The organism is Candidatus Didemnitutus sp. (assembly GCA_019634575.1).
Classification (GTDB): Bacteria; Verrucomicrobiota; Verrucomicrobiia; order Opitutales; family Opitutaceae; genus Didemnitutus.
On the sequence record JAHCAY010000004.1, the window covers coordinates 40001 to 97671 of the forward strand.

At 65.8% G+C, this 57671-nt stretch carries 39 protein-coding genes, 2 rRNA genes and 1 pseudogene (2 of these 42 running past the window's edge); 20 read left to right on the top strand and 22 right to left on the bottom strand.

The features are described from left to right. From KF715_20215 to KF715_20225, 3 genes and pseudogenes are all read left to right on the top strand, one after another. A 23S ribosomal RNA gene (locus KF715_20215) occupies positions 1-1531 on the top strand; it begins 1379 nt to the left of the window's first position. 89 nt (positions 1532-1620) lie between these two features. Further along, a 5S ribosomal RNA gene (rrf, locus tag KF715_20220) occupies positions 1621-1736 on the top strand. Positions 1737-1959: 223 nt separating this feature from the next. Next, a pseudogene (locus KF715_20225) lies at positions 1960-3022 on the top strand (IS3 family transposase). 140 nt (positions 3023-3162) lie between these two features. On the opposite strand, the gene KF715_20230 reads toward KF715_20225, so the two are convergent. The 6 genes from KF715_20230 to KF715_20255 all read right to left on the bottom strand — a co-directional run bounded on the left by KF715_20230 (position 3163) and on the right by KF715_20255 (position 9344). After that, on the bottom strand, positions 3163-4002 hold the full coding sequence (locus KF715_20230) for an HDOD domain-containing protein (GenBank protein MBX3739026.1): 840 nt from the start codon (positions 4000-4002) through the stop codon (positions 3163-3165). A gap of 145 nt (positions 4003-4147) precedes the next feature. After that, complete coding sequence (locus tag KF715_20235) at positions 4148-4522, bottom strand: hypothetical protein (protein ID MBX3739027.1); 375 nt, start codon at positions 4520-4522, stop codon at positions 4148-4150. Beyond that, positions 4479-5777, bottom strand: coding sequence for a tetratricopeptide repeat protein (locus KF715_20240; GenBank protein MBX3739028.1), 1299 nt, complete (start codon positions 5775-5777; stop codon positions 4479-4481). Before KF715_20240 ends, KF715_20235 begins: the two co-directional genes overlap by 44 nt. Next, positions 5774-6193 (bottom strand): hypothetical protein, encoded by a 420-nt coding sequence (locus KF715_20245; GenBank protein MBX3739029.1) that lies wholly within the window; start codon positions 6191-6193, stop codon positions 5774-5776. Before KF715_20245 ends, KF715_20240 begins: the two co-directional genes overlap by 4 nt. A gap of 257 nt (positions 6194-6450) precedes the next feature. After that, positions 6451-8367 (bottom strand): PAS domain S-box protein, encoded by a 1917-nt coding sequence (locus tag KF715_20250; GenBank protein MBX3739030.1) that lies wholly within the window; start codon positions 8365-8367, stop codon positions 6451-6453. A gap of 50 nt (positions 8368-8417) precedes the next feature. Next, positions 8418-9344, bottom strand: coding sequence for an HDOD domain-containing protein (locus KF715_20255; protein ID MBX3739031.1), 927 nt, complete (start codon positions 9342-9344; stop codon positions 8418-8420). A 182-nt stretch (positions 9345-9526) separates the two neighbouring features. Between KF715_20255 and KF715_20260 the strand changes: the two genes are divergently transcribed. The 6 genes from KF715_20260 to KF715_20285 all read left to right on the top strand — a co-directional run bounded on the left by KF715_20260 (position 9527) and on the right by KF715_20285 (position 22104). Further along, on the top strand, positions 9527-11428 hold the full coding sequence (locus tag KF715_20260; GenBank protein ID MBX3739032.1) for a tetratricopeptide repeat protein: 1902 nt from the start codon (positions 9527-9529) through the stop codon (positions 11426-11428). A 309-nt stretch (positions 11429-11737) separates the two neighbouring features. Beyond that, positions 11738-12880, top strand: coding sequence for a DegT/DnrJ/EryC1/StrS family aminotransferase (locus KF715_20265; protein MBX3739033.1), 1143 nt, complete (start codon positions 11738-11740; stop codon positions 12878-12880). Next, the gene (locus KF715_20270) at positions 12867-14045 is read left to right on the top strand and encodes a hypothetical protein (GenBank protein ID MBX3739034.1); all 1179 of its coding nucleotides are present in this window, start codon (positions 12867-12869) and stop codon (positions 14043-14045) included. The genes KF715_20265 and KF715_20270 overlap by 14 nt, the downstream gene beginning before the upstream one ends. Before the next feature lie 10 nt (positions 14046-14055). Beyond that, positions 14056-14919 (top strand): hypothetical protein, encoded by an 864-nt coding sequence (locus KF715_20275; protein MBX3739035.1) that lies wholly within the window; start codon positions 14056-14058, stop codon positions 14917-14919. Between the two features lies 1 nt (position 14920). Then, positions 14921-20593 carry a glycosyltransferase gene (locus KF715_20280; GenBank protein MBX3739036.1) on the top strand — a complete coding sequence of 1891 codons (5673 nt, stop codon included), beginning with the start codon at positions 14921-14923 and terminating at the stop codon, positions 20591-20593. After that, positions 20590-22104, top strand: a complete 1515-nt coding sequence (locus KF715_20285) for a DUF115 domain-containing protein (protein ID MBX3739037.1) — start codon at positions 20590-20592, stop codon at positions 22102-22104. The genes KF715_20280 and KF715_20285 overlap by 4 nt, the downstream gene beginning before the upstream one ends. Before the next feature lie 195 nt (positions 22105-22299). On the opposite strand, the gene KF715_20290 is transcribed toward KF715_20285, so the two are convergent. From KF715_20290 to KF715_20305, 4 genes are all read right to left on the bottom strand, one after another. Then, entirely contained in the window at positions 22300-23118 is an 819-nt protein-coding gene (locus tag KF715_20290; GenBank protein MBX3739038.1) for a flagellin, read from the bottom strand. Positions 23119-23326: 208 nt separating this feature from the next. Next, complete coding sequence (locus KF715_20295) at positions 23327-24145, bottom strand: flagellin (protein ID MBX3739039.1); 819 nt, start codon at positions 24143-24145, stop codon at positions 23327-23329. 564 nt (positions 24146-24709) lie between these two features. Beyond that, positions 24710-25525, bottom strand: coding sequence for a flagellin (locus KF715_20300; protein ID MBX3739040.1), 816 nt, complete (start codon positions 25523-25525; stop codon positions 24710-24712). A gap of 207 nt (positions 25526-25732) precedes the next feature. Beyond that, positions 25733-26548: a flagellin gene (locus tag KF715_20305; protein ID MBX3739041.1), complete on the bottom strand. Its 816-nt coding sequence runs from the start codon at positions 26546-26548 to the stop codon at positions 25733-25735. Positions 26549-26890: 342 nt separating this feature from the next. Between KF715_20305 and fliD the strand changes: the two genes are divergently transcribed. The 5 genes from fliD to KF715_20330 all read left to right on the top strand — a co-directional run bounded on the left by fliD (position 26891) and on the right by KF715_20330 (position 30492). After that, on the top strand, positions 26891-28606 hold the full coding sequence (gene fliD, locus KF715_20310; GenBank protein MBX3739042.1) for a flagellar filament capping protein FliD: 1716 nt from the start codon (positions 26891-26893) through the stop codon (positions 28604-28606). Positions 28607-28608: 2 nt separating this feature from the next. Beyond that, complete coding sequence (locus KF715_20315; protein ID MBX3739043.1) at positions 28609-29283, top strand: hypothetical protein; 675 nt, start codon at positions 28609-28611, stop codon at positions 29281-29283. A 192-nt stretch (positions 29284-29475) separates the two neighbouring features. Next, on the top strand, positions 29476-29685 hold the full coding sequence (locus tag KF715_20320) for a hypothetical protein (GenBank protein ID MBX3739044.1): 210 nt from the start codon (positions 29476-29478) through the stop codon (positions 29683-29685). A gap of 8 nt (positions 29686-29693) precedes the next feature. Next, positions 29694-30122, top strand: coding sequence for a flagellar export chaperone FliS (fliS, locus tag KF715_20325; GenBank protein MBX3739045.1), 429 nt, complete (start codon positions 29694-29696; stop codon positions 30120-30122). Between the two features lie 4 nt (positions 30123-30126). Further along, positions 30127-30492: a hypothetical protein gene (locus KF715_20330; GenBank protein MBX3739046.1), complete on the top strand. Its 366-nt coding sequence runs from the start codon at positions 30127-30129 to the stop codon at positions 30490-30492. A gap of 136 nt (positions 30493-30628) precedes the next feature. Here the strand turns inward: KF715_20330 and KF715_20335 are convergent, their stop codons facing one another. Further along, positions 30629-31021 carry a hypothetical protein gene (locus tag KF715_20335; GenBank protein MBX3739047.1) on the bottom strand — a complete coding sequence of 131 codons (393 nt, stop codon included), beginning with the start codon at positions 31019-31021 and terminating at the stop codon, positions 30629-30631. Positions 31022-31145: 124 nt separating this feature from the next. Between KF715_20335 and KF715_20340 the strand changes: the two genes are divergently transcribed. From KF715_20340 to KF715_20355, 4 genes are all read left to right on the top strand, one after another. Further along, a complete protein-coding gene (locus tag KF715_20340; GenBank protein ID MBX3739048.1) occupies positions 31146-31595 on the top strand; it encodes a response regulator in 450 nt (149 codons plus the stop codon). Positions 31596-31664: 69 nt separating this feature from the next. Continuing rightward, positions 31665-33143, top strand: coding sequence for a sigma-54-dependent Fis family transcriptional regulator (locus KF715_20345; GenBank protein ID MBX3739049.1), 1479 nt, complete (start codon positions 31665-31667; stop codon positions 33141-33143). Between the two features lie 274 nt (positions 33144-33417). Continuing rightward, on the top strand, positions 33418-33951 hold the full coding sequence (locus tag KF715_20350; GenBank protein ID MBX3739050.1) for a chemotaxis protein CheX: 534 nt from the start codon (positions 33418-33420) through the stop codon (positions 33949-33951). Between the two features lie 20 nt (positions 33952-33971). Then, positions 33972-35120 carry a response regulator gene (locus KF715_20355; protein MBX3739051.1) on the top strand — a complete coding sequence of 383 codons (1149 nt, stop codon included), beginning with the start codon at positions 33972-33974 and terminating at the stop codon, positions 35118-35120. A gap of 490 nt (positions 35121-35610) precedes the next feature. Here the strand turns inward: KF715_20355 and KF715_20360 are convergent, their stop codons facing one another. The 6 genes from KF715_20360 to KF715_20385 form a co-directional block, all read right to left on the bottom strand. Then, positions 35611-40470, bottom strand: coding sequence for a PAS domain S-box protein (locus KF715_20360; GenBank protein MBX3739052.1), 4860 nt, complete (start codon positions 40468-40470; stop codon positions 35611-35613). A 191-nt stretch (positions 40471-40661) separates the two neighbouring features. Further along, on the bottom strand, positions 40662-41162 hold the full coding sequence (locus KF715_20365) for a purine-binding chemotaxis protein CheW (protein ID MBX3739053.1): 501 nt from the start codon (positions 41160-41162) through the stop codon (positions 40662-40664). 4 nt (positions 41163-41166) lie between these two features. Beyond that, on the bottom strand, positions 41167-43632 hold the full coding sequence (locus KF715_20370) for a hypothetical protein (protein MBX3739054.1): 2466 nt from the start codon (positions 43630-43632) through the stop codon (positions 41167-41169). A gap of 343 nt (positions 43633-43975) precedes the next feature. Then, a complete protein-coding gene (locus tag KF715_20375; GenBank protein ID MBX3739055.1) occupies positions 43976-45052 on the bottom strand; it encodes a hypothetical protein in 1077 nt (358 codons plus the stop codon). A gap of 1020 nt (positions 45053-46072) precedes the next feature. Beyond that, positions 46073-47368 carry a hypothetical protein gene (locus tag KF715_20380; GenBank protein MBX3739056.1) on the bottom strand — a complete coding sequence of 432 codons (1296 nt, stop codon included), beginning with the start codon at positions 47366-47368 and terminating at the stop codon, positions 46073-46075. Positions 47369-47663: 295 nt separating this feature from the next. After that, positions 47664-48167, bottom strand: coding sequence for a purine-binding chemotaxis protein CheW (locus KF715_20385; protein MBX3739057.1), 504 nt, complete (start codon positions 48165-48167; stop codon positions 47664-47666). A 355-nt stretch (positions 48168-48522) separates the two neighbouring features. On the opposite strand from KF715_20385, the gene KF715_20390 reads away from it, so the two are divergent. Together KF715_20390 and KF715_20395 are read left to right on the top strand one after the other, a co-directional pair. Next, positions 48523-50649, top strand: coding sequence for a chemotaxis protein CheA (locus tag KF715_20390; protein MBX3739058.1), 2127 nt, complete (start codon positions 48523-48525; stop codon positions 50647-50649). Between the two features lie 18 nt (positions 50650-50667). Beyond that, on the top strand, positions 50668-51543 hold the full coding sequence (locus KF715_20395) for an HDOD domain-containing protein (GenBank protein ID MBX3739059.1): 876 nt from the start codon (positions 50668-50670) through the stop codon (positions 51541-51543). Positions 51544-51558: 15 nt separating this feature from the next. Here KF715_20395 and KF715_20400 read toward each other — a convergent pair whose 3' ends face one another. The 5 genes from KF715_20400 to KF715_20420 form a co-directional block, all read right to left on the bottom strand. Beyond that, on the bottom strand, positions 51559-53031 hold the full coding sequence (locus KF715_20400; protein MBX3739060.1) for a PQQ-binding-like beta-propeller repeat protein: 1473 nt from the start codon (positions 53029-53031) through the stop codon (positions 51559-51561). 255 nt (positions 53032-53286) lie between these two features. Beyond that, positions 53287-54525, bottom strand: coding sequence for a peptidase T (gene pepT / locus KF715_20405; GenBank protein ID MBX3739061.1), 1239 nt, complete (start codon positions 54523-54525; stop codon positions 53287-53289). Positions 54526-54746: 221 nt separating this feature from the next. Continuing rightward, positions 54747-55436 (bottom strand): hypothetical protein, encoded by a 690-nt coding sequence (locus KF715_20410; protein ID MBX3739062.1) that lies wholly within the window; start codon positions 55434-55436, stop codon positions 54747-54749. Positions 55437-55487: 51 nt separating this feature from the next. Beyond that, the gene (locus KF715_20415) at positions 55488-56477 is read right to left on the bottom strand and encodes an aldo/keto reductase (GenBank protein ID MBX3739063.1); all 990 of its coding nucleotides are present in this window, start codon (positions 56475-56477) and stop codon (positions 55488-55490) included. 129 nt (positions 56478-56606) lie between these two features. Beyond that, on the bottom strand, positions 56607-57671 hold the 3' end of the coding sequence (locus tag KF715_20420) for a M3 family metallopeptidase (GenBank protein MBX3739064.1). The gene runs 1071 nt beyond the window's last position; 1065 of the gene's 2136 nt are visible here — the last part of the coding sequence; its start codon lies beyond the right edge, outside the window; the stop codon is at positions 56607-56609.

The following is a 57671-nucleotide window of genomic DNA, read 5'->3' on the forward strand; positions in this document are numbered from 1 at the left end:
GTCGGGAGCTAAGACGAGGCCGTAAGGAGTAGTCGATGCACAGCCGGTTCAATATTCCGGCACCACCTTATTTGAGTTCGATGTCGAGGACTGACGGAGAAAGCTAACATGAGCGGGGCGCTGATTCCCGTTCAAGCTCGTAGGTTGCCTGGGGATAAAATACCGGGTGTATCTGAAAAGCGATGAAAAGCTAAGGCTACGGCCGAGGCAATTTGTGTGATGCTCCGCTTCCGGGAAAAGGTTCGCGACTATTCGATAGGGTGCCCGTACCGTAAACCGACACAGGTGGAATAGATGAGTATTCTAAGGCGCGTGGGTTAAATCTCTCTAAGGAACTCGGCAAATTGATCCCGTATGTTAGCTATAAGGGATGCCCCGCGAGGGGCCGCAGATAAGAGTATCAACCGACTGTTTAGCAAAAACACAGCTCTCTGCTAAGTCGCAAGACGACGTATAGGGAGTGACACGTGACCAATGCGGAAAGGTGAAAGCGTTGGGTGCAAGCTCAGCGTCTAAGCCCCCGTGAATGTCGGCCGTAACTATAACGGTCCTAAGGTAGCGAAATTCCTTGTCGGGTAAGTTCCGACCCGCACGAATCGTGTAACGAGTTGATAACTGTCTCGGAGAGAGGCCCAGTGAAATTGTAGTGGCGGTGAAGATGCCGCCTACCCGCAGCAGGACGGAAAGACCCTATGCACCTTTACTGTAAGCTGTTATTGTCGCTTGATTTTAAATACGTAGCATAGCTGGGAGACTGTGAAGCCCCTCTCCAGGGAGGGGCCGAGTCAAAATATGAAATACCAGTTTTTTATTGTTAGGCGTCTAACCTCGACCCGTAATCCGGGCGTGGGACAGTGATAGCAGGTCAGTTTTTCTGGGGCGGAATCCTCCCAAAAAGTAACGGAGGATTACGAAGGTTCCCTCAGCCCGGTTGGTAATCGGGCCATAGAGCGCATGAGTATAAGGGAGCTTTACTGTGAGACCAACAAGTCGAGCAGTTGCGAAAGCAGGTTCAAGTGATCCGGTGGTTGAATGTGGAATCGCCATCGCTCATAGGACAAAAGGTACGCTAGGGATAACAGGCTGATCGCGCCCAAGCGTTCACAGCGACGGCGCGGTTTGGCACCTCGATGTCGGCTCATCACATCCTGGGGCTGGAGAAGGTCCCAAGGGTCCGGCTGTTCGCCGGTTAAAGTGGTACGCGAGCTGGGTTCAGAACGTCGTGAGACAGTTCGGTCCTCTATCCGCTGTGGGCGTTTGAGATTTGAGGGGTTCATTCTCTAGTACGAGAGGACCGAGAATGACGCACCTCTGGTGTTCCGGTTGTCACGTCAGTGGCAGCGCCGGGTAGCTATGTGCGGAAGAGATAAGCGCTGAAAGCATCTAAGCGCCAAGCTCATCCCAAGATAAGATCTCAATCCGTCGCAAGACGGTGCAAGGTCCGGGTAGACCACCCGGTTGATAGGGCAGAAATGCAAGCGCAGCAATGTGTTTAGTTTACTGCTACTAATGACCTTGCCGGTTTATGTAGACCCAGTTTCTAGGCGTTTATTTCACCTCCTTACAGAATATTTCTTCTGAACTTTATCGATTACTCCGGCTCTGCCGTGAGTTTCCCTTCCTGGTGACCAGATGCCGGGGGTTCCACCCGTTCCCATCCCGAACACGGCCGTTAAGCCCCGAGCAGCCAATGGTAGTAGGACGTTAGGTCCCGCGAGAGTAGGTCGTTGCCAGGTTTATGGCCCGAGCGCTGAAAACAGCGCTCGGGCCTTTTCTTTTCCAAGACTTCTCAATACCGCTACACGTGATCCCACTCGGGTGCCAAGCGGTGACCGACCTCAAGTTTTCGAACCACCCGGAGAGTCAGTCGGGGAGTTTGTTATGGGTTGTGACTGACCTGCCCCCTGAAACTGGAGTGGCGTGAGCGAGAAAGTCGGGTGAATATGGACCTCACCCGACATGAGGAAGCACCATACCGAGGAGCAGATCCTCGGGATTTTGAAGGAAGCCGCGACGGGCAGGCCGTTGCCCGATCTTTTGCGCCAGCACGCGATCTCCAGCGGCACGTTCTATCGGTGGAAGAGCCGCTACGGCGGCCTGGATCCGAGTCAGTTGCACCGCTTGAAGCAATTGGAACGGGAAAACACGGAGCTGAAGAAGATCGTGGCAGATCTGACCTTGGACATGCGGATGCTCAAGGACGTGAACTCAAAAAACTGGTAGAGCCCGCCGCTTGTCGCGCCGCCGTGGATTACCTGCAGGAAAGTTATCCGGTGAGCGGCACCAGAGCGTGTGGGCTACTGCACTTGGCCGTGAGCAGCTACTACTACCAGTCACACGGCCGACGTGATGAAGAGCCAGTGCGAACCGCCCTGCGGCGTCATGCGGCGGTGCGCCGACGCTGGGGCTACCGATGGATGCTGGTGTTGCTGCGCCGGGAAGGCATCGGCCGATAACCATAACGGGTGTATCGGCTCTACCGCGCAGAAGGGCTGCAGGTGCGGCAGCGCCGCCGGCGCAAGCAGCGGCTGGTCCGTGGCGTCGAAGCGGTCGGCGTGCCACAACGACCGAACGAACGCTGGAGCCTGGACTTCGTCCATGACCGGCTGGCTGGCGGCCGCTCGTTGCGTCTGCTCACCGTGCATGATGATTACACCCGCGAGTGCCTGTGGATCGAGCTCGATACCTCCTTGTCCGGGCGCGGGTGACACGCGTGCTTGATTACCTGACCGAGCTGCGCGGCCAGCCCAGCAGCTTCCTCACCGACAACGGGCCGGAGTTTGCCGGCCTGGCGCTCGAGCGCTGGGCACATGACCGGCAAGTGCACCATCGCTTCATCACGCCGGGAAAGCCGCCCCAGAATGGCTACATCGAAAGCTTCAACGGCAAGCTCCGCGACGAATGCCTCAACGAAACCGAGTTCCTTTCGTTCAGCCATGCGCGTGATCTGCTCGAAGCGTTCCGCGAAGACTACAACCACCAACGACCACACAGCGCGCTCGCGGATCTGACCCCGGCCTAGTTTGCCGCGAAAATCGCGCGAGCCCCATGGGGGCTCCTGTAGACCTGACCAACTCTCCACTTGCAGTCGAAACCCTCGTCAGTAAACCAACCTCAACCACTCCGGCTTTCTCGTTTTAGCACTCCAGCTTCGGGGGCAGGTCAGTCTCTAACGGCAACCACCTCGCGCATGCCCGACGGGAATCCCATCACGTGGCGCTCGCTCTCCGCGGCTCCTAAAATTGCCCGAATTCTACCGAGCTCCGCGCGGACTGCCTCCACCAATTGCTTCGCGCGGCTCGTGTTGATTGCCACCTTGCGTAGTAATCGCTCATCCGGTGGCCGCGCTCCGTCACCCTCGATCGCTACGGTGCGAATCCATTTCGCGAGATTGAGGAGCGATGCCAGTTGTCCGTGTGCGGCGGTTGCGGCAGGCAGATATTGCCAGCGGACCGGCTCCGACATCACGGCCGGAAAATCCCACAGCCTCAGCAACGCCGCTCCCGCTTCCCCGTTGTGAAAGCCCAGAAGTCGCCGCTCCTCTTCGCATGTCTCCAGCGGCAATGCTCCGCGGGTGAAACGCAGCTGAGGCATCGAGCGCTCCAGCCATTCGTTCACGGCAACCATGCCGACTTGGTGCAGGAGTCCGATGGTGTAGGCTATATCTCGGTCGATATTCAGCCCCGCGGCGATCATTTCTGCGGCGATGGCGCAAGCGATGGCATTCTCCCACAACCCGTCGGCCTCCACCTGATAGACGACAAGCGGGCGCACCAAGACTTCGGATGCGACGGCATTCGACACCAGTTGGTAGATCTGCTCGTAGCCGACGCGGTGCACGGCTTCGTCCACCGTGTAGCAGCGCAAGCCTTGGTTGTAGTAGGCGGAATTTCCGATCTGTAGCACGCGCGCCGCGATTCCGGGGTCGAGTCGCACAAGATCCACGACTTCGTGCAAGGATGAGTTACTATCGCTCAGCAAGCGCTTCAGCTTGGGCAGCACGCGCGGTGCCGAGGGGAGATGTGTCAACTGTCGGACGATGTCCTCTGGAGTCGTCCGAGCAGACACTGAAGTGGGGCTGAGCGCGCTCACGCTCTTTCCCATCGGCAAAAATCGGTGAAACTTGCGCCGTTAAGAAGAAAATCCCCTACGAGTGCCGTTGGTAAATCTTCTGCAGCATTCCGGCGGGCAGGGTGGTGGGCGCCGGCGGGCGCGTCCCAGAAAGACTGAATCGCAACAACAGTTGCTCGTTCTCCTTCTCGAGCTGCAACACCTGAAGGATTCGCGCTCGCGTCTTCTCCAGCGCCTGGCGTTGCGCGGGATGATTGCTGCCTTCGAGGGTGGCCGCTCGCAGTGCGGCTAACGTCTCGTCGAGGCGGGCCAGGAGAGCGCGCTTGCGCTCGAGCAACGGTGCATCTGGCGGGCGCTGATTCTGCTGCAAAAACCGATTTTCTTCGAGCGCGAGGGCGTGGATTTCCTCACAGAGTTGCAGGTGCTGCTGTAGCGCTTCCAGGGGCGTCATGACTCGTCGCGGTTGGTGGTGGCGTTTGGCCGGTGGTCGTCGAAAACGCGGAATTGAGCTTTCGATCGGCTTGGTCCTGCCAGGTCATGTTGTTTATGCGCCACGCGGCCATTTTGGCGAGTTCGTTCAGCTCTGCGGAAGTATTGCCGGCCTTTGCGACCGTCGAGACGATGTTCTGGTAGGTTTCGCGCGCTCGATCGATGGCGCGCAATTGTTCCTGACAAAGCGCGACTTGGTAGAGCACCGGCAGCTGCCAGCTCGGCTCGTTCGAGAGGGCGGACAAACCTTGGTAGATGGCGAGCGCGTGTGGGGTGTCTCCGGCGTGAAAGAATTCGTTGGCGAGTTGGTTGCCAGTGCGGCGCTGCCAGTAGGCCCAGCGTTTCGGCTCGGCTTCGGATTGCGTTTTCTCGCCGCGCAAAAGGGCAAACGTTTCGGCGAGGGCCTCGTCGTTGCGGCCGATCTTTCTCAATGTCGTGGCGAGCAGGAATCTCGCTTCCGGAACGTTTTCGTCATGCGGCCACTGTTCGAGGTAGGTTCGCAACGTGGCGATCGCCGCGTCGGTCTCTCCCGCGAGTTGCAGTGCGTAGGCGGATTTGAAGTGCGCCCGGGCGCGGTCGGCCGGTGCCAGATCGAGCAGGCGGAGGCGGGAGAAAAATTTCCCCGCGTCCACGAAGTTGCCGGATTCGAAATGCGTCTCGGCGATCTCGAACTGCGCGGTCTTGGCGAGCAGCTGGTAGTGGTCGAACGCGTCGGCCGGCAGCTTCAACGTCGAGTTCAACACGCTGTAGAAGCGTGCGATCGCGAGCTTGTAGGCTCCCATGGCGCGCAGCGTCCGGCCCAGATCGAGCAAGACATCGGGCACGCGGCCGTCTTCGGGAAATTCCTTCAGATACTTTTCGTAGATCGCGGCGGCTTTCGTATAGGTGCCTTGCTTCCGATAGCAGCGGGCCATGCCGATCAGCGCTTCCTGTTGTTCCGGTTTCTTGAATGTGCCGGAAAACAGGATCTGCCGGTAAGCGATTTCGGCGGCGGCGTAGTCGCCGCGCTCGGTCAGGCTCGCGCCGAGTTTCAGCAGTCCGCGCGCTTCGGCGGAGAGTGCGGGGGCACTGGTCTCGTGTTCCTCCGCAGTCCCGGCGGGCGGCTTCTCGCTGGCGGCAGCGTTCTCCGAACCGCGTGCGGTGAGGAGAATGACAGCGGCGAGAAAAAGCACCGTGAGAATACGGGCGCCGGGAAGGATATGAAGCGGGCGGATCATTGCTGCCGATACGTGGCGGAACTCGCGGGGAGCGGCGCGGCGGTCGGTGCGGAGGGCACCGGAGCGACGACCGTGACGTCTCCGTTCGCCGGCGTGTTGCCGGGGAATTGGAAGAAGGGCAGGAAGTCTTCGGCGCGCACTTTGGGGCGGGTGTCGTCAGGCAGGATCGCGGCGGGTGTCTTGGCCGGCGCGGTGCGTGACGCTGGATCGGGTGTGCCGATTTCCACCGGTGTGCTGGCCGCGGGTGCCGTCACCGTGACGTCCTGTTTGACGACTTCGGGCGTCGGCGCGACGTGCTCCTCGGCTGGTTGCGGGGGCGGTCCCGCGGGTGGCCGGACCGAGAGGTCCGGGGGCGGGATCGCTTCGCCAAACCGGAGGGCAGGGGATCCGATGGCCGACAAATAGGGTCGGCTCATCGCATCGGATGAAAGTTCGGGGGCGACAGACGGTGCGGAGGTCGCCACGACCGGCAAAAGCGTGAGCACCAGGCGGACTCCCGCCCAATGCACGCTCGCCGCTCGAGGCGGGTATGCGCTTTGATTCATTTGTTGTGCAACAACGGTCCATGGTGATGGATCGGTCTGATTCGCCGTATTCTTGCATCGGCTCCGGGGGTTGAATCTGTAGCGCTTTTGCATCGTCCGGAGCCGGTCAAATCTCCTGTGCCCCGCGGTCAATATCTCGGTTCTTTTCCGTCCAGGACGGCGCGCAGCGCGCGGCCGAGTTCTTCGAGGGTGTAGGGCTTCTTCACAAAGTGCCGCGCGCCCATGCGCTCGAATTCCGTGCGCGTCTCGGGCGTGAGATGTCCGGTGAGCACCAGAACTTTCAGTTTGGGATTGGTGGCGCGGATCACGCGGTAGACTTCGAGGCCGTTGGCGCCCGGCATGTTCAAATCGAGGAGCACGGCGTCCAGTTTATCGCCGGTCGAGGCGATCACTTCGATCGCCTCCAAGCCGTCGCCGGCGCTGCGGACCGAGTATCCTTTGCGCGAGAGGGCGGCGTCGAGCAGGAGGCGCAGTGGCGCTTCGTCGTCGACCACGAGCAGGGATTCGCTGCCGCCGGGAAATTCGCTGGCCTTGGTGGCGACCGCCGGAGGCACGGCAGTGTCGGCGAGCGGCAGATATACTTTGAACGTGCTGCCTTTGCCCAGCGCACTCTCGACTTCGATTGCGCCTTCGTGGCTGGCGACAATGCCGTAGACGACCGCGAGACCGAGTCCGGTCCCTTGGTTGACCGCTTTGGTGGTGAAGAACGGTTCGAAAATGCGCGCGCGCACCTCGGGTGTCATGCCCGTGCCGGTATCCGCGATAGCGAGGCACGCGCAGGCTCGCGCTCCGACGATCGCCGGTGGGACGGCCGCGCCTTCAACCCGGCTGGTGGTGACGGTGATCGATCCGCCCGACGGCATGGCGTCGCGCGCGTTCACGCAGAGATTCAGAATCACCTGCTGCAACTGGTTCTGGTCTGCGAGCAACGGCGGCAGGTTCTCTTCCAGTGCGAAACTGAAGGTGAGATTCCGGGGAAACGTCTCCGAAAGCAGCGCCACCAACTCGCGCGTGAGCTGGTTCAAATCGAGCGGCGCGAAACGCACTTCCGCCTTGCGCGAGAAAGTCAGGATCTGCCGCACCAATCCACTCGCGCGCTGCGAGGCCTTCTTGATTTCCCGGATGCATTTCTCGAGCAACGCCACATCGCCGGGGTTCAGCAAAGCGAACTCCGCATAGCCGTTCATCACGGCGATGATGTTGTTGAAGTCGTGGGCGATGCCGCCTGCGAGCGTGCCGAGGCTCTCCATCTTCTGCGCCTGGCGCAGCTGATCCTCTAGCGTCTTGCGGCCGGTGATGTCTTCGCGCAGGCACAGGAAATTCGTGACTTCACCGGTCGGACTGCGCAGGCAGCACACCTGCACCGATTCGAAAACCTTTCGGCCGTCCGGACCTTCGCGCGTCAACTCCCCGCGCCACTCCTGGCCGCGGCGCACGGTTTCCCAAAATTGTTGGTAGGAATTCTCGTCGGGGTGACCCTCGCGCAACACCTGCACGTCCTCGTCGAGCAGGCGCTCGAGCGTGTAGCCCGTCGCCTCCGTGAACTTGGCGTTCACGTATTGCACGTTGCCGTCGGCGTCGGTGATCGCGATCGCCACCGGCGACTGCTCGACGGCGCGGGACAGCTTGAAATATTGGTCCTCCGCCACGCGTTGGCGGGTGATGTCGTGTCCGACCGAGCGCACGCCGATCCAGACGTCGCCTTCGCCGATCGCCTTTTCCTCCCACGCGATCCAGCGCCAGCCCTGCGGGGTCAGCCAGCGGGATTCGCAGGAGGCGCGCCGCGGCTCTTGATTCAGCTCCGCGTCCGCTGCGGCCAGGGCCGGAGCGTCGTCCTGATGCAGCCAAGCCGCGACCGGTCGCCCGGTGAGATCGATTTGCGGACAGCCGAACTTGCGCGCAAAAGCGTGGTTGGCCGCCAAGATGCGGCCCTCCCAGTCACGACAATAGACGAGCGCGTCGCTCCCGGCCCAAGCGCCAAGCAAAGCCTCCGGCGGCGGGAACGCGCCTGCGCCCGCGATGGAATCGCTGATCACAACTGACATGCAGTTGTGTCATCGGCCCACGTCGGGCGAACTTGAGGCCATCAGACCCCTCAGACCAGGCCGCTGAGCATCGCCGGCAGGCGCTGGAGTGCGTTCTCGATCGAGGCGCGGGCGAGCGTCGATTCCGGGCCGTCGGCGCCGTAAAGCACGTTCCAGCCTTCGAGTTGCAGCCAACTGTCGCGCTCCACGGGCTCGACTTTCTCGAACCCACCGGAAACGCCGGAATAGCGCACGAGATGATCCGCCACTTGCACCGCGGCGGCGAACAGCCGGTGGCGCGGCGCCCGATCAGGCTCGCAATGATAGCGCACAGCCATCGCGATTTCCTCGCAGACTTGGTGCTTCTGCAGGTAATGCGCGCCGATCTGCGCGTGGTCCCAGCCGATCAGCTGCCGCTCGAGGCGGCAGATGTCTTTCGGCGTCTTCGCCGGGGTGTTGGAAATCTGCACCAACTCATCCGGAAAGGCGTAGGCCATGACGACCTTGCCGATGTTGTGCAGCAACCCGACCAGGTAGTCCGTATCGTCGTCGATCGACAGCGGCGTGGCGCGGAGGATTTCCCGCGTGAGGATCGCCGAGCCGATGCTGTGCGCCCAGAGATCCTTCCAAGGCAGGGGAGCGGACACGTTGCCTTGCAGGCGTTCGAGTTCCTCGATGACCGGCGTCGCGACGGACAGCTCGCGGATTTGACGCAAACCGAGGAAGAACACCGCCTCCTCGATGTTGTTCACGCGCGCGCCGAGACCGAAATAGACCGAGTTCACCATGCGCAACAGTCGGGCCGAGAGCGACGGGTCGCGGCGGATGATCTCCGCGATCTGCGACGTGAGACTCTGGTCCGATTTGACCAGCTCGCTCAGCGCTTCGTTGTTGGCCTGCAGCGACGCCAGCTTCGGGCACGCGTTGATGCGGCGCCGAATTTCTTGATCATCGAGCACGACAGGACCGGGAACAGACGGTGTGGACGGAGGCGACATGGGTTGTTGTCACGAATGCGCGCTGGCGTGGACCGCCCGCGTTCACTCGCTCTGTTCATCGGCGGCTGGCACCGGCACTTGAACCCGATTTCGCTCAATCTCCGCCTACCTGCGCCGATGTGCCCCTTGGCGAATCACCGACCCGGAGTCCGATGCCCGGCCGGCGCTTCGCGTTTTCGCGCATGCCTCCGGTCCAACTGCAACGCCTCCTCCAAGACGCCATCGTGCACCACCGCGCCGGGCGCCTGCACGAGGCGGTCGCACTCTACACGCGCATCCGCGCCGTGTTGCCGCGTCATTTCGATGCCGTCCACCTCTCGGGCGTCATCGCGTTGCAGCAGAATCGCGCTGCCGAGGCGGTCGAGCTGCTCACGAAAGCCGCCGCGATCAACGCCCAGCACCCGGTCTGCCGCATGCGCCTGGGCCTCGCGCTCATGGCCGCGGGGAAGCCGAAGGACGCCGAGCAGCAATTTCGCGAGGCGCTGCGCCTGAAGCCCGATCTCGTGGAAGGGTGGGACAATCTCGCCTACTGTCTCAAAGGCCAGGATCGCCTGAAGGAAGCGGTCGATTGCCACGAGCAGTCGCTGAAACTGAATCCGCAGAACGCGGTCGGCTGGTATAACTACGGCCTCACGCTCAGCCTCTACGGCCGCGTGGGCGAGGCGTTGCGCTGCCACGACCGCGCGCTGCAAGTCGATCCTGCTTACGCCAAGGCGCATTTCGGCCGCGCGCAGGTCCTCCAGCAATCGCACCGCGCCCGCGAAGCCATCGAAGCTTACGACCGCTACCTCGAGCGCGAGCCGCGCAATCTCGATGCGCACGGTTACCGCCTGTTCGCGTTGAACAACGTCGACACCGCCAGCCGCGAAGAGGTTTTTCGCGGTCACGTCGCATTCGGCCAACGCGTCGGTGAGTTTCCCGTTCCGGATTTCGCCCACGACCGCTCGCCGGATCGGCGGCTCCGAGTGGCGATTATCTCGCCCGACATGCGCGCCCACTCGTGCGCCTATTTCCTCGAGCCGCTCCTCCGGCATCTCGATCCCGCCCAGTTCGAGCTCTACCTCTATCACGATCATTTTCGGCAAGACGCTGTATCCCGTCGCTTTCAGGCGATGGCCGCCACATGGCGCTCGATCGTCGCGCAACCGAATACCGTGGTCGAAGAAACCGTCCGCGCGGACCGTCCCGACATCGTCATCGATCTCGCCGGACACACCGGCTCCATCAATCGCCTGCCGATGTTCGCCCGGCACCTCGCGCCGGTGCAGATCAATTACCTCGGCTATCCGAACACCACCGGCGTGCGGGCGATCCGTTATCGCTTCACCGACGGCGTGGCCGACCCGGTGGGTGATGCCGATGCGTTCGCCGTCGAGCAACTCGTGCGCTTCGCCCCGACCGCGTGGTGCTATCAAGCGCCCGATCACACGCCCGACGTCGCCCCCGCGCCCAGTCTCGCCGCGCCCGATGCGCCGTTCACCTTCGGCTGTTTCAATAATCTGGGCAAAGTCACCGACGCCACGCTCCGGCTCTGGGCGCGCATCCTGACCGAAGCGCCGGATGCCCGCATGCTCTTCAAGGGCCGCGGCCTCGGCGAAGCGGCGGCGCGCGACGGCCTCGCGGCGCGTTTCGCCCAAGCCGGCATCCCGATCGAGCGCGTCGAATTTCTCGACCGCACCGACAGCACCGCCGAGCACCTCGCGCTCTACCACCGCATGGATGTCTCGCTCGACACGCTGCATTACTGCGGCACGACGACGACCTGCGAATCGCTTTGGATGGGCGTGCCCGTGATCACGCTGGCGGGCGATCGCCACGCGGCGCGCGTGAGCACGAGTCTGCTCACCGCCGTCGGCCACGAGGAATGGATCGCGCGCGACGCCGACGACTACGTGGCGAAAGCCGTGGCGCTGGCGCGCGATCGCCAAGCCCTCGCGACCATTCGCGCCGGGCTGCGCGCCGACCTGTTACGCTCGCCCTTGCTCGATCACGCCGGCCAATCCCGGCGCTTCGCCGCGGCCCTGCGCCAATGCTGGACGACGTGGTGCGCTGAACGCGCGCCGGCGGAACTCACGGCGCACTGAGGCCGCCCACGCTCCACGCGGAGCCCGAACTCAGGCGCGGCGTTGGGGCAAAAACTGCCGGAGCCGCCGAGATCGCGAACGCTTCGCTCTTGGGCGACGGCTTTCGTGGCGCGGAAATTTTTTTTAGCTGCAGGTTAGCAATACCTTATGCGCGCTGCCGCGTCGACGGCCCGCGGTTTGCTGAATGGGGTGCTTCCCGCACGGATGCCATCGAAACCTACCGCCCGCCGCCTTGCCGCCTCACCCGTCCCGATCGTTTTCCGATCGTCGGCGCTCCGGTGCGCGTCGCGGGCCCAACCCCGCTGAATCATGTCCTCCGTCGCCCTCCCCGAAATCACCGTCACCAAGCCCGCGCTGCCGCCGCTGCAGGACTACGTGGCCTACCTTGAGCAGATCTGGGCCTCGCACTACGTCACGAACAACGGCCCGCTGCTGCGCCAGCTCGAGGGACAGTTGCGCGAACGGCTCCAGTCGCCCCATGTGTGGTTCGTCAGCAACGGCACCATTGCGCTCCAGATCGCACTCCACGCCGCCAACGTCGACGGCGACGTCCTAACCACCCCGTTCAGCTTCGTGGCCACCAGCGGCGCGCTGCTCTGGGAGCGCTGCAAGCCTGTCTTCGTCGACATCGAGCCGCGCTACCTGACGATCGATCCGAAGAAACTGGAGGCTGCGCTGACTCCGCGCACAACCGCGATCCTCGCGACGCACGTCTACGGCTTCCCCTGCGCCGTCGACGAACTGGCCGCTTTCGCCCGCGCCCATGGCCTCAAGCTCATCTACGACGCGGCGCATACGTTCGGCTGCGAACTGCACGGCCGGCCGCTCGTGACCTACGGCGACCTGAGCTGCCTGAGTTTCCACGCCACGAAGATCTTCCACACCATCGAGGGCGGTGCGGTCGTGATCAATCATGACGACGTCCTGGCTGAGCGTGTGAAGCTCATGCGCTCCTTCGGCCAGTGGGGCGAGAATTTCCGCTGCGAGGGCATCAACGGCAAGAACTCCGAGTTCCACGCCGCGATGGGCCTCTGCATGCTGCCGCGCGTCGAGGCGCTGATCGCCGAGCGGCGCGAGCAGGTCCTGCTGTATCACGAGCTGCTGGACGGGAGCGGGGCCGTGCTGCCGAAGCCGCCCGAGGAAGGGTTCCGGCATAACTACGCCTACTGCCCGATCATCCTGCCTACGGCAGCAAGCTCGCAGGCCGTGCTCGACAGCCTCGCCGCCGTCGGCATCCGCGCTCGCCGCTACTTCTTCCCGCCGCTCAACCGGCTCGCCTATCTCAGCGACACGCGCGACTGCCCCATTGCCGAGGACATCGCCGGCCGCGTGCTGTGCCTGCCCACCTCTGCGGACGTCATTCCCGCTGTCCAGCATCGGGTGGCGAACATCATCCTCGACGTGCTGGCGCGCTCACGGCGCCGCGTCGCCGGCGACCATGTTGCATCCTGAGAAGACCTTTCTCGTCCCTAGCGGATACAATTTCCGCGCGGTGCTCGCCTTCTGCCGCGCGCTCGAGGAGGCCGGCCATGTCCCGGCGGTCGTCGCCTGCACGGCGGACGATCCAGTGTTCCGCACCCGGTTCGCCGCGGCGGTCGTCTTCACTCGCACGGGGCGTGGCCTCGCGGTGGCGGATTTTGCCGCCGCTGCCGCCGCCGCGCGGAATCGGAGCGGCGCGGCGCGCTGCGTCCTCGCTCCGGCTTCCGAATACCTCATCCGCTGGGCGCTGCGCCACCGCGACGAACTTGCGGCCGCCGGCTGCGAGCTGCCGCTGCCGGACGAGGCGAGCTACTTGCGCGTGACGGACAAGGCGTCCTTCACCGCGTTTTGCCACGCGCGTGGGCTGCCGGTCCCGCAGGAGCTGCCGGATGCGTCGCGTCTGCCGTGCGTGGCCAAGCCGCGCTGGAATGTGGCCCCTGACGGCACCTCGCTCTATCCGTGGCTGCTACGCACCCGCGAGGAGGTGCTGCGTTTCGAACGCGAGACGCAACCGGAGCATTTTTTTTTCCAGGAATGGGTCGAGGGACGCAGCCTCTACCTGTTTTTCCATCTGCCGCGGCGCGGCCGCGCGACGGTGTTCTCCCAGGAGAACCTCGCGCAGCAGCCCGGTGGCAAGTCTGTGCTGCTCGCGCGAGTCGCGCGCCTGCATGAAGACGCCCGTGAGGTCGCCGGATGGGAGGATGCCCTGCGTGCCGCGGAATTCCATGGCGTCGTGATGCTCGAGCTGCGGCAGCGCGCCGACGGCACCTGCGTCCTGATCGAGGCGAATCCGCGTCTGTGGGGTCCGCTGCAACTTTGCGTCGACGCCTGCCCGCCGCTGCTCCGTGGCTACATCGACGAGCACCTCGGCCATGCCGCTCCGGTGCGGCCGCCGCGGCCGATCCGGAGCCGCGGCGCTTATTGCTGGGCTGGCGGCTTCACGGCAGGCACTCCGGTGTGGCACGGCGCGCAGCCGCCCCGCGGCTGGTTCGCACGCCTGCGCTTCGCCGTGGCGGATGTCTACCTGCGTCGCGATTCCTGGCGCCAGTTCCTCCATGAGTGGCGCGGCCCCGCGCGTGATGCCGGCGTCCATCCGGTGCCGGGCAAGGCCCCGCCGGCTCCCGCCGCCCACACCTGAAATTGTTCCCATGAGCACCCTCACCGTTCCCGACGCCACGCTGGCCGCGCGACTGCACGAGCTCTATCACGACCAGTCCAAGCACTCGGTCTATCAGAGCGTGCCGGCGTTCGTCGCCCGCGCGCTCGGCTATCAGGAGGAGATCCACTCGCTGTGGCGGAGCGACGCCCCGCGCTACGACTACCTCGCCGCGCGGCTCGGTCTGCCGCCGCAGGCCACGATCGCGGACATCGGCGCCAACACCGGCTTTTTCACGCTGAACCTGGCGCACGCCTTCCCGCACTGGCGTGTCGAGGCCTACGAGCTCAACCCGCGCCACGCGGAATTCATCCGACTCACGGCCGCCGGCTTCGGCCTCGGAAATGTCGCCGTCCGTTCTCAATCGTGCGACTTCGCCGGCCTGGAGCGCCTGCCGCGGTTCGATGCCGTGCTACTGTTGAACGTCGTGCATCACGCCGGCTTCGACTTCGACCGCCACGTGGCGGACAACAACGCCGCTTACACCGACCACGTCGTCGCCTACCTGCGCCGCTTGCGGGAGCGCACGCCGCGCCTGGTTTTCCAAGTCGGCTCAAATCGCGGCGGAGACAAATCCCGCCCGGTGCACCCGCGCGACGACGATGCCCAGCGTCTGCGCTGGACAGGTGACACGCTCCGCGCCGCCGGCTGGCGCCTCGCTGCGCTCGGCTACGCGCAGCTCGACGCCGCGGGGGCGGTGGTCTTCCGCGACGCGCCCGCGGCGCTGCGCGAGCGTGCCAACACCGGCGCCGTGGCAGAGGACGAGGGTTTCTTCGCGGAGGCGGAATTGGACCGATTTCCCGGGGAATTCCACCGCCGGCCGCTGATCGTCGCAGAGGCGGCTGACCTTCGCTGACATGGCTTCGTCGCCGATCAACGTCCCACCGGGCCGCATCGACGCCTGTGCGCGTCTCGACCTAGAGGAATTTCTGGCGCGATTCCGGAAGGCGCCGGTCGAGGAGATCCCGCACCGCTGTCCGGCGGAACCGCTCGTGTCGGTCATCATGCCGACCTACAACCACGCGCGCTTCGTAGCGCAGGCGCTGGACTCGATCCTAGCGCAGAAGGTCGATTTCCCCTTCGAGATCTGTATCGGCGAGGACGATTCGCGCGATGGCACGCGCGAGATCTGCCTGGACTACGCGCGGCGCTTCCCGGAGCGCATCCGGCTCTTTCTTGTTCCGCGGGCCAACAACCTGAAGATCGCCGGGATCGCGACCGGCCGCTTCAACCTGGTCAACCTGCTGTTCCACGCGCGCGGACGCTACCTTGCGTGGTGTGAGGGCGACGACTATTGGACTGACTCGACAAAGCTGGCGCGCCAGGTGGAGTGGCTGGAGCGCAATCCGGGCTGCGCGCTCACGTTCCACGACGCGGACGTCTACTACGAGAATGGTGCGAGCTGGGACAGTAAGCACGGCTACGCCGAATTTCCGTGGTGCCGGATGGACGTCGCGCGGCGCGACTACACCGCTCGCGAGCTGATCGAATCGCCGTTGTGCCCGACGGCGAGTGTGGTGCTCCGCCGGCCGGCGAACTGGCGTTTCCCCTTGTGGTTTTTCCATGTGCCGAGCGGCGACATCCCGATCGAGGTGATGGCGACCGGCGCGGCCGGGGTGCACAATTTCGGTGCGCGCTGGTCGGCCTATCGCAAGCATAAGGGAGGCATCTCTGCACAGCATCGCGGCGACATGATCCACGTCGGCCGCATCCTGACCTACCTCGGGCTGTTGTCCGAACTGGACGGCGCCCAGCTCGCGCCGCTCGCGGCCGCGATCGAGAAGCACGCCCGCGAGCTCTCCGCGTCCTTTGCGCCCTATGCGCCGGAAATCTGGGACTCGCTGCTCGCCGCGACGAGGTCGCGACTCGATCGCGCCCCGGTCGACGACGCGGCCGCGCGCACGCTGAGCCGGGTGCTGGTCGAGCTGGAGGCGCGGCGCACGGACCGCGCGTCGACAGCCGAGCGGGCGCGCGTCCACGAAGTGCTTTTCCTCGCCCACGGCCCCGGACAAGTGAACGGTCCGAACATCTGGCTGACACGCCTCCTGACGGCGTTGAAGGACCGCGGCTTCTCGCCGCGCGTGCTGATGTTCATGACGCGGCCTGGTGCGTGTCCGATCGCCGAGCGATTGCGCGCGACTGGCGTGCCGGTCGACGAGGCTCCGTTCGCGCACACGGAGGATATGATTCGCACCATCTTGCGCTACGTGCAGGCGCACCCGTGCGAGGTGTTCGTGCCGAATCTCAACGTCCAAGGCTACTTCGCGGCCGAGCATTTGCGCGCCGCGGGCATCGCGACGGTCGGCGTGCTGCATTCCGACGATGACTTCCATCGCGACTTGGTCGACGAATTCATCGGCGCGCAGAACGGACGGTATCTTTCCGGCGCAGTCGTCGTTTCGGAGTTTCAGGCGGCGGCGCTGCGCGCGATCGACTGCGGTGCGACGCAAATCATCCAGGCACCCTACGGCGCGCCGGTGCCGACGAAGATCGCGGAGCACGCCACGCCGTTCCGGTTCGTTTACGTCGGCCGCCTCGTCGAGGAGCAGAAGCGGATTTCTGAAACCGTGGGGGCCATGATCGAGGTGCTGAGGCGCCATCCCGGGACGGAGTTCGTCATTTGCGGCGACGGCTCGGCCCGTCCGGCCGTCGAGAAACTGATCGCGCAGGCGAAGCTCGGTTCCCGCATCAAGCTCCTCGGCAACCTGCCGTCCGAGCAGGTGCAGGCGGTGCTGCTTGCGAGCCAGGCGTTCGTGCTGCTGAGCGATTATGAGGGCATCCCGATTGCGTTGATGGAGGCGATGGCTTGCGGCCTCGTGCCGCTCTGCACTCGTATTCGCAGCGGCGTGGGAGAACTCATCCGCTCAAGCGAGAACGGCTTCTTCGTTGGCGACCGCGGAGCGGATTTCGTCGCAATCGCGGAGCGTGTGATCGCTGATCGCGAACTCTGGACGCGTTGCTCGCGTGCGGCGCGCGCGTCGATCGAGCAGCGTTTCTCCGTCGATGCGAACGCGGACAACTGGGCCGCGTTCCTGAACAGCCTGATTTCCGCGGCGCCGCGCGAACGCCGCGCGATCGCAATCCCCGCCGAGTTCAATCTACCCCCGGTGCGCCCGAATCCGAAAGGCATCGCGCGCGAAGATCGCCGCCTGCCGAAACCCGCCATGAACCACGCCGCTCCGCATCCCTTCACCAATCCTCCGCTCGAGATCAACAACGTCGATCTCTACTGGACGCGCGCGTCGATCCTGCGCGCGGTGCGCGAGGCGGCGCCGCAATTCCACGGCGTGTTTCTCGACATCGGCTGCGGCGTGATGCCGTATCGTGAAATCATCCGCCAGGCGGCGCCGAAGCTCACGCGCTACATCGGTCTCGATCTCGAAGGCTCGGCGATCTACCGCGCCGAGGTCGATCTGCGCTGGGACGGCCGCCGGATTCCTCTCGAAGATGCTTCAGTCGACAGCGCGATGCTCACCGAAGTGCTCGAACACTGTCCCGAGCCGTGGGTCGTGCTCAAGGAAGCGCGCCGCGTGTTGAAGCCCGGTGGCGTGCTCTTCTTCACCGTGCCCTACATCTGGCCGTTGCACGACGCGCCATGGGATTTCTTCCGCTACACGCCGTTCGCTCTCGAAAAACTGCTCGCCGAGGCCGGCTTCGCCGACGTGAAACTACAGGCGCTCGGCGGCTGGAACGCCAGCCTCGCGCAGATGATCGGCCTGTGGCTCAAGCGCTCGCCGATGACGCACGACGCGCGGCTGAAAATGGCGCGCGAGCTCTGGCCGCTCTATCAGGAACTCGTCCGCACGGACCAGTTGCCCGCCGATCCGAAGGCCGGCAACACGATGGCGACCGGCTGGACGGGTGTGGCGCACGTTCCCGCCGCGCAGTCCGCGGCGCCCGCGCGCCATGCCACCGTGGGCGATTTGCCCATCGTGCTCGTGCGCTCCCACGAGTTCAACTACTCGGAGACCTTCGTTGAGGATCACGTCAACCAGCTCAGCTCGCAGACGACGTTGCTGTATGGATTCCCGTTTCCGCGGTTTCGACGCGGCGGCCAGTCGGTGCTGCCAGCGGCGACCGAACAGAAAATCCAGGCGACGCTCGCCGCGAAGAGCCCGATCACCGGCGAACTCTGGGCCGACTACTCCGCGGGACTCGCGGCCTTCCTCGCGCAGTCGGGTGCGAAGGCCGTGCTCGTCGAAACCGGTTTGATGGGCGCGTTCGTCCACGAAGCGTGCGAACAGGCGAAGCTGCCGTTCGTGGTTCACTTCCACGGGGTGGACGCGTTCGGTCAGGAATTGCTCGGGCGCTGGCTCCCGCGCTACCGCAAGTTCTTCCAATCGGCCGCGAGCGTGCTTGCGGTCTCGCGCGCCATGCACGCGCAACTGCTGCAGCTCGGCGCCGATCCCGTGCGCACGCTGCTCACGCCCTACGGCGTCGCCGTCGATTTGCCCGCACTTGCTCAGCCGGCGAAAGCGCCGCCGCATTTCGTGGCGGTCGGACGTTTCGTGGAGAAAAAAGCGCCGCAGCTCACGTTGCAGGCGTTCGCCGCCGTGCATCGCACGCTGCCGGAGGCGCGCCTCGTGATGATCGGCGATGGCGCGCTGCTCGCCGGTTGCCGCCAATGGGCGGAGCAACACGGCCTCGCCGACGCGGTGACTTTCGCCGGCGTCTGCTCTCGGGAAGAGGTGTCGCGCCGCCTGGCGGCCGCGCGGGTTTTCGTGCAGCACAGCGTCACCGCCGCGAATGGCGACAGCGAAGGACTGCCGCTGGCGGTGCTCGAGGCCGGCGCCCACGGCTTGCCCGTCGTGTCGACGCGGCACGCTGGCATTCCCGACGCGGTGCGCGAGGGTGAGGACGGCTTTCTGGTCGACGAGAAGGATGTCGCCGGCATGGCGGAAGCAATGCTCCGGCTCGCGCAGGACGGCGAACTCGCCGCGCGCCTCGGCTCGAGCTTCCGGGCGCGCGTGGTCGCGCACTACTCGCGCGAAGTCTCGCTGGTGCGTCTGTTGGACGTGCTGCGTGCCGCCGCGGAGGAGCGTCCGGCCAAGGAGCTGGGCGTGCCAACCGCAGAAAGCGCGCCGCCTCCGCCGAGTCCGCGCGAAGCGGTGGCCGAAGACCGCAACAATCTCGCCGCTTACGTCGATCTCGGTGCCGCGTTGATCGATGCGGGCAAATTGCCCGCGGCTTACCTTGCGATCGCCGAGGCGCATCGGCTCAGCGGCGGCACGGAGCAGACGCAGGACGCGCTCCGCCAACTCGAGGAGCACGGCGCGCTCGAGCAGCCGATCGTGCAGACCTACCGCGAGCGCGCGGGGTGGACGCCGCGCGCGCGGCATCCGAATCCGCATCGCATTCTCGTGGTCACGAATTTGCTGCCGCCGCAGGAGATGGGCGGCTACGGACGCACCGTCTGGGAGTTTTCCCGCGAGCTGCTGGCCCGCGGGCACACGGTGCGCGTGTTGACGGCCGACATGCCGCACCTCACGCGCAAGCCCACCGCGGAGCACGCCGAGTTCGAGCGGCACGTGAGCCGCACTCTGAAGCTGGTCGGTGATTGGAAGGACGGCGCGGTCACGCTCGAACCGGACGCTGATCGGCGCGTGGCGATGTTGCGCGCGAACCATCAGACGATCATGCGCGAGATCGACGAGTTCGGTCCGACCGCGATCATGGCGGGCAATCTAGACTTGGCGGGACATTTTTTCATCCAGCCGGCGCTCGATCGCGGCATTCCCGTGCTGCACCGGCTCGGCAATGCGTTCCCCGGCTACGAGCCGGCGCAGTCGCCGCGCGGGCCGCTGTTCTGCCTCGCCGGTTGCAGCGCCTGGGTGAACGAAGGCATTCGCGCGAAGAATTATCCGATCTCGCGCTACGAGGTCGTGCCGCCGGGCTCGCCGCTCACGGAGTATTATCGTGCGTGGACGCCGCAGCGGAAGAAGCTGCGCATCGCCTACGCGGGTCTGTTAATGCCCTACAAGGGCGCACATGTGCTCGTGAACGCGTTGGCTCACCTCGCGCGCGCAGGCATCGACTTCGAGTGCACGCTCGCGGGCGACACCACACGGCCGGAGTATCTCGACTCCATGCGCGCGGTCGCGACGGAGCACGGGTTTCTGGAGCGCCTGAGTTTCCCCGGGTTCCTCGGCAAGGCGGAACTCGCCGCGCTCTACGCCCGCAGCAACGTCCTCGTCTTTCCGAGCGTGTTCGAGGAGCCGTTCGGCAAGACGCAGATCGAGGCGATGGCGGCGGGCCTGCTCGTCGTCTCGAGCGGCAGTGGCGGTGCGAGCGAGATCGTCGAACATGGGAAAACCGGCTTGCTCTTCCCGGCGAGCGACGCGCGTGCGCTCGCGGAGCGGCTGGCCGGGGCGCATCGCAACCCGGCGGTGGCGGAGAAGATCGCACTCGCCGGACAGGCGCGCGCCTTCGCCTTCACGACCGAGGCCTCGGTGAGTCGTATCGAGGCGATTTTCGATGAGATGCTCGCCGCGGCTCGGAGCGGCGTGCCTGCGCTGGCAAGCACACCGTGAACGCCGCGACGGAAACGGCGACAGCCGGCGCAGGGCGGACATGGCAGTATCCGGGCGCGACCACCGGCATCGTCGTGGGACCGATGCGCCCGGAGTGGCTTGCGCAGTTGACGCAGGCGCGGGCGATCCTCTGGTGTGCCGGGACGGACGATTTGGTGCGCCCACTGACGGAACTGCCGACGACGGCGGTGCAGCGCATTCCGTTGGATGAGTCCGCGCCGGCGCGTCTGGCCGAGAGTTTGCCGCGCTTCCTGCGGCTCGATGCCCGGCGATTGCCGTCGGTATTCGTTGCTTTGGGCGAAACCGAGGCGGCGCAACGTCGCCTCGAACCTTTGCTGGAGTGGCTCGTCGCCGAGTTGCGCGAGCAGCACCGGGCGCGGGTGACGCGGCAGCAGGATGCGTTTCGGTGGCAGCAACACGTGTTGGCGAATCTCGACGCCTACGCGCAGCGACCGTTGCCGGAGCAGTGGCGCGGCGCGCTGGCCGGCTTGCCGGCGGCAGTGTGCGGCGCGGGTCCGTCGCTCGATGTCTCGGCGGCGAGATTGTTGGCAGCGCAGGAAGGGTGCGTGGTGTTTGCGGCGGATTCGGCGCTGCGCACGCTGGCGCGGCATGGCGTGCGCGCGGATTTCGCGGTGTCGATCGACGTGGCCAAGCGGCCGGAAAAATGTCTGCCGGAATCGGGTGAGCTGCCGGGACGCGTGATTCTTGCCGCGGTAAGTCCGCCGGGGTGGCGGGCGCGGGTCGACGCGGAGAAACTGCGTTTCGTGAGCAGTCGTCAAATCACGACGGATTGGGCGACGCAGCGCCGCATCCCGGCGCCGGCGGTGGCGGTCGCAGAGAATTGCGGTGTGACTGCGTTGGAGCTCGCGCGCTGGCTGGGTTGTTCGCCGATTTACCTGTTCGGGCTCGATCTCGCACTCAGCGGACGTCAGCGGCACACCGCGGCGGTCGACGCGACGATCTACGCGCGTTCGGGTTTCGACGCGGAGCAGGAATTTCCGGAGGTGCCGGGCAATTGGGAGCCGAGCGTGCCGACGCACGCGCTGGGAGACTGGCGGGCGTTGAACGCGCGGCTGGCGACATTCCCGGCGGGCACGGTTGGCAATGTGACCGATCGCGGCGCGCGGCTTGAAAACACGTGTGCCATCCGACCCGACGAATGGGTGATGCCGCCGGCGGTGGACAAAGCCGTGCGTCTCGCCGCGCTCGAGGATGCCGGTGTCTCGCCTGCGACCGGGTCGGAGACGGCGGCGGAATTGCGGCGCTGCGGCGAGCGCTTGGACGCGGCGTTGCCGGAGTTGCGGGCCGTGCTCGCGAGCGGCGGTCCGGCGGCGGTGGCGGTGGCGCTACGGCCGTGGTTGGCCGATGCGACGATCGGCCGGGCGCTGGGCGCATATGCGCTGAAGCTGATGCCGCACCTGTTGCCGCCGACGGAGGGCGATGCGACTTTCTGGAGCGGGTTGCTCGATGAGCTGGGGGAGCTGTCGCGCGCGTTGGCGGCGCTGCGCTGATCGCGACGCAAATCGATTTTCAAAACGCAGAAGACCCCGGAGAAGGAGCTCCGGGGTCTTTTTGCGGATAGAGGCTGAGGGCCCCAGTCGCCGGGTGTGGTGGTGGGTCTGGATTCCGCCGCCCATGCCCGGCCGCTCGTGAGAGCGGCCGGGGGGTTGGGCGAATCAGAACAACCACTAGAACAAGCCGGGAACTTACTGGATGAGGCGCAGAGCGACTTGGGAGCTCTGGTTGGCCTGGGCGAGCATGGCGGTGCCGGATTGGACGAGGATGTTCCAGCGCGCGAGTTGCGTGCTTTCCTCGGCCACGTCGACATCGGTGATGCGGCTGTTGGCTGCCTCTAGGTTGGCCTTATTGACCGTCAATACTTCCGAAGCGAAGCCGAGGCGGCTCTGCTCCGCGCCGTTGGTGGCGCGCATCGTCGCGACGTTTTGGATCGCGTCGGTGATGTCAGACAGGTTCGAGATGTCGCCGAGGCTCGAGACCGACGCGGAGTCGGTCAGCGCGCCGACGCCAGACGTCGAGCTGCTGAGGTCCTTGCCGCTGAGGGAGACGGTCTGCGAGGCGTCCTCGGAGACCTTCACCGTCAGGCCGGTGGAACCGAACAGGCTGACATCGTTGAACTTTTCGTCGCTGAGCGAGGTGAGTTCGCTCTGGAGTTCGGTGAACTCGGCGTCGTAGTTCGCGAGGTCGTCGCTGTTCTTGGTCGGGTCCTGGTAGAGCGTATGCAGTTCGCTCATACGATCGAGGACCTTGCCGGCGACTTTGAGCACGCCGTCCTGGGTTTGCAGGAACGAGACGGCATTGCCGATGTTGGTCGCGGCCGCGGCGGAACGCTTGGCGGCAGCGGAGAACTTCATCGACACGGCGAGACCGCCGGCATCATCGGAGGGATTGACGATTTTCGAACCGCTGGAGAGCCGGTTGAGGCTCTTCTGCAAGCTAGAGTTCGAAGCGGCCAGGTTGTTTGAGGCAACCGTCGCCGCGTAGTTGGTATTAATCACGACTGACATGGTATCTATCCTTGATCACTTGCGACATTCCGTCGTCGCCACGGGCCGGGATATGCGGCGCCCGGTCGCGCCGTTTGAGGCATGAGCTTCAAATTCAAAGAACACGGCGGCACGGGCCCGCCGGTGGGAAAGACATATAGACAACCGCTCTGACAACGCGGGGTCGGGGGACTAGGCCGACCGCCGCGGACTACCTAACCGCTCCGGATCAACCCAGGAGCTTGAGCGCGATCTGCGCGCTCTGGTTCGCCTGCGACAGCATGGCCGTGCCGGACTGCACGAGGATGTTGTAGCGGGCGAGGGCAGTGCTCTCACTCGCGACATCGACGTCGATGATTCGGCTGTTGGCGGCTTCGAGGTTGGCCTTGTTGACCGTGAGCACCTCGCCGGCGAAGCCGAGGCGGCTTTGCTCGGCGCCGTTGGTGGCGCGCATCGTCGCGACGTTCTGGATCGCATCGGTGATGGTCGACAGGTTCGAGATGTCGCCGAGGCTCGCGACCGACGCGGTGTCCGTGAGTGCGCCGATGCCGGCGGTGGAACTGGAGAGATCCTTGCCACTGATGGACACGGTGGAGCCGCCGTCCTCAGAGACGGGCACGCTCAGGGCGGTAGTGCCGAACAGGGAGACGTTGTTGAACTTCTCGTCGCTGAGCGAAGTGAGCTCGCTCTGGAGTTCGGTGAACTCGGCGTCGTAGTTCGCGAGGTCGTCGGAATTCTTGGTGGGATCCTGGTAGAGCGTGTGGAGCTCGCCGAGGCGCTCGAGGACCTTGCCGGTCACCTTGAGCACACCGTCCTGCGACTGCAGGAACGAAATCGAGTTCGCGATGTTGGTATTGGCCGCGGCGGAGCGCTTGGCGGCGGCGGACAACTTCATCGACACGGCCAAGCCGCCGGCGTCGTCCGCGGGGTTAACGATCTTCGAGCCACTCGAGAGACGATTGAGGCTCTTTTGGAGCATATCGTTCGACATGGCCAGGTTGTTCGACGCGACAGTCGCGGCGAAGTTGCTGTTGATGACAACTGACATGGGATCTTCCTTGATTTTGAATGCGACGTCCGTGTCGCAGTCGGTCCCAGATTCGCGGCTCCGGGACGGACCGGCCTTGGTTTCTGATTCGCGGCAGGTGAAGTAACGGCGCGCGGTGAGGAAAATTTAGCCGCACGTTGCGGAATTTTTTTCCGAATCGAGAAACAGCGATGCGGCAGATTTTTCACTCGGAGAAATGACGCTGCGGCGCTTCGGGGGGCGCGGTCACACGACGGCGGCGAACGAAAAACGCGCGCCCATCGATGGCGCGTTGCGCGCGCCGGCGCCGTCTGGGTGCGGCGATCGGATGTCTCGCTCGCGGGCGATTCATACACGCGGGCACGCGCGGCGATCGCTGATCGGTCGCGCCCAGGGCGCGGAAGCCGTGGGCGAAAACGCAAAAGCCCCCGGAGAAAACTCCGAGGGCATTTTGTGGATAGAGAGGGCTTGTGGCCCCAACCGGCGAGGGTGGTGGGTCTGGATTCCGCCGCCCATGCCCGGCCGCTCGTGAGAGCGGCCGGGGGGTTGGGCGAATCAGAACAACCACTAGAACAAGCCGGGAACTTACTGGATGAGGCGCAGAGCGACTTGGGAGCTCTGGTTGGCCTGGGCGAGCATGGCGGTGCCGGATTGGACGAGGATGTTCCAGCGCGCGAGTTGCGTGCTTTCCTCGGCCACGTCGACATCGGTGATGCGGCTGTTGGCTGCCTCCAGGTTGGCCTTATTGACCGTCAATACTTCCGAAGCGAAGCCGAGGCGGCTCTGCTCCGCGCCGTTGGTGGCGCGCATCGTCGCGACGTTTTGGATCGCGTCGGTGATCGTCGACAGGTTCGTGATATCACCGAGACTGGTGACACCCGTATCTGTCAGGGCGCCGACGCCAGCGGACGTGCTGGACAGGTCCTTGCCGCTGAGGGAGACGGTCTGCGAGGCATCCTCGGAGACCTTCACCGACAGGGCGGTGGAGCCGAACAGGCTGACATCGTTGAACTTCTCGTCGCCGAGAGAATCGAGCTCGCTCTGGAGCTCGGTGAACTCGGCGTCGTAGTTCGCGAGGTCGTCGCTGTTCTTGGTCGGGTCCTGGTAGAGCGTATGCAGTTCGCTCATACGATCGAGGACCTTGCCGGCGACTTTGAGCACGCCGTCCTGGGTTTGCAGGAACGAGACGGCATTGCCGATGTTGGTCGCGGCCGCGGCGGAACGCTTGGCGGCAGCGGAGAACTTCATCGACACGGCGAGACCGCCGGCATCATCGGAGGGATTGACGATTTTCGAACCGCTGGAGAGCCGGTTGAGGCTCTTCTGCAAGCTAGAGTTCGAAGCGGCCAGGTTGTTTGAGGCAACCGTCGCCGCGTAGTTGGTATTAATCACGACTGACATGGTATCTATCCTTGATCATTGCGACATTCCGTCGTCGCCACGGGCCGGGATATGCGGCGCCCGGTCGCGCCGTTTGAGGCATGAGCTTCAAATTCAAAGAACACGGCGGCACGGGCCCGCCGGTGGGAAAGACATATAGACAACCGCTCTGACAACGCGGGGTCGGGGGACTAGGCCGACCGCCGCGGACTACCTAACCGCTCCGGATCAACCCAGGAGCTTGAGCGCGATCTGCGCGCTCTGGTTCGCCTGCGACAGCATGGCCGTGCCGGACTGCACGAGGATGTTGTAGCGGGCGAGTTGAGTGGACTCGCTGGCGACATCGACGTCGATGATCCGGCTGTTGGCGGCTTCGAGATTGGCCTTGTTGACCATGAGCACCTCGCCGGCGAACGACAGGCGGCTCTGCTCGGCGCCGTTGGTGGCGCGCATCGTCGCGACGTTCTGGATCGCGTCGGTGATGGTCGACAGGTTCGTGATGTCGCCGAGGCTGGTGATGCCCGTATCGGTCAGTTCGCCGATGCCGCTGGTGGTGCTGGAGAGATCCTTGCCACTGATGGACACGGTGGAGCCGCCGTCCTCGGAAACCGGGACGCTGAGCGAGGTGGTGCCGAAGAGAGAAACGTTGTTGAACTTCTCGTCGCTGAGCGAGGAGAGCTCGCTCTGGAGTTCGGTGAACTCGGCGTCGTAGTTCGCGAGGTCGTCGGAATTCTTGGTGGGATCCTGGTAGAGCGTGTGGAGCTCGCCGAGGCGCTCGAGGACCTTGCCGGTCACCTTGAGTACACCGTCCTGCGACTGCAGGAACGAAATCGAGTTTGCGATGTTGGTCGAGGCCGCGCCGGAACGTTTGGCGGCGGCGGACAACTTCATCGACACGGCCAAGCCGCCGGCGTCGTCCGCGGGGTTAACGATCTTCGAGCCGCTCGAGAGACGATTGAGGCTCTTTTGGAGCATATCGTTCGACGCGGCCAGGTTGTTCGACGCGACGGTCGCGGCGAAGTTGCTGTTGATGACAACTGACATGGTATCTTCCTTGATTTTAGATGCGACGTCCGTGTCGCATTCGGCCCCAGATTCGCGGCTCCGGGACGGACCGGCCTTGGTTTCTGATTCGCGGCAGGTGAAGTAACGGCGCGCCGTTGGGAAAATTTAGCCGCATCGCCGGAGGAAAATTTTTCCGACCCCGGTTCCATCAACCGGCCCGCACCGCCAGTTTCACTCGGGGAGGCACCCGTTTCACTGGTCAAAATTTGCCGGGCAAAAATTTTCTGCGACCTGCAGATTCATTTAACTTTTTGCCGGGATGGCCGATGAAGGTGTGGGGCAGTCTGCGCGTTTCGCGCGGCGGCCCCGCGACACACTCCCATGGCCGGCATCAAAATCTCGAACCTCCTGCAGAACTCCGCTTTCGACTGGCAGGAAATCGTCACGAAGCTGATGGACGTGCAGCGCACCGCGACGATCAAGCCGGTCGAGGCGGAGATCGCGGCGAACACGGACAAGACCACCGCCCTGAACGACCTCAACACGCTCATGGAGAGCCTGAAGTCGTCCGTGCAGGCCATCCGCACCGATAACGTCTTTTCGCTGCGCTCCGTCTCTTCGTCGACCAACACCACGTGGACCTCCACTTCCTCGAATGGCGCCGCCGTCGGCTCCTATACCTTCGACGTCACGCAACTCGCCACCCAGGCGCGCCTCGCCGGCGCCGATAACATCGGCTCCTCCCTCGCGGCGACCAACGACGTCACCGGCCTCACCGTGGCCAACCTCCGCACCGCGACCGCCGTCACCGCCGGCACCTTCACGGTCAACGGCAAACAAGTCACCGTCGCCACCACCGATTCCCTCGACGACGTTTTCAACGCCATCTCCACTGCCACCGGCGGCACCGTCACCGCGAGCTACGACTCATCCACCGACAAGGTCACGCTTTCCGGTTCGTCGACCGTCGTGTTGGGCGCGGCCAACGATACCAGCAACTTCTTCTCCGTTTTCAAACTGGCCAACAACGGCGCCTCCAGCGTCTCCAGCTCCGGCAAACTCGGCACGGTGAAAACCACCGCGTCCCTCGCCAGCGCCGGCTTGGCCACGACGCCGAGCGGGTCCGGCACCTTTTCGATCAACGGCGTCAGCATCGCCTACGACACCGCGACGGACACGATCAAGAGCCTCATCAGCCGAATCAACAAATCGACCGCCGGCGTCACCGCCAGCTACGATTCGGCGAACGACCGGATGATGCTCTCGAACAACTCCACCGGCGACATCGGCATCGGCGTGACCGACGACAGCAACGGCATCCTCGCCGCGCTCGGCCTCACCAGCGGCACCGGCGCGACGCTGACCCGCGGCACCAACGCGCTCTTCACCGTCAACGGCGGCGAAACCCTCTCCAGCACGAGCAACACCCTCACCGATAGCGTGCACGGCATCAGCGGCCTGTCGGTCACCGTCAACACGAAGGACGAACAGACGCTCACCATCGGCAGCGACGTGGCGACGATGCAGAGCTACATCACGAAATTCGTCGATGCCTTCAACGCCGTCCAATCCAAGATCGACGAAGACACCAAGATCACGATCACCGGCACGAAGGTCGCGACCTCCGTCCTCACCGGCAACCGCGAGGTGGAAGGGTGGGGCACGAACCTGCGCGATCTCGTCTTCTCCTCGATCAGCGGACTCTCCGGCACGATCGACCAGCTCGACGATCTCGGCATCGATTTCGACGGCATCAGCAACCAGCTCAAGATCGCCGACAGCGAGAAGCTCGCCACCGCGCTGACCGACAAGCCGGACGACGTCGGCGCCTACTTCCTCACCTCCGGCACCGGCTTCGTCTCCAAACTCTACACCAATCTTACGAAGCTCACGTCCGCCAACCGCGCGCAACAAAGCCGCCTGAGCGACTCGAACGACAAGCTCAACACCCAGCTGGAACGCCTGCAGGCCCAGCTCGCCTCCGAGGAAGACCGCCTCACCCAATCCTTCATCCAGATGCAGAACGCCCAGTCGAACGCCCAGACCCAGGCCAGCGCGCTCGACAACGCCTTCGGCAACAAGAGCAGCAGCAACTGACGATGAAAGCCCTCCGCCACCTTCTTGTCCTCGCCGCCGCCGGCCTCGGCACCGCGTTCCTGCTCGCCGGCTGCGAGATCACGCCCGACCTGAACGATCCCGTGCGCTTCGGCCCCTTCTACGCCCCGCGGAACTTCGCCGGCGAGAAACAGATGCCCGCCGACGTGCGCCGTGTGCTCGTGCTGCCCGTCGCGCTCGGCGAACTCGGACCAGAAGAAACCGCCGTCACCCTCGACGCCGCCGTGGCGCAGGCGCTCCAGGTCCAGCAACGCTTCGAAGTTGTGCCGCTGCCCCGCGCCGAATTGCGCCGTCTCTTCGGTCTGCCGGAAATCTCGTCCACCGCCGCGATGCCGCACGGCATGCTCGATGAGTTGGCGAAACGCTACGCGGTCGACGCAGTGCTCTTCACCGACGTGACCGTTTACCAGCCCTACCGGCCGCAATCGCTCGGACTGCGCAGCAAACTCGCGACCACGCGCGACGTCCGCCTCATCTGGACGTTCGACGAAGTGATCTCCGCCAGCGACCCCGCCGTGGCGAACAGCGCCCGCCGCCAGCCGTTCATCGAGGCCCAGGGGCGCAGCCCGGTCGACCTCAGCCCGGCCACGCTGCTCAGCCCGTCCCGCTACGCGGCCTTCGCGGCCGGCGAGATGTTCCGCACCTTGCCCCCGCGCTGACTTCACGCGCACTTTACCAGTTTACATCTAAAGAAACCCCGCGAACCGACGATATTGACCCTATCAACCAACGGCGTTCCCTGCCATCAGCGGCTGACCGTTCCTACCAACGCTGAGTCCATGATTCATTCCACTTCTCCCTCTGACCGGACGGCCCGAACGGACGCTGTGCCGCTGGTCCCGCAAAAACCCGTGGTTCGCGGTCCCGGCGCCGACAGCTTTTCGGCCGGGCAATCCACCACGCTCCGCGCCGCCCTGCAGGCGCAGCCGGAAATTCGCCCCGACGTCGTCGCGCGCGCCAAGGAGCTTGCCGCCGATCCGAACTACCCGTCCGCCGACATCCTTCGCCACGTCGGAGCGGCGATCCTCAATTCCCCGGATCTTTCCGAAGACCAGTCCTGAGCCTCCCCATGGTTGCCCAAGACTACGCTCGGACCTACCGCTCCAACGCGGTCCTCACCGCCAGCCCCGGCCAGCTCGTGTTGATGCTCTACGATGGCGCGCTGCGCGCTCTCCACGGCGCCCGCGGCGGCTTCGAGCTCTCCAGCGAGGATCCCCGGCGCTTCGAAGTGATCAACACCCAGCTCCTCAAGGCGCAGGCGATCATCTCCGAGCTCCAAGGCACGCTCAATCTCGACGCCGGCGACGGCAAGTTCGCCCGTGAGATGCACCGCCTCTACGACTACTACCTGCGCCGCCTGATGGAGGCCAACCTCCGCAAGCAGCAGGAGCCGATCATCGAGGTCGAACGCCTGCTCGGCGATGTGCGCAACGCCTGGGCCGAGATGCTCGCCAAGCACGAGAGTTCGACCACCGAACACGTGCGCGGCGTCGCCTGAACCGATGGAAACGCCGCTCCAGACCGCGCAACGCCTGCTCTCCGCTCTCGAGGACCTCGCGAGCCAGGAGTCGGTGTTGTTGCGCTCGCTGGATCTGGTGGAAGCCGTCCAAATCTCCGAGCGCGCCGCCCCCTTGGTGGAAAAGCTCTGCGCGCTCGCGGTCGACCCGGCCGTCGCGCTGCTGCGGCCGCGCGTCGAGGAACTCGTTGCGCAGCGCCGCCGCAACGCCGTGCTGCTCGATTCGCACCTCGCCCGCCTCCAAGGCGAATTGCGCCGGATCGACGAGGCACGCAACCGGCTCGCGCGCGTCGCGCCCGTCTACTCGGGCGGTGCACCCTTGGTGGAATCGCGCCTCAACACCGCCGCCTGATCCGCACGCGGCGCACATTCTCTCCGTCACCGGGCCGGCTTACGCCGGCCTTTTTTATTTCTGCGTCCACTCGCCGGGCCAAAAAGAAAGGCCTCCCATCGGAGGCCTCAACACCGGCAAAAATCGGAGCGACGGCTCAGACCGCCGCGGCGAGCGGGGCGGCGGCGTCTTCCGTAGGAACGATCTCGACGGCGACCGCCATCCATTCGGCGGCGACCTTGCGGGCTTCGCTGGTCCAGTTGACCTCGGGCTTCGAGAAGATGGAGTGCGTGGCGTTCTGCGCGGAGCCGTTCCACGACAGCGCGGCCTTGAGGCACGGCGTGCCGTCGGCGAGCGCGTAGCTTTGCAACAGCACCTGGCCGCGGGAAATCAGCCCGGTCGCCGTGCGCACGCTCAAGTTCAGCCGCGCAAGGCCGAGATGATAGTTGACGGTGCGGGAGGTTTCCCAAGTGCCGTCGAGAGGCGCGGGATCATCCGCCGCCAGCGCGCGCTCGAAATCGGACAGGAAGGAAAGCAGGCGAGTGTGCATGAACAAAGTGAGTCAAGCGCCTCATTCGCCACATTAGCGCGGAACTTGAGCGAAATTTTTCGGGAATAAATGGAAAGAAAGCTCGCGGTCCCGGCTAGGGCCGATTGGCTGATGCCTCTTCCGCATGCGTGATTCCTCGTCACTGTCTCCGGTGCCCGCCGATTCTCCGCGTCGCAATGCGGTCCTGCTGCTGGAAGACAACGAAATCATCGCCAGCATGCTGACCGCGTTGCTGAAGTCCCTGTCCTTGCGGGTCATCTGGTGTGCGGACGGCGCGAGCGCGGAGCGGATTTTTGCGGAACGCCACGGGGAAGTGCTCCTCGTGCTGGCCGATTGCCGCCTCCCCGATGTCGACGGCCGCGATGTGTGCGCGCGCTTCCGCACCCGGATACCCGAGCTTCCCGTTTTGGTCACCAGCGGCAGCGTGTCCGGCCGCGGCGTCGCTCCGCTCGAGCGCAACCGCCTCGTCGAATACCTGCCCAAGCCCTACGCGCCTTCCGAAGTGCTGACGCGCGTGCGGCGGCTGATGGATGCGGCCGGAAATGCCGGCCCGTTGAACACAGGAATGGTTTGAACCGTCTTCCGGTGTTCTCTAGCGGTGTAGGTCCCAACTGATCGCGGCCTAACGCCGCTCGCGCACCCCATGTCGTTCGAGAAAGTCCTCATCGTCGAAGACGAGCCCGTCGTCCGAAATCTCCAAACCGAGATCTTCACGCGCCGTAAATTCATCGTCGCGACGGCCGAGACGCTCGCGCAGGCCGAGTCGTTGCTGACCAAGGAGTCCTTCGACCTCGTCATGCTCGACATCCGCCTGCCCGACGGCGACGGCCAGCAGTTCCTCGAGCGCCTCGCGACGCTGCCGGAACGACCGCTCGTCGTGATGGTTACGGGTTACGGCTCGATCGAGTCCGCCGTGTCGTGCATGCGCGCCGGCGCGTTCGACTACGTGCTGAAGCCCTTCACGCCCTCGCAGATCGATATCATCATCAAGAAGGGCCAGTCCTACCGCCAGTTGCTCCAGGTCAACAAGCTCCTCAGCGACCAGCAGGGCGAGGACGAGGGCGCCATCGTCGGCAAGAGCCCCACGATGCTCCGCCTCCGTCAGCTCATCGAGCGCGTCGCGCCCACCGACGCCACGGTGCTCATCACCGGCGAGAACGGCACCGGCAAGGAAATGGTCGCGCGCGAACTCTACCGCCGCAGCCCGCGCCGCCAGAATCCCTTCATCAAGGTCAACTGCGCCGCGATTTCCGAAAATCTCATCGAGAGCGAATTCTTCGGGCACGAACGCGGCGCGTTCACCGGGGCGACCGACCGTCGCGAAGGCCGCTTCGAGTTGGCGAACCAAGGCACGTTGCTCCTCGACGAAGTCTCCGAAATCCCCGCCAACCTCCAGGCCAAGCTCCTGCGCGTGCTCCAGGAACGCGAATTCGAGCGCGTCGGCGGCAATCGCACCATCAAGGTCAACGTCCGCATCCTCGCCACTTCGAATCGCGACCTCATCGGCTACGTCGAGAAAGGCGCGTTCCGGCAGGACCTTTACTACCGCCTCAACGTTTTCCCGGTCCACGTGCCGCCGCTGCGCGAGCGTGCGGAAGACATCCTGCCGCTGGCCGATCACTTCCTCGCCCGCTACGCCCGCAAGTTCGGCATCAAGGTCGCCGGCTTCTCGGAGTCCGCTCGCGGCGCCATGCTCGGCTACCGCTGGCCCGGCAACGTCCGCGAGCTGCAAAACACCATCGAGCGCGCCGTGATCCTCACCGAGGAAGGCCGCTCCGTCTCGGCCGCCGCGCTCGGCCTGCCGCTCGTCGGCAGCGTGACCTCTTCCGGCGAGGCCTTGCTGAATTCCAGCGTGCCCTTCGATTTCGAGCAGCGGTCCGCGGCCGGCGCCAACGGTGCCGAGCCATCTTCCGCCGTCTCCACGACCGACGCGAACGGCAAGGTGCTCACCATCGCCGAGCTCGAGAAACAGGCCATCAAGGCCGCTTTGCAGCAGACCGGCGGCAACCGCACCAAGGCCGCCGAACTGCTCGGGATCAGCATCCGCACTCTCCGCAACAAGCTCCAGGAATACCGCGACGCCGGCGACCCGATCGAGGTCGGCGCCGAAGCGGCGGAGTGACGCCGCCGCCCCGGGCGAGCCAGCGGACGAAGATGCTTTCGCGGGCAGCGCGCTCGCGAGAACACTGAAGCTTGTCCACTCGCGCCGAGGCGTGGTTCAGCGCCGTTTCCACGATTTTCTGCGTCGATTTCAGACGGGAGCGGCTGTGCCGATGTATCCTCATGCCGTCGGCGTTCCCACGCACGCACTTCCACGAAATTTCGCGTAAAGTCTACGCGGAGGTGGGCCGATAACCTTGCAGAGTCGCGACCCCGACCACGAGCACCCAATTACCATGCCCGCCACCCAGGAAATCTCCGAGTCCCTCGTCCGCGAGAATATCACCCGCGCGATCGCCGATGTCTTCAAAACCATGCTGGGCCAGTCCTCGGCTCTGGTCACCACGGCCACCCAAGGCAGCGACGCCAGCTGGCCGCCGATCCCGGTCGACGGCGCGAACTGTGCGCCGCAAGTCGTCGGCACCGTCGGTTTCATCGGCGACGCCAACGGGCTCATCTATCTCTATCTTCCCGTCCATTTCGCGAAGATCTGCACCTGCCAGCTGCTCGGCATGAGCGAGGCCGAGGTCGACGAAGCCGGCGACGAAGTCGTCAACGACGCCATCGGCGAGCTCACCAACATGAGCGTCGGCTCCTTCAAGAACGGCCTCTGCGACGCCGGCTATCCCTGCATGCTCACGATCCCGTCGATCCTGCGCGGCAGCAATTTCTGCGTGGAGCCGATCAGCTCCGCCCAGCGCTACATCTACTCCTTCGAATGCGGCGGCCACAAGGTTGTGACCGACATTCTGATGAAGACCGGCAACTGAACCGTTTTCCGACTCCACCCATGCGCAACAAAGTTCTCACCGTCGATGATTCCAAAACCGTCCGCATCATCGTGCGGAAAGCGTTCAAGCCGTATGACTGCGAAATCCTCGAGGCGGCCAACGGCGTCGAGGGCCTCGCGGTGGCGGCAAAGGAAATGCCCGACCTGATCCTCCTCGACGTCACGATGCCCGTCATGGACGGCGTCGAGATGCTCACCAAGCTCAAGGCCGACCCGCAGCTCAAGAGCATCCCCGTCATGATGCTCACCGCCGAAGGTGGCCGCGACAACGTCCTCAAGATCGCCAAAATCGGCGTGCGCGACTACATCGTGAAGCCGTTCAAGGAGGAAGTCCTCGTCGAGAAGGCCGGTCGCATCATCGAACTCAAGCCGCTCTCCGACGGCCCCGCGAAGGCCCGCTCCATTTTCGATCCGGCCACGCTCCTCGTCGTCGAGGACAAGCCCGCGATCGTCCAGCAGATCCAGGAAGGCCTGAAGCATACGCCCTGGAAGATCCACGGCGTCAGCACGCAGGGCGAGGCGATCGACTTCTGCACGAAGTCCCCGCCGGACCTGATCATGATCTCGCTCTCGTTGCCCGAGGACGCGGCGTTCACGCTTTTCCGCCTGATCCGCACGAACGTGAAGACGAAATACACGCCCGTGTTCGGCCTCGTCGTGAAAACCGAGACCGCGCCGCAACAGCAGGCGCAGACCGTCGGCTTCACCACCGTGATCACGAAGCCCATCGATCTCGGCGAACTCGAGACCAAGATCGCCAAGGCGATGAACCTCGACACCTCCCAGCGCTACTTTGCCATCGAGGGCGATTGCCTGATGATGAAGGTCTCGGACAACAGCTCCCAGTCCGTGATCGCCGAAGTCGCGACCTACATGAAGCCGAAGATGGCCGAGGCCGTCGATGCCGGTCACAACAAGGTCATCATCGACGTGCACCAGCTGAAGTCGCTCCACATGGGCGTGATCAAGCTGCTCGTGCAAGCCATGCAGACCTGCCGCGATCTCGGCATGCAGTTCGCGATCGTCGGCAACTCCGTCATCGCGACCGAGTGCAAGGGCTTCGAAGACACCCGCACCTGGACCTTCCACGAGAGCGTCGACGAGGCGAAGAGCAGCCTTGGCAAGCAGCCCGCGCTCGCCGGCGCCTGACCCAAACTCGATTTCTTTGCGCATACGACGCCGCGGCCCGCGCCGCGGCGTTTTTCGTTTTTGCGCTGACTCGATTGCCGGGACAGGAAGGCGTCCGCTGCCTGGCTCCGGGGTTAGCGCATCTTCAAAAATAGTGTGGCTGCTTCTTTTCGTAGTCATCGCCACGGCGCGCGTTACCGCACCGTGGCGATCCATCTGAACAGCAGCTGGATTGCTTCGTCGCTGCGCTCCTCGCCATGACAACCCGGTGGCGACGAGATTTCTGCAAGCGCTCTAGCTCTACTCCGTTTCGTAAGTGCGTTTGCCCGGTAGCCCGCGACCTCCGGGCGCGGGGGCCCGGGACCCGTCCTCGGAGAGGCCGGGCTAACTTACGTTCCCCGAGCGCAAACAAAGACTTAACGGAGTAGTGCTAAGGTGCGACCAAGGTTGCCGCCGACCGCTTCGGCAAAGTGCGGCTTCAGATAGCCTCAATGCTTTTTGAAGATCCGACTTAGCCGTTGGCGCCGGGTCGCAGCGCGAGCGCGACGGCCCGGGCGAGATCCGCCAGCGTCGGCGGTTTCGGCAAGACGGCGGAGATGCGCAGGCGCGAGCTCTCGGTCTGTTGCTCCGCTTCGAGATGGCCGGAGACGATCAGGATCGGCACGCCGGGATGCTCCTGACGGAGGTGGCGGGCGAGATCGAGACCCGTCATGCCGGGCATGGCATAGTCGGCGACCACGAGGTCGTAGGTGGTCGGCGCGGTGGAGAATTTGAGCAGCGCCTCGGGCGCGTGGCGCGCGATCACGACGTGATAGCCGAGATACTCCAGCATGCCGGCGAGGGCGGCGCGCGGTCCGGCGTCGTCGTCGACGAGCAGCACGTGCTGGCCCTGGCCGCGCGGACAATCGACGGGGACAACCGGAGTGGGAAGGTCGGTTGCGGCGGAAGCGGCGACCGGGAAGTAGATATCGAAGCGCGTGCCGACGTCCGGAGTGCTTTGCACCGTGATCGCGGCGCCGTGGCTGCGGACGATGCCGTGGACGACCGCGAGGCCGAGTCCGGTGCCGCGGCCGGCTTCCTTGGTGGTGAAGAAGGGGTCGAAGATGCGCTGTAGCACATCCGCGCTCATGCCCTTGCCGTTGTCCACTACCGTGAGACGCACGGCGGGGCCGGTCGGGAGGTCGGGGTGCTCGACTTGGCGGGCGGCGTCGATTTCCACGCTGTCGATGGACACCTCGATCCGGCCGCCGGTCGGCGGGAGGGCGTGCCAGGCGTTGGTGCAGAGGTTCATCACCACTTGGTGGAGCTGCGTGGCGTCGCCGCGCACGGCGGGGCAATGCGGATCGAGCTGCGCGGAGATTTCGACCATGGGGGGCAACGTAGAGCCGAGCAGGCGCAACGCCTCCTCGACGACGTGCGGCAGGTCGATGGGGCCGTAGTCGCCTTCAGTGCGCCGGGAGAAGGTAAGAATCTGCTGCACGAGGCGTTTGGCGCGGACGCCGGCGGTGGCGATGTTGTCGAGCCAGCGGATCGACTCGTGGCCGGCTGGCAGCTCGAGGCGCACGAGCTCGGCCGAACCGAGCATACCAGTGAGGAGATTGTTGAAATCGTGGGCGATGCCGCCGGCGAGTGTGCCGAGCGATTCCATCTTCTGCGACTGGCGCAGGCGCGCCTCGGCCTGGCGTTGGGCCGTGATGTCCTGGATCGAATTGAGCGTGTAGTGCTGACCGGCGATCTGGATGAGGCTGCCGCTGAAGAGCACGGGGAACACATCGCCGTTGCGGCGGCGCAGGCGCGTTTCGAAGCCGGTGACGTGGCGCTCGGCCTGGAGCAGTTGCAGGTAGCGGTCGCGCTCCGCGGGATCGACCCACGCCATCAGTTCGAGGGAGGTCTTGCCGAGCGCCTCGGATTTCGGGATGCCGAAGCCGCGCGCGGCGGCGGAGTTTGCCTCGATGAGCCGACCCTCGGGGAACGAGAGCAGCAGGATCATGATGGGGCTCTCCTCGAACACGGCGTGGAAGCGCTCCTCGCTCTCGCGCAGCGCCTTTTCGGCCTGTTTGCGCTCGGAGATGTCGCGCAGCATGTTGCGGCCTTCGAGCACGACACCGTGGTCGTCGCGCACGAAGTCGGTGGTCTGTTCGACCCAGAATTTCCGCCCGTCCTTCGTCTGCACCGGAAATTCGCAGGAGACCGTCTTGCAGGCGGGGTCGGCGATCCAGCCCTTGTAGCGGCGGACGATATCTTCGCGCGCCTCGGGGGCGATGAGGCGGAAGCACGAGGTGCCGACCAGCTCCTCCGGGGTGTAGCCGCCGATGGCGAAGATTGCCGGATTGCAATAGGTGAACTGGCTGCGGCGGTTGGCGACGTAGTAGCCCTGCGTGATGGCCTCGACGAGGGTGCGGTAGTGCTTCTCGCTCTCGCGCAGGGCGGTCTCGGCGCGCTTGAGGTGTGTGACGTCGAGGAAGGAGTTGAGGGAGTAGGAACGGCCCGCGAGGTGCACGAGCCGGTTGTGCATCACCAGCGCGAGCTCGCGGCCGTCGCGGTGTTTGAGGGTCACGGCGACGTCGCTGAGACGGCCCTCGGCGGCGAGCCGGCGCACATAGGTCTCGCGTATGGCGTTGTCCGGCCAGAGGCCGGATTCCATCACGTTATGGCCGATGGCGTCGTCGCGCGCGTAGCCGAAATCGCGGGTGACGGCGGCGTTGATGTCGACGATTTTTCCCTCGGGATAGGAGACGAGCACCATCGGGACGGGGCCGTCGTCGAAGAGGCTGCGGAATTTCTCCTCGCTGTCGCGCAGGGCGATCTCGGCGAGGCGATGTTCCGTGACGTCCTGGATGATGCCCTGCATGCCGACGATGCGGCCGCTCTGGTCGAGCTTGGGTTCGCCCTCGTCGTGGATGTGGCGCACCGCTCCGTCGGCGCGGAGGACGCGGTAGTTCATGGCGAACTTACGGCGCTCGGTGAAGGCGGCGTCCACCTCGCGGCGGACGGCGGTGAGATCGTCGGGATGCAGTCGCGAATCGAAGAAGGCGCGGTCCACGACGGCGCTTTGGGGCGGGAGACCGAAGATGCGGTAGGTTTCGTCGGACCAGTGTTCGACGCGGTTGCCGTTTTCGAAGGAGTATTCCCAGTGTCCGAGCCGGGCGATGCGCTGGCCTTCGCGGAGCTGCCACTCGCTCTCGCGTAGCGCGGTGGTCTTCGCTTCGGCGACACGCACGGCATCCTCGTAGATGGTTGCATTGCGCAGCACGAGGGCCGAGAGCTGCGCCAGCAGCTGGCCCTTTTGGAGATCGTCGAGATTGAAGGGTTGATCGGGCGCGGTGCGGCAGAGGCCGAGGACGCCGATGGCGCGGTCGCCGTGGACGATGGGGAACATCGCAGCGGCGCGCATGCCGGCGGCGCGGTAGAGCGGGCGGCCGTCGGGCAACACGCTGTAGTCGTCGACGACGATGGGCTGTCGGGTTTCGAGGGCGCGCCAGGCCAGCGTCGCTTCGCGCCCGATCGGCTCCTGTGCGCCGTCGGGGAGCGGACCGCGGTAGGCGCGCACGGAAAGCTTGCCGTCGTGCAGGAAGGAAATCTCGGCGAGGGCCGAATCGAGCAGTGTCGCAGCGCGGTCGACGATGGCTTGGAGCAGATCGGCCGAGTCGCGACGGGCGAGCAGGTCGAGCGCGGTCTCGCTGATCGCCGAGTAAAGCTGGGCCTGCCGGCGGGTGGTTTCCTCGGAGCGCTTGGCGATCGTGATGTCGGTGTGCGTGCCGATCATGCGCAGCGCGCGGCCGCGGCTGTCGCGTGCGATGCATTTGCCGTGGCTGCGGATCCAGCGGAACGTGCCGTCCGCGCGGCGCACGCGGTGGGCAATCACGTAGTCATCGGTGTGCCCGAGCACGACGCGGCGGTAGGCGTGGCGGACCTCGGGGCGATCCTCGATGGGAACCAGTTCGAGCAGCCGGCGCAGGGACTCGCGGCGGGCGCCCGGCGCGCCGCCGGCGATCTCGGGCCAGCGTTCGTCGAGGTAGACTTCCTCCCGATCGGCGTCGTAGTCCCAGAGGGCGCTGCCGGAGGCGGCGAGGGCGAGGCGGAGCTGTTCGTCGCTGCGGGCGAGTTTTTCCTCGGCGGTTTTGCGCGCGTGGATGTCAGCGTGCGTGCCGGCGATGCGGATGGGGCGGCCGGAGGCGTCGTGTTCGACGACGCGGCCGAGGGAGCGGACCCAGCGCCACTGGCCGGCGGCGTCGCGGAGGCGAATCTCGGCTTCGTAGCGTGGCGTGACGCCGCGCACGTGGGCCTCGCTGGCGGCGTGGGCGCGCTCCAAGTCCTCCGGGTGCACGAGTCGCTCCCAGGCGGCGCGGGTGGAGGGAATTTCGCCGGGGACGTAGCCGAGGATCTGTGTGAGCAGGCCGCCGATCTCGGCGGCGTCGGTGAACACGTTCCACTCCCAGGTGACGAGCTGGCTACCGTCGAGGGCGCGCTGCAGCTGGGCGCGGTTTTCCTGGAGCTCTTTCTCGCGCTCGCTCAGGGCGGCGGTGCGTTCCGCGACGAGGCGCTCGAGCTCGGTGCGGGAGAAGGCGTTCGAGCGTAGCGTGTCGATGGCGTCGTTGATGGCGCGGGCCACGGCGCCGAGTTCGTCGTGGCCGGTGTAGGTGAAGCCGACGTTGAGCTGCTCGCCGAGGTTGACGCGACGGGCCTCGTCCTCGATGCGGCGGAGCGGCCGGATGAAGTGGCGGTTGACCGCGTAGAGTCCGCCGAGAAGCAGTGCGACGAGGAAGGCCGTGCCGACGAGCTGGCGCTCGCGCTCGCGGCGGGATTGAGCGTGCAGGGCGGTCTCGGTGCGCAGGCGGCCGATTTCGAGTTGCAGCTGGAATTGGCGGAGCGGCGCGAGGATGTCGTCCTCGATCCGGGGCACGATGATGTTTCGTGCGAAGCGGGTGCGGACGTCGGGAGTGGATTTGGCGATGGCGCCGAATTCGCGCCACTCGCGCTCGAACGAGTTGCCGGCCTCCGTGAGGCGCGTGAGGGACTTCGCCAACTCGTCGTCGGCGCTGGCGTCGCGCACGATTTCGAGCGTGTGGATCTTGTCGAGCGCCTGTCGCAGCACATCGCTGGCCTGGTGTCCGGCGGGGCCGATGTCGTCCCACGCGGTGGGGAGCGCCGGCGGGGGCGTCTGCAGCGTGGCGAGCAGGTGCGCAAATGCGTTGGTGGCGGAGCGAGCGGCGGTTTTCTCGGCGACGACGGCCTGTTGATGCAGTTCTGCGGAGCGGGTGGCCTCCTGCCAGGCGAAATAGTCGTAGGTGGCGTCCGAGGCGATCAGGGCCGCGGCTGCGGTGGCACCGAGATATACTTTCGTCGCGATCTTCAAATGGCCCGATGTCACTCTCAGGATTAGGCGAACTCCGCTCCGGTGCCGAGGAGAATCTCCCTCAGAAAGCGCGGGAGTTTCGCGCAATCGGGGATTGGGGCTGCGAGTCTCCTGTCCGAAACTCGCAGCCCCGTCCCTGGATCGTGTCAGATCCTCTGTCCTGAATTTCGCCCTGGCGGGCGAGAAAGCGGGCGATCGCCGCGGCCTCAGGCGGCCGTCGCGATGCGTTGCATGGTTTCCGGAGCGACGACGCGGTCGATGTCGAGGAGGGTCTTCACCTCGCCTTTGACCTTGGCCATGCCGAGGAGGTAGGTCGTGTCGACGCGGGTGCCGAACTCGGGCGTGGGTTCGATTTCCGTGACGGGGACGTGGACGACTTCCTCGACGGAATCGACGACCAGGCCCATTTGCACGAGGGCGTCGGAGGGGAGTCGGACCTGGACGACGACGATGCAGGTGCGCTCGGTGAATTCCGTGGCGAGGCCGAACTTGGCGCGGAGGTCGATCACGGGGATGACGCGGCCGCGGAGGTTGATGACGCCTTTGACGAAGTCCGGCATCTGCGGCACCGGCGTGATTTTCTGCATGCGGATGATCTCGCGGACCTTCAGCACGGCGATGCCGTAGGCCTCGGCGGCGAGCTGGACGGTGAGGTATTTGCCCTCGTTGGTTTTCGTGGCGGTGCGAGTTTCGGTGGCGGCGTGCATGGGTTTAATCGAGGAAGTTCTTGTCGTGGGCGCTGGCGGCGGCGAGCGGAGCGGCGGGGCGGGGCGAGGCGGCCTTCGCCGGTCGGGTGGCGGCGGCGCGGCTCGGGGCGGGGGCGGCGGCGCGGGCGACCGGGGCGGTGGATTTGGTGGTGCCGACGAGGTGGCGGAGCTCGATGACGGCCTCGTTCATGGCGACGGCTTGGGCGCTGAGCTCCTCGGCGGCGGCGGCGGTCTCTTCGGCGCTGCTGGCGTTGGCTTGGGTGACCTTGTCCATTTGCGAGACGGCGGTGTTCACTTGGGTGATGCCCTGGGTCTGCTCTTGGGAGGCGCTGGTAATCTCAGCCACCACGGCGTCCATCTTACGGGCGCGGTCGACGATTTGCTGGAGCGAACTGGCGACCTTGCCGGAGATCTCGACGCCGTGCTGACTCTTGGCGACGGAGTCCTCGATCTTCGCGGCCGATTCCTTGGCGGCGTTGGCGGAGCGCTGGGCGAGGGCGCGGACTTCCTCGGCGACGACGGCGAAACCGGCGCCTGCCTCGCCGGCGCGGGCGGCTTCGACGGCGGCGTTGAGCGCGAGGATGTTCGTCTGGAAGGCGATTTCGTCGATCGTCTTCACGATCTTGGCGATCTCGCCGGAGGAGCTCTTGATGGCGTCCATGGCGGACTTCATTTCCTCCATGTCGGTCGCGCCGGTGTCGGCGGCGGTGCGGGTCTGGCCGGAGAGTTCCTTGGCCTGGTTGGCGCTGTCCGCGTTGCGCTTCGCCATGGAGGCCATCTCCTCGAGTGACGCGGAGGTCTCTTCGAGGGAGGCGGCTTGCTCGCTGGCGCCTTCGGCCAGGGATTGGCTGGCCGAGGAAACCTGGCCGGTGGCAGCCGCGATCTGCTCCGCGCCGTCGCCGACGGTCTGAGTGACGGCACTCAGCGGGCCGACGATGCTGCGGGTGATGATGAAGATGAACCCAATGGTGAGGAGCACCGTGCCCAAGCCGATCCACACGAGGAGCGATTGGGTGTAACTGAGCTGTGCCGCCATGATCGGGCCGTCGTGGTCCTGGGAGGCGATCAGCTCAAGTTTGAGCTGCTCGATGGCGTGATCGAGTTCTTCGCCCATGCCGGCCATGCGGTCTCCGATGGACTGGAGTTTGGCGGTGGAGGCGCCGCGGCTGCCGGCGGCCACCATTTCCTCGAAGGCGGCGACGTGATTGGCGAGATGGCTTTGCGCGTCGGTGACGAGCTTGAGGTGCGCCGGTTCATCGGCGAGGGCGGTGCGGGCGGTTTCCATGAAACCGACGACTTTCTCGTGGCGCGCCTTGTAGGTGGCGACGTCGGAAGTTTTCTTGGTTATGGTGTAATCTTTCACCGCGATGCGCATCTCGAGGAAGTTGGCTTGGATGCGGCCGGCGAGGACACTGTGGCGCGCGTCGGCGCGATAGGTCGTGAAGCCCGCGTTGGCGGAATGAAACGCCTCGTAAGCGATGCCGACGATGGCGACCAGCAGCACGAGGACGGTGACGAAACCGGCGCTCAAGCGGCGGCCGACCGGCCACGATTTCATGCCGGAGAGAGAGTAACGGTGGGCGCCGAAAACCGTGAGGGCGATGGCGAGCAGGCCGAGGACGATCGTCAGCCAGCTGATGGAGGTCGCGAGCTCGCTCGCGGGAGCGGTCGGGGCGGAGGAGGCGGCGGCGTGCGTCTCGGGCGCAGGGGAGTGCGCGGTGTTTTCGGGCGCGTGCTCGGCGGCGTGGGCGCCCGCGCCGCCGGTGTAGGCGAGGAGGCGGGCCTGTTCGGGGTGTTCGCCCTTCACCTGGACTTCGCCGGAGGCGAGATCGTAGACCGCGCCCACCACTTTGAGTTTTCCGGCTTTGACGAGATCGCGGACGGTGGCGCTGTTTTCGAAGATGGTGTCGATGGATTGCCAGACGTTCGCTTCGACGGCTTTGGCGAGGAGCTGGGCGCCGGGCAGGCCGGGGTTGACGGCCTTGGTTTTCTCGACGACGGGGACGATGGGGGCGACGAGTTCGGGGATGTTGCCGTGGACTTCGGCACCGTCGACGACGGCCTTGACCGCGCCGCAGGAACTGTGGCCCATCACGACGAGCAGCGGGGTGCCGAGGTGACCGGTCCCGTATTCGATCGAGCCGATCTCGTCGGTCTTGGCGACGTTGCCTGCGACGCGGACAAGGAAGAGGTCGCCGAGTCCCTGGTCGAAGATGGCTTCGGCGGGCACGCGCGAGTCGGAGCACGTGAGGATGGTGGCGAAAGGAGTCTGTCCGTTCGCGATCTCGGCGCGGCGTTCGGGCGTGAGGTTCGGGTGACGGAAGTCGCCGGCGACGAAGCGGGTGTTGCCGTCAGCTAAACGCTGGAGGGCGGCGTCGGACGTAACCGTGCCCGCGTGGGAGACAAGCGTGGTGACGGCGAGGAGGAAGCCGGACAGAGCGGCGTGAGGGAGGAGACGTTTCAGGGACATGATGGGGCGCGAGTTCGATTCCTCGCCGATGCGGGTCAGTGCGCGGCGATAGAATATGGATATGCATCGGTGGTGAACCGAGTGCGTCGCTTCCCGTTCTTACAGGCCCTGAGCCTGTCCGGACTGGCGGTCGCATCCGTATGGATGCACCGCAACGCTGAGGGGATTATCGGTGGAGTGGAGTGGAACTTGAGGGAAAATGGGAAAATTTCCCGCCGGGCTGGGGTTGATGGATGGGGCGCACGCGGCCGTTGGTCGCGCGGGTGTCGAGGCGTGGGCTTAGGGATCGAAGACGTGCTCGTTCGCGGGTGCGGAGACGGTGGTCGCGGTTGGTCGTCGCGACTCAGGAGACGGAGGAGGGCTGCCGTCTGTGGGCCGGAGTTTTGGGGTGAGCAGGGGGCGGGAGGGAGAAGTGAGGCGATTCCTGCGGCGCGGCCGCGGCCTGGCCGTTGATCAGGCGCAGGAGGATGTCGACGGAATCGGTGAGCATCAGGGCTTGCGCGTTCAGTTCCTCGGCGGCGGCGGCGCTTTCCTCGGCGGCGCCGGCGTTGCTCTGGACGACGTTGTTCATCTGGCCGACGGCGCGGTTGATTTGCTGCACGCCGTCGCTCTGTTCGCCGCTGGCGGCGGCGACGTCGCCGATGAGCGTGTCGACTTGCCGGACCTTCTCGGCGATGGCGTTCAGGCTGGTGGCGACTTTGGCGCTGATGGTGACGCCGTCCTTGGTCTTGCCGATGGCGTCCTCGATTTTCGTGGCGGTTTCCTTGGCGGCGTTGGCGGCGCGTTGGGCGAGGGCGCGGACTTCCTCGGCGACGACGGCGAAGCCGGCGCCGGCCTCGCCGGCGCGGGCGGCTTCGACGGCGGCGTTGAGCGCGAGGATGTTGGTCTGGAACGCGATTTCGTCGATCGTCTTGACGATTTTGGCGATCTCGTCGCTCGAGGATTTGGTGCCGTGCATGGCGGTGCTCATGGCCTGCATGTCGCGGGTGCCGACGTCGGCGGCATGGCGGGCTTCGCGGGTGAGGTCGTTGGCGCGGTGCGCGCTGTCGGCGTTGCGCTTGGTCATGGAGGCCATCTCCTCGAGGGAGGCGCTGGTTTCCTCGAGGCTGGCGGCTTGCTGGCTCGAGCCTTCGGCGAGGGATTGGCTGGCGCTGGAGACCTGGTTGGCAGCGTCGGTGGTTTGGTGGGCGGCGGAGCCGAGATTGGTCGCGACTTCGGAAATCGGACGGGTGACGCTGCGCGCGTAGAAGATGCCGGCTACTGAGGCGAGCACGGTGGATACGGTCGCGAGGGCGATGACCCAAATGAGCACCGTGCGGCTGGAGTGATCGAGAGTCGCGCGGACTTGCGCGAAGTCTTCCTCATAAGTGCCGGCGCCGATGACCCAATCCCACGGGGCGAAATAGGTGACGGCGGCGATCTTCTCGCGCGGTGCGGATTCGCCGGTGTTTTGCCAGGAGTAGTGCTCAAAGTCGGTCGCACCGTCGCGTGTGGCGAGGGCTTTGCCGGTCAACGATTGGATGAAGTGGCGGCCGGTGGCGTCCTTGGACTCCCAGATGTTTTCACCGTCGCGCTTGCCTTGGGCGGAGACGATGTAGCGGCCGCGCTGGTCGCCCTGGCTGCCGATCACGAAGACGTAGCCGGTCTTGCCGACGACCATGCGGGTGATCGTGTCGTGCACTTCCTGGTTGATGGTGCGGAGCGGGAGGCCGACGTAGAGCATGCCGATGACGCGGCGCTTGTCGGCGTCCCAGAGGGGCTCGTAGGCGGCGGCGTGCCAGTCGTTCACGACGTAGGCGCGGCCGCGGTAGGTTTCGCTGCGGAGCACGGTTTGGATGACGGCGTTGGGCGCGCCATCGGGGTTCTGGGCGGGAATGAAAGTGCCGATGGCGCGCGTGCCGTCGTCCTTTTGCACGCTGGTGCAGACGCGGAGCATGTCGCCGGCGTCGTTCACGCGCTGGAAAATCGTGCAGAAGGTGCCGGTGGCGCGGCGGATCTCGTCGACGATGGGAGCGGCTTGGTCGGCGGCGGTGATCTGGCCGAGCCATTGGCTCCCGCCGAGCGTGGCCTTGGGCAGCGAGACGGCGGTGGCTTGTTTGGTGAACTGGTTGACCGCTTGCCAGCTGACGGTGTCGGTCGCGAGCGAGAAGCCGCCGGCGCGCGTGACGGCATCGCGCGCGGAGGCGATGCTGCGGTCGAGTTCCTTCTGATTGCGTTGCTCCATGCCGAGGCAGATCAGGTAGGCGTCGTGCGCGACCTTGGTGCATTCGCTCATGGCTTGGTCGACGACGGTCTGGTCGACCTCGACGTTGAGCTGGCGCTGCCGGACGAGGAGGGTGGTGAGGATCACGGCGACGGTCGCGACGATGGGACAGACCGCGAGCAGGGTGATCTTGGTGCCGAGGCGGAGTTGGAGGAGGCGATTCATGATGGGACGTGTTTAAAAGGTGTGGCGGACGGACAGGTTGCAGAGGTGACGGGTGAATTCGCGGCCGTCGGTCGACGGGATGCCGCTCGTCGCGTCGTCGTAGGACCAAGTCGCTTCGACGAGGCAGTGTTTGTTGGCGGCGAACTGGAGTTGCAGCGTGGGCGTGCAGACGCGGTCGCGGCGCACGGCGGGGAGCTGCCAGATGCCGGTCCAGATTTTCAGGGCGGCGCCGGCGGTGAGGCGATCGGTGCATTTGTGGCGCCAGGTGAGTTCGCCGGCGGTGTCTTCGTAGATGCTGACGCTGGTGGAGGCCGGCTGCTCGGCGCGGCGCAAGGTGAGCGTGATGGTGTCGCGCGGGGTGGCTGTGGCGGTGGCCGACGCGTCGATCCAGAGCAGGCGCTTGTGGCGGTCCAAGCCGGCCGGCGTGCCGGGAGCGAAGGTGCGCGTCTCAAGGGCGGCGAGCAGAGTCAGCTGCAACCAGGAAGCGGGCGCACCCTCGAGTCCGCCCACGAAGCGCCGGCGCGTGCTGTCGTAGGGACTGTCGACGCCGAAGAGGGAGCCTTGATTTTGCCGCGCGAGACGGAGGCCGGCGATCACGCGGGTCTTCGGGCGGAATTCGTAGCCGGCTTCGATGCCGGCGCACACTTCGCTGCGATCGACGTAGTTGGCGCAACCGGCCTGGCGAAACTGATTGGTCCGGAAATCGTGCCAATAACCGGAGGCGAGCGCGCGGAGGAGCCAGCGTCCTTCGAGCGTTTCCCAGCGGAAGGCGCTGCGATTGACCAGGGCCGCGCGACGGTCGCGCATCGGAATGCCGCCGAGTGCGGGTGCGCCGCCGGGGCCGCCGTAGATGGGCGAGTCCTTGCTGCCGTCGATCCAGACGAGGGCGTCGGAGAAATTCCACGAGGTGGCGCCCGACCGATGGCTCGCGCCGATCTGGGCGCGGTGCGTCGTGTAGTTTTCCGCGGCCGCCGAGTGATAGCGGACCACTTCCGGTGCGTAACTGCCCGTGAGCACGAGGCCGGTCGCGCCGCGCGCTTCGACGTTCATGCCGGCGAACACGCTCGTGACGAGCGAGCTCAGCCCGGCCGGCACGGCGCCGATGATCGTCGGGCTCGGGGCGTGATCCTGGAGATAGACGTTGGAGTCGTAGGTCTCGCGGACGCCGAGCGACGTGGTGAGCTTCCACGTTGCCGGCGCGGGAGCGGTTGGTTCGGCGGCGGAGCCGGCCGACGAGGCCAGACCTGCGCAGGCGACGAGGAGTCGGGCTGCGTGCCGGGCGAAGGAAAGAAATGAAGGGGTGGCCATGAGGAGGAGGTAACCGGGTCCCTGGAGTAGGGACTCGCGGCGTCGCTCCTCTTCCTTGCAGGCCGTGGGCTGCCCGAAACAGGCGGTCGCATCCGGGTGGATGCACCGCAACGCATCCTAGGAATCGGTCCCGAATCGACGGGACTGTAGGCAAAACGTCATAGGCGCGGGCATGGCCGTCCCATGCGCGCGGTGGCGTGCGGGTTGCGCGTTTTTTCCCGGGGCGTCGCGCGGTCGCCCGCCGTTTAAACGAAAAAGCCGCCGAATCGGCGGCTTCTCGACGGAATTGGTGCGCTCAGGCGTGCGCCGTGGCGATGCTCTGCATCGTCTCGGGCGCGACGACGCGATCGATGTCGAGCAGCGTCTTCACCTGGCCTTTGACCTTGGCCATGCCGAGCAGGTAGGTCGTGTCGACCCGCGTGCCGAACTCCGGCGTCGGCTCGATTTCCTCGGAGGGAAGGTGGACGACTTCCTCGACCGAATCGACGATCAGGCCCATCTGCACGATGGTGTCGTTGGGCAGTTTGACCTGGACGACGACGATGCAGGTGCGCTCGGCGAACTCGGCCTTCAGGCCGAACTTCACGCGCAGGTCGACGACCGGGATGACGCGGCCGCGGAGATTGATGACGCCTTTCACGAACTCCGGCATCTGTGGCACCGGAGTGATTTTCTGCATGCGAATGATTTCGCGAACCTTCAGGACGGCGATGCCGTAGGCTTCGTTGTCGAGGACGACGGTCAGGTATTTGCCGGCGTGCGTCGTTTGGGTGGCAGTGGCGGTAGCGGGAGAGCTCATGGGTTCAAGAAGCGGAAAAAGGTGGTTTGGCGGCCGCTCGGCCGATGCCAGGGAGGAGGAATGTCCACCGCGGACCGGCAATGCAGGCGAGGAGTTCATCGGCACGGCCGCGCGGGACTTTTGCTCTTTTTGCGCGGAAACTCTTGGCGCCCCGCGCGCTTCGGCGGATGCCCTGCGGATGGCGGCATGGCCGGTGCACGCCGGCGGTCTGGCATGCGCGCCGGCGTGAGGCGCGACGACCGTTAGCCTGCGGCGGACGGGGGGCGCTTGGCGTGGACGAAATCCTGTCACACATGGGCTTAAGGTTTTCGTCCCACGGGCCGATGAAGAGGGCGCGGTTCCCGCTCATTTGCCCATGTCCCTCGCTCCGGAATTCTTCCAAGCGCTCGATGACTCGCTGAGTCGTTTGGCGGCCGAATCCATCCTCGCCCAGCCTGGTCGTGACGATGGCCTCATCCCCTCCTACAGCCTGCTCGGCGAAATGCGCGACCAGTGCGCCGCCGTGCCTACGCTGCGCGAAGCCGTCGCAGGCGTGCACGCGCTGATCGACAAGCGCCTCGATGCCGCCCAGCCGTTCGACGACGCGACGCTCGCCGCGCTCCGCCGCCTGATCGCGTGGCTGCCCGAAGCCATCGAAGCCGCCAAGGCCGGCCGCGCGCCCGAGGTGTTCGATGCGAGCGCCGCGCCTGCTCCGGCCGCCGAAGCCCCGGCTGCGACCGCCGCCTCCGCCGATGACACGGCCGCGGACGTGTTGCTCCAGCTCAACCTCGGCGAGAATCAGGAACTGCTCACGGAGTTCTACGCCGAGGCCGTCGATCATCTTTCGCAGATCGAGGCCGCGCTGCTCATCCTCGACCAGCAGCCGGACAACCCCGAGGCGATCAACTCGATCTTCCGCTCGTTCCACACGATCAAGGGCAACGCGGGCTTCCTCGGTCTCGTGCCGATGCACACGCTCGCCCACGAAGTCGAGTCGCTGCTCGACCTCGCGCGCAATCGCGAGCTGCGTCTCACGCCGGCAATCATCACGGAAATTCTCCGCAGCCGCGATGCGCTGCAACAGCTCACGCAGCAAATTGCCGTCGCTTTGGAAAAGGGCCACCTGCCGAGTCAGATCATTCCCGTCAGCCATCTCATGCGCGCGGTGCGCGCCCTGGCGAAGGGCGATCCGACTCCCGCGCCGACCGCGACTCCGGTCGCGACCCCGACGACGCCCACGGCTCCCGTCGCGGCTGACGCTCCGGCCGCTCCCGCGGCATCGCCGCTCGGCGCCGCCGCCGCAAACGCCATCGAGGCGCAGGCCTCGACGAAGACCACCGCCGGCGGCCAGACCGTGCGCGTCAACACCGAGAAGCTCGACTCCCTCATGGACGTCGTCGGCGAACTCGTGATCGTGCAAAGCCAGCTCATCGAGTCCGCGCGCGGCATTTGCGACGACGGCTCTCCGATGCAGCGCAACGTCGCCCAGCTCTCGCGCATCGCCAAGGAACTCCAGCACACCGCGATGTCGCTGCGCATGATTCCCATCAAGCCGACGTTCCAGAAAATGGAACGCCTGTCGCGCGACCTCGCGCGCAACTTCGGCAAGAAAGTCCACTTCCAAGTCAGCGGCGAAGACACCGAACTCGACCGCACGGTCGTCGAGGAAATCGCCGACCCGCTCGTCCACATGGTGCGCAACGCGCTCGACCACGGCCTCGAAGGACCCGAGATCCGTGCTGCCGCCGGCAAGCCCGAGGCCGGCACCGTTCACCTCAGCGCCTACCACCAAGGCAGCAACATCGTCATCGAACTGCAGGACGACGGCCGCGGCATCGATCCGGACAAAATCTTCAAGAAGGCGATCGAGAAGGGCATCGTCGCCGCGAACGCCCAGCTCTCCCGCGAGGAATGCTACGCGCTCATCTTCGCTCCCGGTTTCTCCACCGCCGAGAAGGTCACCGCCGTCTCCGGTCGCGGCGTCGGCATGGACGTCGTGAAGCGCAACATCGAGAAGCTGCGCGGCAAAATCGAGATCACCTCCGAAGTCGGCAAGGGCTCGGTCTTCAAGATCAAGCTTCCGCTCACCATGGCCATCATCGACGGCCTCGTCGTGCGCGTCGGCACCGACAAGTTCATTCTCCCCAGCACCTCCGTGCAGATGGCGATACGCCCCACGAAGGATTCCATCACCACCGTCCACGGCACCGGCGAAGTTCTCGAGCTGCGTGGCAAGATTCTCCCGCTCCACCGCCTGCACCGCCGCTTCGGCATCCCGGCCGACGCGACGCAGCCGTGGGACGGCATCGTCGTCATCGTCGAGCACTCGGGCAAAGTTTCCGCGCTCCTGGTCGACGAGATGGTCAGCAAGCAGGAAGTCGTCATCAAGAACCTCGGCGCGTTCATGCAGGGCTTGCCCGGCGTGGCCGGCGGCGCGATCCTCGGCGACGGCAACATCGCACTGATCCTCGATCCCGCCTCGCTGCTCCAAGCCGCCGCCTAACCCTCGACCGTCCCAGGCATGTCCACCCTCACACCTCCGACCCTCGAGCAAGTCTGCGAAAAAGCCCTGCGCCTGCCGTGCTCGCCCTCGCTGTTGCCGCGCCTCGCGCTGGCACTGCAGGCCGACGACAGCTCCGCCGCTGAGATCGAGCGCCTCATCTCGCTCGACGCGTCGCTCGCCGCCGCGACTTTGCGCCTGGCCAATTCCGCTGCGTTCGCGCGCGGGACCGTCGAGACGGTTGAGGCCGCCGTGTTCCGCCTCGGTGCCAAGGAAATCTACCGCCTTGCCGCGCTCGTGCTCGTGAGTCGCTGGGAAACCGGTCAGAAGGGTCTGCGCTGGGAAGCGGGCGATTTCTCGCGTCACGCGCTCATCACCGCCATCGCCGGCGAAGTGCTCGCCTCCACCACCGAGCGCCTCGACCCGCAGGTCGCCTACACCGCCGGCCTCGTTTCCGATCTCGGCAAGCTCGCGCTCGCGCACTCGTGCAACGATTTCTACCCGGCCGTGCGCGCATTCCGCGAACGCATGCAATGCACGTGGGACCAGGCCGAGCGCGCCGTGCTCGGCTACCATCATGCCGACGCGACCGCGAAGCTCCTTGCCGCGTGGAATTTCCCGAAAATCTTTCAGCTCACGGCCGAGTTTCTCACCCGTCCGACCGAGGCGCCGATGGAAGCGCTCCCGCTCCTCGCGCACTTGCACGCCGCGAAATATCTCGCGACGTCGCTCGGGCCCGGGGTGACCGAGGAAGGCTTCCTCACCGCGGTCCACGGCGCGTTCCTGCGCGAGTGGGGTTTCACGCCCGAGCTCCTCGAAGCCGCCATGCCGGTCGTGCACGAGCGCGCCTTGCAGCGCCTCGGCGACAAGATGACGACCGGCGCAGTCGCGCTCTAAGCCACGCGGCGAACTTCACCGCGTCGGCAGCGCGATGAGTTGGCCGTCGAAACCAGCGGCGATGATCTGGTCGTCCGCGAGGGCGAGCGAACCGGCGTAGCCGCCGAAACCGTTTTCGGGCGCGGGCGTGGCGCGCAGGTGCCATTTCACGGCGCCGGTCGCGCGATCGAGCGCCAGAATGCCGCCGGTGTGGGCGATGACGGTGCCGGGAATGTTTTGCGCGGCCGTGCCGGTGAACACGGCGTCGTCGGTCACGAGCGGCGTGCCCCAGTTCATGCCGTGCACGGGCGTCTGCCACTTCGCGCGGCCGGTGGCGGGATCGATGGCGCTGACGCGGCTGTAGTCGGATGCACCGACGTAGATCAGGCCGTCACGCAGCACGGGTGTGGATTCGATCCAGGAGAACCAATACGAGAAGCGCCAAGCGACGCTGCCGTCGGCGAGGTTGAAGCCGTAGAGCACGTAGTCGCGACTGCCGGCGATGACCTTGTCGCCCACGACGAGTGGCACGGTGACCACGCCGCCGGCGGTTTGCGCGCGGAACGTTTCCTTCTGCGTGCGGCGGTCGAGCAGGACGACCGAGCCGTCCATCGTGCCGAAGGTGAGCATGTCCGCGCCGTGCCGGCCGATGCCGGAAAAGATCGGCGCCTTGGCGTCGTGGCGCCAGAGCTTCGCGCCGGAGGCGGCATCGAGCGCATAGAGTCCGCCGTCGCTCGAACCGCAGTAGATGACGCCATCGACGACGAGCGGGAAGGCGGCGCGGTGGTTGAAAGTCGGGTTGGCGGCCACGGGTTTGCCCGCGGGTTGCGCGTCGTGCAGCGCGGCCGTCCAGCGCGGCGAGCCGTCGGTGCGATTGAGGGCGATGAGATTGGTTTTCGCATCGACGACATAGACGCTGTCCCCGCTCACGACGGCGCGGCCGTCGATGGGATTTTCGCCGCACCAGGTCCAGAGTCCGCGGCCGTCGGCGGCATCCACGGCGTGGAACTGGCCCGCGCTCGTGCCGACGTAGACGACGCCGTCGGCGACGACGGGCGGCGCCCACGTGCCGGCACCCAGCGGAAACGACCACCGCGGCTTCGGTGCAGCCGGATAAGCCGGCGCGGGCGGACGCGGTGTCCAGGCGCCGCCGCGGTGAAGTGCCAGCGGCAGTTGGGCCGCGCCGAAGGTGCCGCTGAGGTTGTCGCCGTCGCGGTGGAGCTTCACCGCGAAGGCGGGCGTGATGGCGTAGTTGCCGTCGCCCGCCGTCTCGACGGGAATCATGAACGGCGCGGCGAACGTGAGTGCGTCCGGGAAATTCATTCGGAAGGCGAGGTTGCCGCGTTTGGTGCGGAAGAACTCGAGGCCGAACTCGGCCGTGCCGCCCTGCGGCGGTGCGATGGTGCCGGTCCAGCGACCTTCGATCGGATCGGTCGCAGCGGGAACCGGATCAGCGGCGCACGCGGCGCAGGAAGCTGTCAAGGCGAGCAGCAGAAGCAAGGGGCGCATGCCGGCAGGGAAGGGATTTTCGGTGGCGGGATCGAAAGGATTGCGATGCGCGGCTGTGCCGGGCCGCTGAAGCGTAAGTTCGCGCGGACGTCCTTCACTTCGCGGTGGGTCCGATACTCGCAGATTGCTTCGGCTTCGTAGGGGAGCGGTGGGAGCGAGCTTGCTCGCGACTTAGCGTGCGATGTCGCGAGCAAGCTCGCTCCCACAGAAACATCTCGCGGCTGAGGTTGCCCCAGGGCTGGCTCCGGGGGGGCTTCACTTCACCTCGGCCCAGAGCTGGGCGAGGTGGAGGAGCGTCTCGGTGGATTTTTCCATGTCCTGCAATGTGACCCATTCGCGCTGGCTGTGGACCTCGTGCATGCCGGTGAAAATGTTCGGTGTGGGCAGGCCGCGTTGGGTCAGGCGAGAGCCGTCGGTGCCGCCGCGGATCGGTTGGCCGAAGGGCGTGATGCCGGCGCGGCGCGCGGCTTCGCGGGCGAACTCGACGGGGCGCATGTCCTTTTCGAGCCAGTAGCGCATGTTGCGGTATTGCTCGGTGAACGTGAGCGTGACGCGCGCGTGGGGCTCGGCGGCGCGGAGTTCGGCGGCGAGTTTTTCCATCAGGGCGCGTTTTTCGGCGAGGCCCTCGACTTCGAAATCGCGAATGATGAACGATACGGTCGCCTGCTCGGCGGAACCGGTGCAGGAGACGGGATGGATGAATCCCGCGCGGTCGCTGGTGCGCTCGGGCGACTGCGCCATGGGCAAGGCGGCGAGGTAGCGACCGGCGAGGCGGAGCGCGTTGACCATGACGTCCTTCGCCCAGCCGGGATGCGCGGCGACGCCGGCGATCTCGAGTTTGGCGGCGTCGGCGGAAAACGTCTCGTGGCAAATCTCGCCGCGCTCGCCGCCGTCGAGCGTGTAGGCGAATTGTGCGCCGAGTTGCGCGAGTTCGAGTTTGTCGACGCCGCGCGCGATCTCCTCATCGGGATTGAAACAGAGGCGGATTTTCCCGTGCGGGATGCCGGGGTTGCGGAGCAAGTGGCGCGCGGCGGCCATGACGATGGCGACGCCGGCCTTGTCGTCGGCGCCGAGCAGCGTCGTGCCGCTCGCGGTGATAACGTCCTGGCCGATGGAGGCGCGGAGGAAGGGAATCGTCTCGACGGTGAGCGTCTGTGTCGGGTCGTCGGGGAGGACGATGGGGCGGCCGTCATAGGCGCGATGGACGATGGGCTTGGCGGCGCCGGGGAGATTGGGCGCGGTGTCGACGTGTGCGCAGTAGGCGATGACCGGCGCGTCGGTCTGCGCCGTGGCGGGAATCGTCGCGAGCACGTAGCCGTGCGCGGTCAGCTCGACGTCGGTCGCGCCGAGTTCGCGCAGCTCGCGCTCGAGCAGGCGGAGGAGATTCCATTGCGTCGGCGTGCTCGGGCAGTCGGGCGAAGCCGGATCGGAACGCGTGTCGATCTGAACGTAACGAAGAAAGCGGTCGAGCAGGTCGGCGGAGTCGATGGACATGGCGGCAGCCTACGCCCACGGGTCAGCGCGCCAATGTCGAATTCCCGCCGCCATCTGCGTTTGCTCGGCTGGTTTCCCTCCGCGGCTTTGTCACCTAATAGGTGACACTTCGGGGCGGATTGCTGACGCGGCGAAACTACGGACTCGGGGCTGGTGCCGGTCGGGCGAGGCGGTGACGGTCGCGCGTGCGAGGGGCGGAGCGATGGCGGGCGGACTCAGCGTCAGTGTCCGCGGCAGACGCTCGGGCGGAAGCCGCCGCCGAAGCCGAGCGGCCGGCCGTAGCTCGCGAAGCGCAGCGGCGCGCCGTAGTCCCAATAGTAGGGGTAGTCGTAGCCTGCGTAGCCCCAGTCCGGGTAACCGTAGCCCCACCAGCCGTCGCCGGAGACTTGGCTGTAGCCGATGCCGAGCGTGGTGCCGGTCTGTTTGTCGTGGATTTCGGTGTAGATCGAGCCGGCGCGCATCTCGCGTCCGCCGGAGCCCCAGCCATAGGCGAGGGAAACCTGGCCGTGGACTTCGAGGCGGTCGTTGCGGGCGACGTCCTTCGCTTTCAGCCGTTGCGGGAGAGCGGGCTGGGCCGGGCCGGCGGCGATGGCGTTGGCGACGAGTTGGTCGAGTTGCGCGAGTTGCTCGGGCGCGAGGCGGTCGAGACCGGCCGCGGTCGTTTCGGATGGTTTGCGGCGGCTGCTGAAGGTGCCGGCGAAGGCCTTCACGTTGCCTTGGCGGGCGAGGGAGACTTCGCGGGCGACGAGGGTGTTGAGCGTGGTCTGCTCGTCGGCGGAGAGGTGGACGAGGCCGGCGGCGGCCTGTTGTTCGGTGGAAAGCGTGGCGATGAAGCCGCCGGTGGCGGCGGATGCGGCCGGCGCGAGCGCGAGCAGGGCGACGAAGAGGAGCGAAGCGAGCAGGGAACGCATGAGGATTTGTGACGCGCGAGGTGGGCGGTTGGTTCCGCGGCGGGCCGCTGTTCAGCGCCGCAGGGCGGACATCATCGCTTCCGGGTAACGCAGGCCGACGGCGCGGCCGACGGGAAAGACGGCGGCGATCTCGGCGAGCTCCGTGGGCGTGAGGCTCACGCGCAGCGCGTCGAGGTTTTCGTCGAGGTAGCGGCGGCGCTTGGTGCCGGGGATCGGGACGATGTCGTCGCCTTGCGCGAGGACCCAGGCGAGCGCGAGCTGGCCGGGCGTGCAGCCTTTGCGGGCGGCGAGGGCGTTGACGCTTTCGACGAGCGCGAGGTTCTTCTGGAAGTTCTCGCCTTGGAAGCGGGGGGAGTGGCGGCGGTAGTCGTCGGCCGCGAGATCCTCGAAGCGCTTGATCTGGCCGGTGAGAAAACCGCGGCCGAGCGGGCTGTAGGCGACGAAGCCGATGCCGAGTTCGCGGCAGGTGGCGAGCACACCGTCCTCGGGATCGCGGGTCCAGAGGGAGTATTCGGTTTGCAGCGCGGCAATCGGGTGCACGGCGTGGGCGCGGCGGAGCGTTTCGGGCGATGCTTCGGAGAGGCCGAGATAACGGACTTTGCCGGCGCGGACGAGGCTGGCCATGGCGCCGACCGTTTCCTCGATGGGCGTCTGCGGGTCGACGCGGTGCTGATAGTAGAGATCGATCGTGTCGACTTTGAGGCGTCGCAGCGAGGCGTCGCAGGCGGCGATGACGTAGTCGGGGCGGCCGTTGACGCCACGGACCTGCGGGTTGGCGGGATCGCGGACGATGCCGAACTTCGTGGCTATGACCACGCCGTCGCGCCGGCCAGCGAGCGCGCGGCCGAGGAGTTCCTCGTTGTGGTGCGGGCCATACATGTCGGCCGTGTCGAAGAACGTGACGCCGCGGTCGATGGCGTGGTGGAGCGTGGCGAGGGATTCCGTCTCGTCGCGCTCGCCGTAGAAATCGGACATACCCATGCAGCCGAGGCCGAGGGCGGAGACACGCGGACCGTTTTTGCCGAGCGAGCGAAGTTGCATGGCACAATCGTAGTCGCGCGGGCCGCGAAGTAAAACGGCAACACGGTGTCGCGCGGGCAGCAAAAAGCCGCCGGCGGGCGGCCGGCGGCTCGTGAAGGGGTGGTCGCGCGTTCGGCGCGGCGGGTGCGCTCAGTTCGGGCCGGCGAGGCCGCGGCGCTCGAGGAACGGCTTGATGTCGGGATCGGCGCCGACCATGTCGCGGTAGAGCTGCATGGCGTCGGCGCTGCCGCCGCGGCTGAGGAGCTTGGCGCGGAAGCGGTCGCCGTTCTCGCGTTTCAGGCCGCCGTGGGACTTGAACCACTCGACGGTGTGGGCATCGAGGACCTCGCTCCAGAAGTAGGAGTAGTAGCCCGCGGCGTAGCCGGACATGATGTGCGAGTAGTAGGTCGTGCGGTAGCGCGGCGGCACCGGGGCGAAATCGAGGCCGGCTTTCCGTAGCGCGGCGGTCTCGAAGGCGACGACGTCGTCGGCACCGGGAACCTGGTCGGCGCGGAGCTGATGCCAGGCTTGGTCGATGACGTTGGCGGCGACGAGCTCGGTGGTGGCGTGGCCTTGGTTGAACTTCTTTGTCGCTTCGACCTTAGCGAGCAACTCGACCGGGATGGGCGCGCCGGTCTGGTAGTGCTTCGCGTAGTTCTGGAGGATTTCCGGCCAAGCGGCCCACATTTCGTTCACTTGCGAGGGGAACTCGACGAAGTCGCGCGGGACGCTGGTGCCGGCGAAGCGCGGATACATCACGTTGGAGAACATGCCGTGGAGTGCGTGGCCGAACTCGTGGAAGGCGGTGCGCACTTCGTCGTGCGTGAGCAGCGTGGGCTGGCCTTCGGGCGGCTTCGGGATGTTGAGGTGGTTGGCGATGACGGGCTTGGTGCCCTTGAGTCCGCTCTGGGGCACGTAGGCGTTGGCCCAGGCGCCGCCGTTCTTGTTCGGGCGGGCGTAGTAGTCGGCGATGAAGATCGCGAGCTGCGAGCCGTCCTCGTTGAACACGTCGAAGACGCGCACGGTGGGCTCGTAGACGGGGAGGTCGTGGCGCTCCTTGAAAGAGAGGCCGTAGAGTTTGTGCGCGGCGAAGAAGACGCCATCGATGAGGACGTGGTTGAGCTCGTAGTAGGGCTTCAGCGCGGATTCATCGAAGTCGTATTTCGCCTTGCGGACTTTCTCGGCGTAGAGCTGCCAGTCGCCGGGCCCGAGGGT

Excerpts from the sequence above, each read along its gene's own strand:
- KF715_20315 (MBX3739043.1), top strand. The coding sequence starts at position 28,609 with ATGAAAGCCCTCCGCCACCTTCTTGTCCTCGCCGCCGCCGGCCTCGGC.
- KF715_20255 (MBX3739031.1), bottom strand. The coding sequence starts at position 9,344 with ATGTCGCCTCCGTCCACACCGTCTGTTCCCGGTCCTGTCGTGCTCGAT.
- KF715_20390 (MBX3739058.1), top strand. The coding sequence starts at position 48,523 with ATGTCCCTCGCTCCGGAATTCTTCCAAGCGCTCGATGACTCGCTGAGT.
- KF715_20355 (MBX3739051.1), top strand. The coding sequence starts at position 33,972 with ATGCGCAACAAAGTTCTCACCGTCGATGATTCCAAAACCGTCCGCATC.
- KF715_20400 (MBX3739060.1), bottom strand. The coding sequence starts at position 53,031 with ATGCGCCCCTTGCTTCTGCTGCTCGCCTTGACAGCTTCCTGCGCCGCG.
- fliS (MBX3739045.1), top strand. The coding sequence starts at position 29,694 with ATGGTTGCCCAAGACTACGCTCGGACCTACCGCTCCAACGCGGTCCTC.
- KF715_20270 (MBX3739034.1), top strand. The coding sequence starts at position 12,867 with ATGTTGCATCCTGAGAAGACCTTTCTCGTCCCTAGCGGATACAATTTC.
- KF715_20305 (MBX3739041.1), bottom strand. The coding sequence starts at position 26,548 with ATGTCAGTTGTCATCAACAGCAACTTCGCCGCGACCGTCGCGTCGAAC.
- pepT (MBX3739061.1), bottom strand. The coding sequence starts at position 54,525 with ATGTCCATCGACTCCGCCGACCTGCTCGACCGCTTTCTTCGTTACGTT.
- KF715_20395 (MBX3739059.1), top strand. The coding sequence starts at position 50,668 with ATGTCCACCCTCACACCTCCGACCCTCGAGCAAGTCTGCGAAAAAGCC.
- KF715_20335 (MBX3739047.1), bottom strand. The coding sequence starts at position 31,021 with ATGCACACTCGCCTGCTTTCCTTCCTGTCCGATTTCGAGCGCGCGCTG.
- fliD (MBX3739042.1), top strand. The coding sequence starts at position 26,891 with ATGGCCGGCATCAAAATCTCGAACCTCCTGCAGAACTCCGCTTTCGAC.
- KF715_20295 (MBX3739039.1), bottom strand. The coding sequence starts at position 24,145 with ATGTCAGTTGTCATCAACAGCAACTTCGCCGCGACTGTCGCGTCGAAC.
- KF715_20265 (MBX3739033.1), top strand. The coding sequence starts at position 11,738 with ATGTCCTCCGTCGCCCTCCCCGAAATCACCGTCACCAAGCCCGCGCTG.
- KF715_20300 (MBX3739040.1), bottom strand. The coding sequence starts at position 25,525 with ATGTCAGTCGTGATTAATACCAACTACGCGGCGACGGTTGCCTCAAAC.
- KF715_20410 (MBX3739062.1), bottom strand. The coding sequence starts at position 55,436 with ATGCGTTCCCTGCTCGCTTCGCTCCTCTTCGTCGCCCTGCTCGCGCTC.
- KF715_20365 (MBX3739053.1), bottom strand. The coding sequence starts at position 41,162 with ATGCACGCCGCCACCGAAACTCGCACCGCCACGAAAACCAACGAGGGC.
- KF715_20260 (MBX3739032.1), top strand. The coding sequence starts at position 9,527 with ATGCCTCCGGTCCAACTGCAACGCCTCCTCCAAGACGCCATCGTGCAC.
- KF715_20415 (MBX3739063.1), bottom strand. The coding sequence starts at position 56,477 with ATGCAACTTCGCTCGCTCGGCAAAAACGGTCCGCGTGTCTCCGCCCTC.
- KF715_20385 (MBX3739057.1), bottom strand. The coding sequence starts at position 48,167 with ATGAGCTCTCCCGCTACCGCCACTGCCACCCAAACGACGCACGCCGGC.
- KF715_20235 (MBX3739027.1), bottom strand. The coding sequence starts at position 4,522 with ATGACGCCCCTGGAAGCGCTACAGCAGCACCTGCAACTCTGTGAGGAA.
- KF715_20280 (MBX3739036.1), top strand. The coding sequence starts at position 14,921 with ATGGCTTCGTCGCCGATCAACGTCCCACCGGGCCGCATCGACGCCTGT.
- KF715_20240 (MBX3739028.1), bottom strand. The coding sequence starts at position 5,777 with ATGATCCGCCCGCTTCATATCCTTCCCGGCGCCCGTATTCTCACGGTG.
- KF715_20245 (MBX3739029.1), bottom strand. The coding sequence starts at position 6,193 with ATGAGCCGACCCTATTTGTCGGCCATCGGATCCCCTGCCCTCCGGTTT.
- KF715_20290 (MBX3739038.1), bottom strand. The coding sequence starts at position 23,118 with ATGTCAGTCGTGATTAATACCAACTACGCGGCGACGGTTGCCTCAAAC.
- KF715_20330 (MBX3739046.1), top strand. The coding sequence starts at position 30,127 with ATGGAAACGCCGCTCCAGACCGCGCAACGCCTGCTCTCCGCTCTCGAG.
- KF715_20275 (MBX3739035.1), top strand. The coding sequence starts at position 14,056 with ATGAGCACCCTCACCGTTCCCGACGCCACGCTGGCCGCGCGACTGCAC.
- KF715_20350 (MBX3739050.1), top strand. The coding sequence starts at position 33,418 with ATGCCCGCCACCCAGGAAATCTCCGAGTCCCTCGTCCGCGAGAATATC.
- KF715_20370 (MBX3739054.1), bottom strand. The coding sequence starts at position 43,632 with ATGTCCCTGAAACGTCTCCTCCCTCACGCCGCTCTGTCCGGCTTCCTC.
- KF715_20250 (MBX3739030.1), bottom strand. The coding sequence starts at position 8,367 with ATGTCAGTTGTGATCAGCGATTCCATCGCGGGCGCAGGCGCGTTCCCG.
- KF715_20345 (MBX3739049.1), top strand. The coding sequence starts at position 31,665 with ATGTCGTTCGAGAAAGTCCTCATCGTCGAAGACGAGCCCGTCGTCCGA.
- KF715_20340 (MBX3739048.1), top strand. The coding sequence starts at position 31,146 with ATGCGTGATTCCTCGTCACTGTCTCCGGTGCCCGCCGATTCTCCGCGT.
- KF715_20380 (MBX3739056.1), bottom strand. The coding sequence starts at position 47,368 with ATGGCCACCCCTTCATTTCTTTCCTTCGCCCGGCACGCAGCCCGACTC.